The 55,461-nt window shown below is 66.2% G+C and carries 53 protein-coding genes (1 of these 53 running past the window's edge); 26 read left to right on the top strand and 27 right to left on the bottom strand.

Annotated elements, in window-relative coordinates; genetic code table 11:
- Positions 1-29: 29 nt before the first annotated feature.
- Positions 30-1,946, top strand: coding sequence for an FAD-binding monooxygenase (locus tag AB4Y73_RS17720; RefSeq protein WP_441873472.1), 1,917 nt, complete (start codon positions 30-32; stop codon positions 1,944-1,946).
- Here AB4Y73_RS17720 and AB4Y73_RS17715 read toward each other — a convergent pair.
- The 10 genes from AB4Y73_RS17715 to AB4Y73_RS17670 form a co-directional block, all read right to left on the bottom strand.
- Positions 1,943-2,671, bottom strand: a complete 729-nt coding sequence (locus AB4Y73_RS17715) for an IclR family transcriptional regulator (protein ID WP_441873470.1) — start codon at positions 2,669-2,671, stop codon at positions 1,943-1,945. The genes AB4Y73_RS17720 and AB4Y73_RS17715 overlap by 4 nt on opposite strands.
- A 95-nt stretch (positions 2,672-2,766) precedes the next feature.
- On the bottom strand, positions 2,767-3,960 hold the full coding sequence (locus tag AB4Y73_RS17710) for an N-acetylglucosamine-6-phosphate deacetylase (protein ID WP_441873468.1): 1,194 nt from the start codon (positions 3,958-3,960) through the stop codon (positions 2,767-2,769).
- A complete protein-coding gene (locus tag AB4Y73_RS17705; protein WP_441873466.1) occupies positions 3,957-4,640 on the bottom strand; it encodes an N-acetylmannosamine-6-phosphate 2-epimerase in 684 nt (227 codons plus the stop codon). The genes AB4Y73_RS17710 and AB4Y73_RS17705 overlap by 4 nt, the downstream gene beginning before the upstream one ends.
- Before the next feature lie 58 nt (positions 4,641-4,698).
- Positions 4,699-5,646 carry an ROK family protein gene (locus tag AB4Y73_RS17700; protein ID WP_441873464.1) on the bottom strand — a complete coding sequence of 316 codons (948 nt, stop codon included), beginning with the start codon at positions 5,644-5,646 and terminating at the stop codon, positions 4,699-4,701.
- 275 nt (positions 5,647-5,921) lie between these two features.
- Positions 5,922-6,851: a dihydrodipicolinate synthase family protein gene (locus tag AB4Y73_RS17695; RefSeq protein ID WP_441873462.1), complete on the bottom strand. Its 930-nt coding sequence runs from the start codon at positions 6,849-6,851 to the stop codon at positions 5,922-5,924.
- A 49-nt stretch (positions 6,852-6,900) separates the two neighbouring features.
- On the bottom strand, positions 6,901-7,716 hold the full coding sequence (locus AB4Y73_RS17690; protein WP_441873460.1) for an ATP-binding cassette domain-containing protein: 816 nt from the start codon (positions 7,714-7,716) through the stop codon (positions 6,901-6,903).
- Complete coding sequence (locus AB4Y73_RS17685) at positions 7,713-9,857, bottom strand: dipeptide/oligopeptide/nickel ABC transporter permease/ATP-binding protein (RefSeq protein ID WP_441873458.1); 2,145 nt, start codon at positions 9,855-9,857, stop codon at positions 7,713-7,715. The genes AB4Y73_RS17690 and AB4Y73_RS17685 overlap by 4 nt, the downstream gene beginning before the upstream one ends.
- Before the next feature lie 3 nt (positions 9,858-9,860).
- Positions 9,861-10,817 (bottom strand): ABC transporter permease, encoded by a 957-nt coding sequence (locus tag AB4Y73_RS17680; RefSeq protein ID WP_441873456.1) that lies wholly within the window; start codon positions 10,815-10,817, stop codon positions 9,861-9,863.
- A 69-nt stretch (positions 10,818-10,886) separates the two neighbouring features.
- The gene (locus AB4Y73_RS17675) at positions 10,887-12,509 is read right to left on the bottom strand and encodes an ABC transporter substrate-binding protein (RefSeq protein ID WP_441873454.1); all 1,623 of its coding nucleotides are present in this window, start codon (positions 12,507-12,509) and stop codon (positions 10,887-10,889) included.
- Between the two features lie 192 nt (positions 12,510-12,701).
- A complete protein-coding gene (locus tag AB4Y73_RS17670) occupies positions 12,702-14,402 on the bottom strand; it encodes a sialidase family protein (RefSeq protein WP_441873452.1) in 1,701 nt (566 codons plus the stop codon).
- Between the two features lie 64 nt (positions 14,403-14,466).
- On the opposite strand from AB4Y73_RS17670, the gene AB4Y73_RS17665 reads away from it, so the two are divergent.
- Entirely contained in the window at positions 14,467-15,411 is a 945-nt protein-coding gene (locus tag AB4Y73_RS17665) for a carbohydrate kinase family protein (RefSeq protein ID WP_441873450.1), read from the top strand.
- 119 nt (positions 15,412-15,530) lie between these two features.
- A complete protein-coding gene (locus tag AB4Y73_RS17660) occupies positions 15,531-16,202 on the top strand; it encodes a DNA alkylation repair protein (RefSeq protein ID WP_441873497.1) in 672 nt (223 codons plus the stop codon).
- Positions 16,203-16,281: 79 nt separating this feature from the next.
- Here AB4Y73_RS17660 and AB4Y73_RS17655 read toward each other — a convergent pair whose 3' ends face one another.
- On the bottom strand, positions 16,282-17,463 hold the full coding sequence (locus AB4Y73_RS17655) for an ABC transporter substrate-binding protein (protein WP_441873448.1): 1,182 nt from the start codon (positions 17,461-17,463) through the stop codon (positions 16,282-16,284).
- A gap of 269 nt (positions 17,464-17,732) precedes the next feature.
- Between AB4Y73_RS17655 and AB4Y73_RS17650 the strand changes: the two genes are divergently transcribed.
- The 4 genes from AB4Y73_RS17650 (at position 17,733) to AB4Y73_RS17635 (ending at position 21,049) form a co-directional block, all read left to right on the top strand.
- Positions 17,733-19,022: a phosphoribosyltransferase family protein gene (locus tag AB4Y73_RS17650; protein ID WP_441873446.1), complete on the top strand. Its 1,290-nt coding sequence runs from the start codon at positions 17,733-17,735 to the stop codon at positions 19,020-19,022.
- A gap of 24 nt (positions 19,023-19,046) precedes the next feature.
- Positions 19,047-19,865, top strand: a complete 819-nt coding sequence (locus AB4Y73_RS17645; protein WP_441873444.1) for an HAD family hydrolase — start codon at positions 19,047-19,049, stop codon at positions 19,863-19,865.
- 102 nt (positions 19,866-19,967) lie between these two features.
- Positions 19,968-20,216 (top strand): hypothetical protein, encoded by a 249-nt coding sequence (locus AB4Y73_RS17640; protein ID WP_441873442.1) that lies wholly within the window; start codon positions 19,968-19,970, stop codon positions 20,214-20,216.
- A 26-nt stretch (positions 20,217-20,242) separates the two neighbouring features.
- Positions 20,243-21,049, top strand: coding sequence for a glycerophosphodiester phosphodiesterase (locus AB4Y73_RS17635; protein WP_441873440.1), 807 nt, complete (start codon positions 20,243-20,245; stop codon positions 21,047-21,049).
- A 29-nt stretch (positions 21,050-21,078) separates the two neighbouring features.
- Here AB4Y73_RS17635 and AB4Y73_RS17630 read toward each other — a convergent pair whose 3' ends face one another.
- A complete protein-coding gene (locus AB4Y73_RS17630) occupies positions 21,079-21,333 on the bottom strand; it encodes a hypothetical protein (protein WP_441873438.1) in 255 nt (84 codons plus the stop codon).
- 141 nt (positions 21,334-21,474) lie between these two features.
- Here AB4Y73_RS17630 and AB4Y73_RS17625 point away from each other — a divergent pair, with 141 nt between their 5' ends.
- The gene (locus AB4Y73_RS17625) at positions 21,475-21,678 is read left to right on the top strand and encodes a DUF6480 family protein (protein WP_441873436.1); all 204 of its coding nucleotides are present in this window, start codon (positions 21,475-21,477) and stop codon (positions 21,676-21,678) included.
- Between the two features lie 52 nt (positions 21,679-21,730).
- Here the strand turns inward: AB4Y73_RS17625 and AB4Y73_RS17620 are convergent, their stop codons facing one another.
- The 3 genes from AB4Y73_RS17620 to AB4Y73_RS17610 form a co-directional block, all read right to left on the bottom strand.
- A complete protein-coding gene (locus AB4Y73_RS17620) occupies positions 21,731-22,789 on the bottom strand; it encodes an EAL domain-containing protein (RefSeq protein ID WP_441873434.1) in 1,059 nt (352 codons plus the stop codon).
- A gap of 175 nt (positions 22,790-22,964) precedes the next feature.
- Positions 22,965-24,497, bottom strand: a complete 1,533-nt coding sequence (locus tag AB4Y73_RS17615; protein WP_441873432.1) for a putative bifunctional diguanylate cyclase/phosphodiesterase — start codon at positions 24,495-24,497, stop codon at positions 22,965-22,967.
- 36 nt (positions 24,498-24,533) lie between these two features.
- Complete coding sequence (locus tag AB4Y73_RS17610) at positions 24,534-26,159, bottom strand: ATP-binding protein (RefSeq protein ID WP_441873430.1); 1,626 nt, start codon at positions 26,157-26,159, stop codon at positions 24,534-24,536.
- 133 nt (positions 26,160-26,292) lie between these two features.
- On the opposite strand from AB4Y73_RS17610, the gene AB4Y73_RS17605 reads away from it, so the two are divergent.
- The 3 genes from AB4Y73_RS17605 to AB4Y73_RS17595 are packed head-to-tail and all read left to right on the top strand — an operon-like array spanning position 26,293 to position 28,741.
- Entirely contained in the window at positions 26,293-26,679 is a 387-nt protein-coding gene (locus AB4Y73_RS17605) for a DUF7793 family protein (RefSeq protein ID WP_441873428.1), read from the top strand.
- Between the two features lie 56 nt (positions 26,680-26,735).
- Complete coding sequence (locus tag AB4Y73_RS17600; RefSeq protein WP_441873426.1) at positions 26,736-27,569, top strand: class I SAM-dependent methyltransferase; 834 nt, start codon at positions 26,736-26,738, stop codon at positions 27,567-27,569.
- Between the two features lie 47 nt (positions 27,570-27,616).
- Positions 27,617-28,741, top strand: coding sequence for a glycerate kinase (locus AB4Y73_RS17595; protein ID WP_441873495.1), 1,125 nt, complete (start codon positions 27,617-27,619; stop codon positions 28,739-28,741).
- 26 nt (positions 28,742-28,767) lie between these two features.
- Here the strand turns inward: AB4Y73_RS17595 and AB4Y73_RS17590 are convergent, their stop codons facing one another.
- Positions 28,768-29,430: a DUF6766 family protein gene (locus AB4Y73_RS17590; protein WP_441873424.1), complete on the bottom strand. Its 663-nt coding sequence runs from the start codon at positions 29,428-29,430 to the stop codon at positions 28,768-28,770.
- A 92-nt stretch (positions 29,431-29,522) separates the two neighbouring features.
- The gene (locus AB4Y73_RS17585; protein WP_441873422.1) at positions 29,523-30,017 is read right to left on the bottom strand and encodes a DUF6328 family protein; all 495 of its coding nucleotides are present in this window, start codon (positions 30,015-30,017) and stop codon (positions 29,523-29,525) included.
- Between the two features lie 197 nt (positions 30,018-30,214).
- Between AB4Y73_RS17585 and AB4Y73_RS17580 the strand changes: the two genes are divergently transcribed.
- The 4 genes from AB4Y73_RS17580 to AB4Y73_RS17565 all read left to right on the top strand — a co-directional run bounded on the left by AB4Y73_RS17580 (position 30,215) and on the right by AB4Y73_RS17565 (position 33,539).
- The gene (locus AB4Y73_RS17580; RefSeq protein ID WP_441873420.1) at positions 30,215-31,114 is read left to right on the top strand and encodes an SDR family oxidoreductase; all 900 of its coding nucleotides are present in this window, start codon (positions 30,215-30,217) and stop codon (positions 31,112-31,114) included.
- Between the two features lie 43 nt (positions 31,115-31,157).
- Positions 31,158-31,670: a hypothetical protein gene (locus AB4Y73_RS17575; RefSeq protein ID WP_441873418.1), complete on the top strand. Its 513-nt coding sequence runs from the start codon at positions 31,158-31,160 to the stop codon at positions 31,668-31,670.
- Between the two features lie 253 nt (positions 31,671-31,923).
- Positions 31,924-32,679, top strand: a complete 756-nt coding sequence (locus tag AB4Y73_RS17570) for a GAF and ANTAR domain-containing protein (RefSeq protein WP_441873416.1) — start codon at positions 31,924-31,926, stop codon at positions 32,677-32,679.
- Positions 32,676-33,539 (top strand): SGNH/GDSL hydrolase family protein, encoded by an 864-nt coding sequence (locus AB4Y73_RS17565; protein ID WP_441873414.1) that lies wholly within the window; start codon positions 32,676-32,678, stop codon positions 33,537-33,539. The genes AB4Y73_RS17570 and AB4Y73_RS17565 overlap by 4 nt, the downstream gene beginning before the upstream one ends.
- On the opposite strand, the gene AB4Y73_RS17560 is transcribed toward AB4Y73_RS17565, so the two are convergent.
- Positions 33,540-34,892 carry a uracil-xanthine permease family protein gene (locus tag AB4Y73_RS17560; protein WP_441873412.1) on the bottom strand — a complete coding sequence of 451 codons (1,353 nt, stop codon included), beginning with the start codon at positions 34,890-34,892 and terminating at the stop codon, positions 33,540-33,542.
- A 200-nt stretch (positions 34,893-35,092) separates the two neighbouring features.
- Here AB4Y73_RS17560 and AB4Y73_RS17555 point away from each other — a divergent pair, with 200 nt between their 5' ends.
- Complete coding sequence (locus AB4Y73_RS17555) at positions 35,093-35,698, top strand: malonic semialdehyde reductase (RefSeq protein WP_441873410.1); 606 nt, start codon at positions 35,093-35,095, stop codon at positions 35,696-35,698.
- Between the two features lie 120 nt (positions 35,699-35,818).
- Here AB4Y73_RS17555 and pgm read toward each other — a convergent pair whose 3' ends face one another.
- The gene (gene pgm, locus AB4Y73_RS17550; RefSeq protein WP_441873408.1) at positions 35,819-37,477 is read right to left on the bottom strand and encodes a phosphoglucomutase (alpha-D-glucose-1,6-bisphosphate-dependent); all 1,659 of its coding nucleotides are present in this window, start codon (positions 37,475-37,477) and stop codon (positions 35,819-35,821) included.
- 237 nt (positions 37,478-37,714) lie between these two features.
- Here pgm and AB4Y73_RS17545 point away from each other — a divergent pair, with 237 nt between their 5' ends.
- Both AB4Y73_RS17545 and AB4Y73_RS17540 read left to right on the top strand, forming a co-directional pair.
- The gene (locus tag AB4Y73_RS17545; RefSeq protein WP_441873406.1) at positions 37,715-38,632 is read left to right on the top strand and encodes a nuclease-related domain-containing protein; all 918 of its coding nucleotides are present in this window, start codon (positions 37,715-37,717) and stop codon (positions 38,630-38,632) included.
- Between the two features lie 64 nt (positions 38,633-38,696).
- Positions 38,697-39,269: a DUF4190 domain-containing protein gene (locus AB4Y73_RS17540; protein WP_441873404.1), complete on the top strand. Its 573-nt coding sequence runs from the start codon at positions 38,697-38,699 to the stop codon at positions 39,267-39,269.
- 96 nt (positions 39,270-39,365) lie between these two features.
- Here the strand turns inward: AB4Y73_RS17540 and AB4Y73_RS17535 are convergent, their stop codons facing one another.
- Together AB4Y73_RS17535 and AB4Y73_RS17530 are read right to left on the bottom strand one after the other, a co-directional pair.
- Positions 39,366-39,569 (bottom strand): hypothetical protein, encoded by a 204-nt coding sequence (locus tag AB4Y73_RS17535; RefSeq protein ID WP_441873402.1) that lies wholly within the window; start codon positions 39,567-39,569, stop codon positions 39,366-39,368.
- 84 nt (positions 39,570-39,653) lie between these two features.
- On the bottom strand, positions 39,654-41,126 hold the full coding sequence (locus AB4Y73_RS17530) for an amidase (protein ID WP_441873400.1): 1,473 nt from the start codon (positions 41,124-41,126) through the stop codon (positions 39,654-39,656).
- 109 nt (positions 41,127-41,235) lie between these two features.
- On the opposite strand from AB4Y73_RS17530, the gene AB4Y73_RS17525 reads away from it, so the two are divergent.
- From AB4Y73_RS17525 to AB4Y73_RS17515, 3 genes are all read left to right on the top strand, one after another.
- Positions 41,236-41,562: a rhodanese-like domain-containing protein gene (locus AB4Y73_RS17525; protein WP_441873398.1), complete on the top strand. Its 327-nt coding sequence runs from the start codon at positions 41,236-41,238 to the stop codon at positions 41,560-41,562.
- 42 nt (positions 41,563-41,604) lie between these two features.
- Positions 41,605-42,582, top strand: coding sequence for a prephenate dehydratase (pheA, locus tag AB4Y73_RS17520; protein WP_441873396.1), 978 nt, complete (start codon positions 41,605-41,607; stop codon positions 42,580-42,582).
- Between the two features lie 84 nt (positions 42,583-42,666).
- Positions 42,667-42,873, top strand: coding sequence for a hypothetical protein (locus AB4Y73_RS17515; protein WP_441873394.1), 207 nt, complete (start codon positions 42,667-42,669; stop codon positions 42,871-42,873).
- Between the two features lie 13 nt (positions 42,874-42,886).
- Here the strand turns inward: AB4Y73_RS17515 and AB4Y73_RS17510 are convergent, their stop codons facing one another.
- Positions 42,887-43,945 carry a diacylglycerol/lipid kinase family protein gene (locus AB4Y73_RS17510; RefSeq protein WP_441873392.1) on the bottom strand — a complete coding sequence of 353 codons (1,059 nt, stop codon included), beginning with the start codon at positions 43,943-43,945 and terminating at the stop codon, positions 42,887-42,889.
- Between the two features lie 89 nt (positions 43,946-44,034).
- Between AB4Y73_RS17510 and serS the strand changes: the two genes are divergently transcribed.
- Positions 44,035-45,315: a serine--tRNA ligase gene (gene serS, locus AB4Y73_RS17505; RefSeq protein ID WP_441873390.1), complete on the top strand. Its 1,281-nt coding sequence runs from the start codon at positions 44,035-44,037 to the stop codon at positions 45,313-45,315.
- A 73-nt stretch (positions 45,316-45,388) separates the two neighbouring features.
- Here the strand turns inward: serS and AB4Y73_RS17500 are convergent, their stop codons facing one another.
- On the bottom strand, positions 45,389-46,396 hold the full coding sequence (locus AB4Y73_RS17500) for a hypothetical protein (protein ID WP_441873388.1): 1,008 nt from the start codon (positions 46,394-46,396) through the stop codon (positions 45,389-45,391).
- Between the two features lie 273 nt (positions 46,397-46,669).
- Here AB4Y73_RS17500 and AB4Y73_RS17495 point away from each other — a divergent pair, with 273 nt between their 5' ends.
- A complete protein-coding gene (locus AB4Y73_RS17495; protein WP_441873386.1) occupies positions 46,670-47,530 on the top strand; it encodes an HAD family hydrolase in 861 nt (286 codons plus the stop codon).
- Positions 47,531-47,591: 61 nt separating this feature from the next.
- Here AB4Y73_RS17495 and AB4Y73_RS17490 read toward each other — a convergent pair whose 3' ends face one another.
- Positions 47,592-48,191, bottom strand: coding sequence for a hypothetical protein (locus tag AB4Y73_RS17490; protein WP_441873384.1), 600 nt, complete (start codon positions 48,189-48,191; stop codon positions 47,592-47,594).
- A gap of 157 nt (positions 48,192-48,348) precedes the next feature.
- Here AB4Y73_RS17490 and AB4Y73_RS17485 point away from each other — a divergent pair, with 157 nt between their 5' ends.
- Positions 48,349-50,775 (top strand): phosphoketolase family protein, encoded by a 2,427-nt coding sequence (locus AB4Y73_RS17485; protein ID WP_441873382.1) that lies wholly within the window; start codon positions 48,349-48,351, stop codon positions 50,773-50,775.
- Between the two features lie 70 nt (positions 50,776-50,845).
- On the opposite strand, the gene AB4Y73_RS17480 is transcribed toward AB4Y73_RS17485, so the two are convergent.
- The 3 genes from AB4Y73_RS17480 to AB4Y73_RS17470 all read right to left on the bottom strand — a co-directional run bounded on the left by AB4Y73_RS17480 (position 50,846) and on the right by AB4Y73_RS17470 (position 53,582).
- Positions 50,846-51,601, bottom strand: a complete 756-nt coding sequence (locus tag AB4Y73_RS17480) for a DUF429 domain-containing protein (protein ID WP_441873379.1) — start codon at positions 51,599-51,601, stop codon at positions 50,846-50,848.
- The gene (locus AB4Y73_RS17475; protein WP_441873377.1) at positions 51,598-52,944 is read right to left on the bottom strand and encodes a carboxylesterase family protein; all 1,347 of its coding nucleotides are present in this window, start codon (positions 52,942-52,944) and stop codon (positions 51,598-51,600) included. The genes AB4Y73_RS17480 and AB4Y73_RS17475 overlap by 4 nt, the downstream gene beginning before the upstream one ends.
- Positions 52,945-53,090: 146 nt before the next feature.
- Positions 53,091-53,582, bottom strand: coding sequence for an inorganic diphosphatase (locus AB4Y73_RS17470; protein WP_039239147.1), 492 nt, complete (start codon positions 53,580-53,582; stop codon positions 53,091-53,093).
- A gap of 152 nt (positions 53,583-53,734) precedes the next feature.
- Between AB4Y73_RS17470 and dacB the strand changes: the two genes are divergently transcribed.
- Both dacB and AB4Y73_RS17460 read left to right on the top strand, forming a co-directional pair.
- Positions 53,735-55,237 carry a D-alanyl-D-alanine carboxypeptidase/D-alanyl-D-alanine endopeptidase gene (gene dacB / locus AB4Y73_RS17465; protein WP_441873374.1) on the top strand — a complete coding sequence of 501 codons (1,503 nt, stop codon included), beginning with the start codon at positions 53,735-53,737 and terminating at the stop codon, positions 55,235-55,237.
- Between the two features lie 76 nt (positions 55,238-55,313).
- Positions 55,314-55,461 carry the 5' portion of a zinc-dependent metalloprotease gene (locus tag AB4Y73_RS17460; protein WP_441873372.1) on the top strand. The gene runs 986 nt beyond the window's last position, so only the first 148 of its 1,134 coding nucleotides appear in the window; the start codon lies at positions 55,314-55,316; the stop codon falls past the right edge of the window.

The raw sequence follows: 55,461 nt of genomic DNA, 5'->3' as shown, positions 1-55,461 counted from the left end.
GCCATCCCACAGTGAAGTGAGGAAAGCCCATGCAGTTCCACCACCACGGTTACGTATCCGGAGACCCGCGGGTCCAGCCCGCCGCAGGGGTCGGCATCGATCGCCCCGATGAGCTCCCGGACGAAGTTGACGTGCTCATCGTCGGCACGGGGCCTGCCGGGATGCTCGCAGCCGCGCAGCTGTCCCAGTTCCCGACTGTCACCACCAGGATTGTGGAGCGCCGCCCGGGACGGCTCGCCATCGGCCAGGCCGACGGCATTCAGGCCCGGAGCGTGGAGACCTTCCAGGCCTTTGGCTTCGCAGAGCGCATCATCGCCGAGGCCTACCGCATCACCGAGATGGCATTCTGGAAGCCGGATCCCGCGGATCCCTCCCGAATTGTCCGGGCCGCCCGTACGGAAGACGATCCCAACGGAATCAGCGAGTTTCCGCACCTCATCGTGAACCAGGCCCGCGTGCTGGACTACTTTGCTGAGGTCATGGCCAATTCACCCACTCGGATGAAGCCCGATTACGGCTTTGAGTTCGAGGGCCTTGAGGTTTCCGGAGAGGGGGAGTATCCAGTTACCGTCACGCTGCGCCACACGTCCGGCCCGCTTGAGGGGACACAGCGCACCGTCCGGGCAAAGTACGTAGTCGGTGCCGACGGCGCGCGCAGCAAAGTGCGCCAGGCGATCGGCTGCACCCTTGCCGGAGACGCCGCCAATCACGCGTGGGGCGTGATGGATGTTCTCGCCGTGACGGACTTCCCCGATATCCGCACCAAGTGCGCCATCCAGTCCGGCTCGGGCGGCAGTATCCTCCTGATCCCGCGCGAAGGCGGTCACCTCTTCCGGATGTACGTTGACCTCGGCGAAGTGGACCCGAACGACAACGGTGCGGTACGCAACACCACCGTCGAAGAGATTATCCAGAAGGCGAACGGGATCCTTCACCCGTACACCGTGGACGTGCGGAACGTTGCCTGGCAGAGCGTGTATGAGGTCGGCCACCGCCTCACGGACCGGTTCGACGACGTCCTTCCGGAGGATCGCGGCACGCGGACCCCTCGTGTGTTCATCACCGGCGATGCCTGCCATACGCACAGTGCAAAAGCTGGCCAGGGCATGAACGTCTCCATGCAGGATGGCTTCAACATTGCGTGGAAGCTGGGACACGTGCTTGAGGGCCGCAGCCCGGAGGCCCTGCTCTCCACCTATTCGGAAGAACGGCAGGTGGTGGCCAAGAATCTCATCGACTTCGATAAGGAGTGGTCCACGATGATGGCGAAGAAGCCCGAGGAGTTCGAAAGCCCCACCGAGCTCGAGGATTTCTACGTCAGCACTGCTGAGTTCCCCTACGGTTTCATGACCAAGTACGTCCCCTCGATGCTGATCGCGGAGCCTGCATACCAGGAGATGGCCACCGGTTTCCCCATCGGAAAGCGCTTTAAATCAGCGCCGGCCGTAAGGGTCTGCGACGCGAATCCGCTCCATCTCGGCCACCAAGCAAAGGCAGATGGCCGGTGGCGGATCTACGTCTTCGCGGACGCCGCACTTCCGTCAGGAGGGAAGCAGATGACTTCCGCCACTGACCAGTTTGCCGAGTGGATCGCGAACTCGCCGGATTCACCGCTGGCCGCGACGCCGTCGGGAGCGGATCCTGACGCCTGGTTCGACGTGAAGGTGATCTACCAGCAGGCACACGTTGACCTGGACATCGGGGCGGTTCCGGCCGCGTTCAAGCCGCAGGTGGGGCCATTCAAGCTCACCGACTACGAAAAGGTGTATGCCGCCGATCCCAAGGCGGATATTTTCGAACTGCGCGGCCTGGACCGCGGCGGTGTGGTGGTGGTGGTGCGGCCCGACCAGTACGTGGCGAACGTCCTGCCACTGACGTCGACGACTGAGCTCGGGGAGTTCTTTGCTCCCCTGAGGGCCCCTCGTTTGGCGGCAAACGTTGGCTAGCGGAGCTGCTCGCTGATCCGCCGCGCGGCTTCCCTGACTGAGCTTCCAACCTGCTCGGGAGGGAGCTGGGCGCTGGGATAAACCACCGCGATGGCGGCGGGCTGGAGCCCCTGCGTGAGCCTCAGCGGGACGGCCACGGACGTAACCCCCGGCAGGACTTCGTGGTGGCTGACGGCAAATCCCAGCTCTCGAACCGCAGCCACTTCCGGGCGGCGGGGCTGATCTGGAGAAATCGCCTCCCACTGTGAATCGTCAACGATCGCTTGGATGGCCAGCCCCGGCGCCCCGACGTGCAGAGCGTGGCGGGTGCCGGGCCGCTGGACCACCGCGGCACGGCCGTGCCGCGGTTCCACGCTGGTCAGCGTGGTGCAGTCCCCGCGGTCCAGTACCACCAGGAAGGCGGTTGCGCCGAGTTCATTCGCGAGGGATGTCAGCTCCGGCAGCGCGGCAGTTTGCAGGTCGCGGGCAACTCCGCGGGCCAGTGTGGCCAAGCCGGTGCCCAGGACGATGCCCCCGGCGCTGTCCCGGGCGACGAGTCCATGGTCTTCAAGGGTGCGAAGGATTCTGTAGGCGATGGAGCGGTGCACGCCCATCCGGGCCGAGATCTCTCCGATGCTGAGGGGCGTTGTTTCCTCGCTCAGGATTTCCAGCATTCTGATGCCGCGGGAAAGTGTCTGAGAATGGGCCGGTGCCGCCTTCCCGCCCGAAAGTGCTGCGTTTGCCATTGCGCTTTGCCCTGCCGTTTCTGCCCGGTCATCCGCCTCTGGCAGTCCCATATTAGAACATCGGCCGCGATTATCGAACGGCCGGCAGGCGCCCCTTAAGCGTCCAGCAATAGTCCCGCGCGCATGACCAGGAGTCGCTCAAAGCTGGCATCCACCACCACGACGTCGGCACGCAGTCCCGCGCGGAGGCTCCCGATGGTGTTGCCCTGGCCAATGATGGCGGCCGGGACGGCGGTCGCGGACAGGACAGCGGTGGCCGGTTCAACACCGGCGCCGATCGTCCGGCGCACCACGTCCAGCAGTGTGGCTGTCCCGCCTGCGAGGGTGCCGTCGCCGAGCCGGGCAACGGCACCGCTGACGGAAACAGATGCCGGACCGAGCTCGTAGTGGCCGTCGGGCAGCCCGGTGGCGGCCATCGAGTCGGTCACCAGGACCACGTTTTCCGGACCCACCAGGTCGAACACCATTCGCACGGTTTCGGGATCCAGGTGCACGTCGTCGGCAATGAGTTCCACGGCCACTGTGCCCGCTCCAGCAAGCCGGAGGCAGGCGGCCACGGGGCCGGGGCTGCGGTGGTGCAGCGGCGGCATGCCGTTGAAAAGGTGCGTGATGGTGGGCCGCAACGCCGGTCCCCGCCCGGATGCGGACAGCAGATCGGCAGCCCCGGTGAGGGAGGCCGCCGTCGTGGGCGCATCCGCATCGGTGTGGCCCAGCGACGGCGTTACACCGTTTTCGGCGAGCATCCGCACCACCGCGCCGGCGCCGGGGAGTTCGGGTGCGTAAGTCATGGTCCGCAGGTGGCCGGCGGCGGCCCCGATCAGCTCACCGAGGAAGTCGAGGTCCGGCTCACGGAGGAACCGCGGGTCCTGGGCGCCGCAGCGCGCATGGGACAGGAACGGGCCCTCGGAGTGGATGCCCGCGATCAGCCCCTCCTCGGCCAGTTGCCGCAGTGTTTCCAGGCCGCGCAGCAGGTCCTCGCGCGAAGCAGTCACCAGGCTGGCCAGCAGGGAGGTGGTGCCGCTGCGGTGCAGGAAGTCGACGGCGGTGCGGGCGGCGTGGTTGTCGCCGCTAGGGAAGTCGCCCCCTGCTGCGCCGTGGCAGTGCAGGTCAATGAGGCCGGGCAGGATCACGCTGCCCGGCGGCAGATCCAGTTCTTCTAAATCTGTCAGCGACGCGTCCAGGCCGGCGCGCGGGCCCACGTAGGCGATGCGCCCGTCCGCCACGGCCACGACGGCATTGCCCAGGGACGTTCCGTCCGTCAGGACCGTGCCGGCCAGCAAGTAGTTCACTTCAGGGCCTCGGCGAACCAGCCGGTGATGGTGGCCGGGTGGGTGATCGCTGTTCCGACGACGACGGCGAACGCGCCCGCGTCGAGCGTCTGCCGGGCCTGCGCCGGGGTGTGGAGGCGGCCTTCGGCGATGAGGGGCACACCGAAACCGGCGGCGGCGATCTGCTCAATCAGCTCGAGATCCGGGCCGTGCGTTTTGGGGCGCTCGCCGGAGTAGCCGGACAGGGTGGTGCCGATCAGGTCCGCCCCGGCTCCAACGGCGGCGGCTGCGTCGTCGAACGAGCCGCAGTCCGCCATGACCAGCGCGAGTGATTCGTTGTGGATTCCGGCTACCGTATCGGCCAGCGTCAGCCCGTCCGGGCGTTCGCGCCGGGTTCCATCGATCGCCACGACGTGAGCGCCTGCGTTGGCCACCGCCAAAGCGTGGCGGAGCGTGGGAGTGATGAAGACGCCGTCGTGCCCGTCCTTCCAGAGCCCGATCACCGGAACCTCCACCGCCGCACGCGTGTACTGCACATCGGCCAGGCCCTGGACGCGGACAGCGGCGGCACCGCCAATGACCGCAGAGGCGGCAAACTGTGCCGTGGTCCGGGGATCGCGCAGGGGCTCGCCCGGGTACGCCTGGCAGGACACAATCAGCTGGCCGCGGAGGGCTTCGAGGGCTTCGGGGGTCAGGATCACGGTCAGTTTCCTCTGGAAGTTTGGCGGGCGGTTAGACGAGGGACTTAGGAAGATGGTGTCAGGACGGGGAAGTGAGGACCAGGCGCGCGGCACCCACCATGGCGGCAGCGTTGCCGAGTTTAGCCGGGAGAACAGGGAGACCGGCCAGTGCGGGCAGGAGTTCGGCCCGGAGGGCACGTTCCAGCGGGCGCCACCAGGGCGCACCGGCGTCGGACAGGCCGCCTGACACTACGACTACTTCGGGGTCCAGGATGTTGGCGAGTCCGCCCACAGCCTGCCCGGCCGCACCCGCGCCTATGCCCACAGCTTTGATGGCGGCCGGGTCCCTCGCGCCGGCGAGGGCAAAGACGGCCCGCGCGTCCGGTGCGTCCGCTGTGCCGCCCAACCGCAAGTACGTCTCGCGGATGGCGGGCCCGGAGGCGATGGCCTCAACGTGCCCGGCTCCGCCGCAGACGCAGGGTACAGGGGCACCTTCGTGGAACGCGTAGGGCGAAGCGAAGTGCCCCACGTGTCCGCCGACGTAGCGGTGCCCCAGGACCGGCTGCCCGCCGAGCACAAAACTGCCCCCGACGCCGGTGCCGAAGGCCACCAGCAGCGAACTTGCAGTCCCGGCGCCAGCCCCCGCCCACGCCTCACCGAGAGCGTGCGCATGGACGTCGTTCACCGCCCGCACTGCCTCCGGCTCCAGGCCCAACCGCACAGCCAAACCGGCCGTCAGCTGAGTCCCGGCCCACCCGAGGATCGCGTCGGTGGCCGAAACGACCACCCCGCGCCCGGCATCAATCACCCCGGCAGACCCAACGCCAACCCCACTGACATCCAGGCCCTCTGCTTGAGCCTTCGAAATGAGCGAGGAAACCAGGGCAGCGGTAGCATCCAAAATGGCGTCCCCACCATCCCGGTTCAGCGTCGGAACAGTCTCCGGAAACAAGACCGTCCCATCCGCGGAAACAACCCCGGCAGCAGTCTTAGTACCGCCAAGGTCAACACCGATCGCGTACTGCATTTCAGTCCTGTCAGTTTCGTTGTGGCCGGGTCGGTGCCAGTCCGCGGCCTTGCCGGCGCTTAGACTCCTCCCGGCGTCGTCTTCCGGTCGCGGGGCGACCTGCAGACAACTCTGGTCGGCGATGCGCGCCTACGCAAGACCCCGGCCGGGCACCTAAGTGCCTCACTGGCAGCGCAGGACATGGTTCTTTTGTGTAGGTTGCGTCAGAGCGCGAGGAACGAGCGCAGCAACCGGCAAAAGGAGCATGCCCGGCGCACCGCCCAAACCACGACTAACTAAACGAGCCCGTTGCGTTCCAGGATGACCCTGATCGCCTTGGTCTCATCCTCGTCCAGGGCGAGCATGGGCGCGCTCATGACGTTGGTCTTGATGACGCCCATGAGCTGTAGGGCGGTCTTGAAGGCGCCCAGGCCCGCGGCGTTGCCGGATACGCGGCCGGCCTTGGGGGTATAGACGATCTCGAAGACGTCGGCCAGGCGGTCCTGCTCGGCAGCGGCGCCGGCCCAGTCGCCGGCAATGGCGGCGTCGTAGAGGCGCCTGTAGCCGGCCGGGTCAACGTTGCCGAGGCCGGGCACAACGCCTTGGGCGCCGCCGAGGAGGGCGCCGTCCACCACCACTTCGTGGCCGGTGAAGATGTCGAAGTTGGGGATGTCCTTGGCGGCCAGCAGCAGCTGGCGGAACGAGACGTCGTCGCCGGAGGAGTCCTTGACGCCGGCAATGACGCCGTCGCGGCCCAGCTCAACCAGCAGGTCGGTAGGCAGCTTGAAGTGGGTGCGCACCGGTACGTCGTAGGCGAAGACGGGGACGTCGACGGCGGCGGCGATGGAGCGGAAGTGGCGCCCGTTTTCCTCCGCGTTGCTGATGGCGTAGTACAGGCTGGTGGCCACGATGGAGTCGGCCCCGAGTGCGATGACGCGCCGGGCTTCTTCTATGACGCGGTTGGTTGTCTGTTCCACGGCGCCCACGATGACCGGCACCTGGCCGGCGTTGACGCCTGCCACGGTCTGCACCACGAGGTCGCGCTCGGTGTTGGTCATGTGGGTGACCTCGCCGGAGGAACCCAGTACGAACAGGCCGGACACACCGCCGTCGAGCAGGTGCTTGGTGACCTTTTCCAGCGACGGCACGTCGATGGCACCGTCGGCGGCGCGGGGGGTGACGACGGGCGGGATGACGCCCTGGAAACGGGAAGCGACAGTAGTCACAGAATTCTCCAAATATTGATGGTTAGACGAAAACTCTTCAGGGGGAAATCTAGATGTGGAGCAGGCTCGGCGCGGCGCCCAGCAGCTTCTTGGTGTAGTCGTTGGTGGGGCTGTCGAAGACCTGCGCAGCGGTGCCCTGTTCCACGATCTTGCCGAAGTACATGACGCAGATGCGGTCCGAGACATAGCGGACGGTCTGGATATCGTGCGAGATGAACACCATGCCGAGGTTCAGCTGGGTCTTGAGGTCGGAGAGCAGGTTCAGTACCTGGGCGCGGACGGAAACGTCCAGGGCCGACGTCGGCTCGTCCGCCACGATGATGTCCGGATCCAGCGCCAGGGCGCGGGCAATCGCCACACGCTGGCGCTGGCCGCCGGAAACCTGCGACGGCGTGACTTCCGCCGCGGACTGCGGCAGGCCCACGACCGCCAACAGTTCCTTGACCTTGGCCGCGCGCGTTGCCGCGGTGCCGATGCCGTGGATCTGCAGCGGATCGGTGAGGATGTCCTGGACCGTCATGCGGGGGTTCAGCGCGGTGGACGGGTCCTGGAAGACCACGGACACGGAGCGGCCGAATTCCTTGCGCATCTGCGCGTTCCGCTTGATGGCGGGCTTGCCGTGGAAGAGCACCTCGCCCGACGTCGGGGTCTGAAGTCCCACGAGCACTGACGCGAGCGTGGACTTGCCGCAGCCGGACTCACCCACGATGCCCACGGTTTCGCCGCGGCTGATGGTGAAGTCCACGCCGTCCACCGCTTTGACGATGTTCGGGCGGAAGAGCTTACCGCCGCGGGCGTGGTGGTAGACCTTCACATCCTTGAGTTCGATGACCGGCTTAGAGCGTTGCTGTATTGAATCGCTCATTTTGCGTCCTCCTTCAGGTGGCTCGCCCAGTAGTGGTCCGCATCTTCGCCGTGGGCGGATGAAACCGAGGTCAGGACCAGTTGCTGGTTGGGGTCGGCGTCGGACCGCAGCGAACGTGCGGCGAATCGGTCACCGGGGGCGAAGTCGCGCGGGGACGGCACGGTGCCGGGGATCTGGTGCAGGCGGACGGCGTCAGCCTCAATGGAGAGGACAGCACCGAGCAGGCCGCGGGTGTATTCGTGCTTGGGGTTCTGCAGCAGCTCCGAAGCCTGCGCGGATTCCACCACCTGGCCGGCGTACATGACGGTGATCCGGTGTGCCAGGGAGGCCACCAGGGCGAGGTCGTGGCTGACGAACACCATGGCGAAGCCGAGCTGCTCGCGCAGGTCGTTGAGCAGGTCCACAACCTGCTTCTGGACGGTGACGTCCAGGGCGGTGGTGGGCTCGTCGGCAACCACGATTTTCGGCGACCGGGACAGGGCCATGGCGATCAGGACGCGCTGGCGCTGGCCACCGGAGAGCTCGTGCGGGTAGCTGGCGAGGGTCCGGACGGGATCGAGCTTGACCAATTCGAGCAGCTCGGCCGGGGTCTTCCGGCCGCCGCGTTTGGTCAGCTGCTCCATCTGGTCCTTGATCTTCATGGACGGGTTCAGGGAGCTCAGGGCATCCTGGTAGACCATGGCGATCTGCTCGCCGCGCAGGCCCTCGTAGGCCTTGAGGCTGCTGTGCTTGGTGGCCGGATCGAGCAGTTCCTTGCCATCGAACTTGATGGACCCTGTAACCTCTGCGGTCTTGGGCAGCAGGCCCATGACGGCCAGGGACGTGATGGACTTGCCGCAGCCGGACTCGCCCACCAGGCCCATGGTTTCGCCTTCACGGACGGTGAAGGAGACGTTGTCCACGATCGCGGTGTCGCCGAAGCGGCCGGGGAAGCGGATGGAGAGGTTCCTGACCTCGAGGACGTTCCGGGCATCGGCCGCGACCTGGGGGAGGCGGTCGGTGCGCTTGGCCTCGATGGCGGAGAGCAGTTCCAGTTCCCGGTCCAGCAGCAGGTGCGGGTTGGCCGCGGCCAGCTGCGCATCGGAGAGGACGGCAGCCTCGCTGTAGTGCTCCTCGGTGAGGACATCACCGTAGGCGGCGCGGACGCCGTCGAGCTCGTGCTGCTCCACCACTGAGGGCTGGGCCACGGAGGTCGCCACCTCGGTATCAACGGCGGAGCCAGCGGCGCCCGCCGCAGCGCCGGAAACAGCAGCTGCCGAACCGTCGTCGTCCTTCACCACAGGCGCCTTGCGCAGTTTCGGGTTCACCATGGCATCGGTGAGGCCCTCGGCCAGGATGTTCAGCGACAGCACGGTGAGCAGGATGGTCACGCCGGCGAAGGTGGTAGCCCACCAGCCGCCGGACAGGACCAGGTTGCGGCCGTAGGAGATCACGTTGCCCCAGGACGGAGCGGGGTCCTGGACGCCGGCGCCGAGGAAGGACAGTGAGGCTTCGAGGATGATGGCGTCGGCCACCATCACCGTGGCGAACACCAGCACGGGGGCCGCGGTGTTGCGGACGATGTGCTTGAGCAGGATATAGAAGCGGCCGGCACCGATCACGCGCTCGGCACGGACGTAGTCCTCGCCGTACTGGGAGAGCACATTGGCGCGGACCACGCGGGCCAGCTGCGGGGTGTAGATGATGGCGATCGCGATGATGATGGTGGGGACCGAGTTGCCGAAGGCGGCCAGCAGCACCGCGGCCAGGGCGATGCCCGGGAACGCCATCAGGATGTCCATCAGGCGCATGATCAGTTCGTTCACGGCCTTGCTGGAGGTGGCGGCCAGGGAACCCAGCAGCGCACCCGCCACGATGGCCAGGAGGACGGCGCCAAGGCCGATCATCAGCGAGGACTGCGCACCGAACAGGATGCGGGAGAAGATATCGCGGCCCAGGCGGTCGGTGCCGAAGAAGTGCTCGGCGCCGGGCGGGGTGGCCGGAATGAAGGTCTCCAGCGGATCGTGCGGCGCGATGGTCGGCGCGAAGACGGCGGCGAGCACAATCATGATGAGGAAGAGGAGGGCGATGCGGGAGCCCCACGGGAGGGCCTTGAAACGGATGCCCGGGGCACTCAGCCGTTCAGCAAGCTTGCTGCGCATGAGCTATACCGTCCTGATTCGGGGGTTGATGAGCAGGTATAGGAGGTCCACCACAATGTTCACCAGAACGAAGGTGACGGAGATGGTGAGCACCACGCCCTGGACCAGGTTGACGTCCAGGTTGGTGATGCCGTTGAGGATCAGCTGGCCCATGCCGGGCAGGGCGAAGATCATTTCAATCACGACGGCGCCGCCGAGCAGGTAGCCCACGCGCAGTCCCAGCACGGTCACCGGGGTCACCAGGGCGTTGCGCAGGACGTTCTTGGACACCACTTCGCGGTAGGGGACGCCGTTGCCGATGGCGGTGCGGACGTAGTCGCGGTCCAGTTCCTCCACCATGGAGGTACGGACCACGCGGATCAGCGAGGCGGACACGGGGATGCCGAGCGCGAGGGCGGGGAGGGCCATGGAGTTCAGCCAGCCGCCAAAGCCGGATTCCGGCGTCGCGATGCCGCCCGAGGGGAACAGCGGGGTGGCGCCCAGGGCGAACCACTGGATCAGCAGGATGCCCAGCCAGAACGACGGCGTGGCGATCGCGGCGATCGAGAAGACGCGGACTAGCTGGTCCTGCCACTTGTCGCGGTAGAGGGCGCCGAGGATGCCGAACGCCAGGGACACAACAATGGCGATGAGGACGCCGAGGAAGGTCAGCTGCAGCGTAAGGGGGAACGCGGAGCCGATCATGGAGGCCACCGACTTGGCCGGCGGGGTGGTGACGCCGAGGTCGAACCGCAGCAGCTTACCGAGGAAGCTGAAGTACTGCAGGACCAGCGGATCGTTCAGGCCGTTTTCCTGGCGGTACTGCTCCTTCGCCTCTTCGGACGCACCGTCGCCGAGGGCGGAGCTGGCCTGGTCACCGGGAGCGGCTTGCAGGACAAGGAAGACGAGCAGGGTGATGCCCAGGATCATCAATGGCAGTGCTGCGAGTCTGCGGCCGAGCAGACGCAATATCGTGACCAATTTGTTCTCCGGTTTGTTGGGTGTGCTGCCGGGCCCGCTCGAAAGCGGGCCCGGCAGCGCAGGTACTTCTTAGGAGGTGCGGCCGACGTCGATGAACGACATGCCTGTGGTGGGCAGCGGCTTGAAGCCGTTGAGCCTCTTGTCGTCCCAGGCGCTGGGCAGTTGGCGGTGGAAGATCGGGTAGAGGGGAAGTTCCTCGGACACAAGGTCCACGATTTCGCCGGTGATCTTTTTGGCGTCTTCCTTGGCGGCCTGGGAACCCTTGTTCATGAGTTCCTGCAGCTTGGCACGTTCCGGTGCGGTCCAGTAGGCACGCTTTTCCATCCAGGTGGCGCCCGAGTAGAACCAGCTCAGGAGCAGGTCCGCGTCGTTGCCGAAGACTGACGGGTCGCCGGGGGCCGCTACCACCGAGTAGTCCCCGGCGCCGACACGGTCCGTGTACAGGGCGCCGGACTGGATGCTCTTGACGGTGACCTTCACGCCCGGGATCTTGTTCCAGGATTCGAGGATCAGCGGTGCAACGTCCTTGACCCAGGCTGTGTCCGTGGTCAGCAGCTCGAACTCGAGGCTGGTCACGCCGGCTTCCTTGAGCAGGTCCTCAGCCTTCTTGGCGTCGTAGCCGTAGACGTTCTTGGCCTTGACGTAGTCCGGGTGGCCTTCCTGGAAGTAGGAGCTGGCAGCCTTGGCGTTGCCGAACAGGGCCTTCTTGATGATGGCGTCCTTGTCCAGGCCGTAGTGCAGGGCCTGGCGGACCAGCTTGTTGTTGAACGGGGCCTTGTTGCAGTTGAACATCAGGAACATGAGGCCGAAGGACTGCACGGATTCGACCTTCACCTTGGACTTGAGGCCGTCGATATCCAGGTAAGGGACATCCTCAATGGCCTGGACGCGGCCGGACTGGACGGCGGTGACGCGGGCTGCGGCGTCGGAGAGCAGGAGCCAGGTCATGCCCTTGGCCAGTGCTGGCTTGGGGCCGTTGTAGTCGGCGAACCTTTCGAAGACGATCTTGTCGTCCTTGACGGCGGAGACCAGCTTGTAGGGGCCGGTGCCCACGGGGGCGGCGTCGAAGGCCTTGAGGTCCGTGGCCAAGGCCTTGGGGACGACCTTGACCACGGAGATGCGAGGGCCGAAGCCGGGGAAGGCGTACTTCAGCGTGAATTCGACCGTCTTGGCATCAACAGGCTTGACGGCCTGGATGAACGGAATGAACTGCGAGAACAAGGACTTGTTGGCCGGGTCCATGACGCGGGTGAAGGAGAAGGCTACGTCCTCGGTGGTGACGGGGGCGCCGTTGTGGAACTTGGCGCCGTCGCGGAGGGTCACCTGGAAGGTGGTGTCGTTGACCTTCTTGGGGTCGGCGGCGGCGAGGGCGTTGTACGGTTCGCGGGTGGCCGGGTGCAGTTCGATGAGGCCTTCGAAGATGTGCAGGTTGGCGGCCATCGGAGTGGCGCCGGAGGAGCTCAACGGGTCGAAGCCGGTGGACAGGGCGTAGGAGATGCCCGCTTCGATGGTGAGGTCCTTGTTCACTGCGCCGGCGCTCGCGGAGCTGCCGGTGGTGGTGGCTGCCGGGCTGCCGCACGCGGCAACGGAAGCAGTGAATGCTGCGGCAGCGCCCATGGCACCGGTCAGCTTGAGGAAGTTCCGGCGGCTGGCATCATTGACCAGCGGCAGGTTCTTGGTGATGTTGTTCATAAAAGCCTCGCCATTCCAGAAAGGTTTATCGGATGTAGGACGTCCGAGCTCGTAGGACGACTGTAAGTCGGATCACAGCCTCCCGTCAAGCGCCGCCTCCCGCTGCCCCCACCCCGCCCGCCCCTGCCCCAGCCCTGCCGCCGCCCCTGGGAACGCTCTCTCACTCGATGTGGGTTTTCGGGGAACGCTCTCTCACTCGCCCGCGGTGACGTCCCCGCTGCGGGTGTCGAATCCGAAAGTACGACGGCGGCGTACGGCTTGGGTGCCGCACCAGGCCGTCACCTCGAAGGCGACCTCCGCGTGGCCGCGCGCCACGTCCGTCGCCGTGACGGTGTAGGCCGGCGTGAAGTAGAGGACTTCCTCGCCGGGGCGGAGGTCCGTGCCGGGGAAGGCCTCTGAGCCGGGGCCGGACAGCCGGAGGCCGGTCAGCGGCAAGGCCGCGTTGTTGCGCGCCCGGCCGGTGAAGGCAAGGATGTCGCCGGCCTTGTAGCCCGGGACGATGGGGCCGTAGTTTAGGTCCTGCGCTTCCCTGGTGCCAATGACCTGGGCCGCCTCGGCCGTGTAGCCCTGGCCGATCTCCTTCCAGGTGTGAACTCCCCACCCGTCCCCGCCGGAGGGCATCACGTAGAACTCGCCGGTGTTCCGCCAGGCGGGCGGGCGCCCCGGCGTGATGGAGCGAAGTGTCATATCGAATGCCAGGCCGGCGTCCTCGCCGTCGGGGTCCGGTCTGGCGGCTCCGGGGCCAGGAGGGCACGCCGTCAACTGTGCTGTCAGCTGCTCCCCAGGCACGGAAATAAACACGATCTCCCGGTAGCCCTGACGCTCATACAGCACGCCGATGTTGCCGTCCGGCAGCCGGGTGGCGGTCGAATAGGCCGAACTGCCGGGGCACAGGACAAGTTTCGCCGGCCAGCTGCGCCCGTTGTCGGGTGACAGGCTGAGGACGGTGTTCCGCCGCAAGGCCGTGTCGTGGTTGTTCGTGGCCAGGAGCCACGAGCCGGTGTCGTCCCCGGCGAAAGAGGCCACCGACGGCAGCCCGTCGAAGCGGACCAGCGAGCCGTTGTCGCCCGGGTCCGGGAGGTCTTCAATCGGGGACAGCGCACTCCAGGTGGCGCCGCCGTCGTCGGACGTTGCGGAAAGTCGCCGCGGCGTTCCGCGGCTGTGCAACAGCAGCCGGCCGTCCGAGAGGGCTGCGACTTTGTTTTCGTTCGGGCTGAACCCATGCGTGCCCGCGTCGATCAGCTCCCCGAGCGTCCAGGTCTCGCCGTGGTCATCGCTGAATGCGGACGCGGCCATGATCTCGCCGCCTGCCAGGACCACATACTGCTGCACGAGGCGGCCGCGGAAGTGCCCGGCGTGGATCTGGATGCCCTGCCCGGCGGCGGCGAAAATTCCCGTGATGGCGGGTTGGCCTGCGCGCATTGGCGGGCGGAGCTTGAGCTCGGCAGTGATCCGGCGGTGCTGCCAGGTCAGTCCGTCGTCGTCGGAGAAGCTCAGGTCGCAGTGCTGCACCTGGTCCTCCGGCTCCATCCCGGCCACGGCCTCGAAAAAGCCCGCGTGCGTTCCGGCTGCGTGGAACAACAAGATGCGGCCGGTGTCCGCGTCCACCAGGAGGCTCGGATCACCGTATCCGTTCAGCCCGCCGCCGGTGCGCACCACCCGCTGGGGTCCCCAGGTCCGGCCGTTGTCCGTGCTGCGCCGGAGCAGGAGGTCGATCGGATTGGGCAGGTCGTCAAGGTTGGGGCGCCCGTCGTACGCCGCCAGAAGCGTACCCTTCTGGGAAACGGCGAGGGCAGGAATCCTGTACTGGCGGTACCCGCCTGTTCCTCGGACCGCCAGAACGTGTTCCACGTCGGGGGTGGCCGCCATCATCGGCAGGACATGGGATGTCATATCTCCATGGTAGGCGATGGGCGGAGGCTGTGTGGGGCGGCGCCTTCTCTGGCAGAGTATGACCATGCTCACTGTAATTGGCGAGGGCCTTGTTGACGTTGTCCAGCGCGCCTCCGGAATCGAGGCGCACGTGGGCGGCAGCCCGCTCAACGTCGCGGTGGGCCTGGCCCGCCTGGACCATCCCGTGCAGTTCATCGGGCGCTACGGCCGGGACGCCTACGGGGACGCCGTTGCCGCCCACCTGCGCGCCAGTTCCGTGATGCTGCCCCAAGGCCCCGATGAATTGCCTACCAGCGTGGCCACCGCCCTGATTGACGACGACGGCGCCGCCACCTACACGTTCGACCTCGCCTGGGAGCTTCCCGGCCTCGCCGACCGCCTTCCTTTTATGCTGCAGGGAACCACCCTGCTGCACACGGGCTCCATCGCGACGATGCTGGTGCCCGGCGCCGCCGACGTCCTCGCCGCCGTCGAACACGCCCATCCTTCCGCCACCATCAGTTTCGACCCCAACTGCCGTCCCAGCATCATTACCGACGTGGACTACGCACGGCGGCAGGCGGAAAAGTTCGCCTCCCTGGCTGACGTTGTCAAGGCTTCGGACGAGGACCTTGAATGGCTGTACCCGGGCGCTGACGTGCTGGAGTCCGCCCGGCGCTGGCTGTCCCTTGGCGGTGCGGAGGGGCCGGCGATGGTGGTGGTCACCCGCGGCGCAGCCGGTCCGTGGGGGATTACAGCCGCCGGTGAGGTGGAATGCCCGGCGCCGGAAGTGGAGGTGGCGGACACCGTGGGCGCGGGGGACTCCTTCATGGCGGCGCTGCTCTCAGGGATCGTTGACCGCGGACTGGACGGCGCGCAGAACCGCGAGGACCTGCGCGGGCTTCCGGCTGAAGGCCTTGCTGAACTCCTTGCACATGCCTCCCGTGCTGCCGCCGTCACCGTCTCCCGGCCCGGGGCGAACCCGCCCACCCGCGCCGAACTGAACGCAGTTCCTGAGGAGGAGGAATAGGCGGGATCTGCCTCCATGCAGGTGGTGGCTATCCGGAACGGTGACGGGCGCCGTGGACATGCCCGGTGGGTAGGCTGAAGTCCACGCACGATAGATAGGAAGCTGTGGTGGCCCAGACGATGGCGACAGCCGGGACGACGCTCAATGAGGTGATGGCCGAGCTGGCCGCGCTCGAGGACCCGCGAGCCCGTGAAGTGAACATCCGGCACGGTGACGACCACGGGGTGAACCTCACCAAGCTCCGCGCCGTCGCCAAGCGGCTCAAGACGCAGCAGGAGCTTGCAGTTGAGCTTTGGAAAACCGGTGACACGGCGGCCCGGCTTTTGGCGCTCCTCATCTGCCGTCCGAAGTCGTTCGATCAGGCGGAGCTGGACGCCATGATCCGCCAGGCGGGCACGCCCAAGGTGCAGGACTGGCTGGTGAACTATGTGGTGAAAAAGAGTCCGCACATCGAGGCGCTTCGCCAGCTATGGTTCGCTGATCCGGACCCGATGGTGGCGAGTGCCGGCTGGGCTTTGACCACAGACCGCGTGGCGAAAAAACCGGAGGGACTCGACCTGCCGGGACTGCTCGACGTCATTGAGGCGGACATGCAGTCCGCGCCGGACCGCCTGCAGTGGGCAATGAACCACTGCCTGGCCCAGATCGGCATTGAACATCCCGAGCACCGTGCCCGCGCCCTGGACATCGGGGAGCGCCTGGAGGTGCTCAAGGATTACCCCACGCCGCCGAACTGTACCTCGCCGTTCGCGCCCATCTGGATCACCGAGATGGTGAAGCGGCGGCAGTAATAACGCGGATCGAGTGGCGAGATATCGATGCTAAGCGCGGGTATTAGCGTTGAGATTTCGCCACTCGACGGTGGGGAGACTACTCCTTGCCCAGCCCCGCAGCCGAGGTCTTCTCACCGCTGACTTCGTTCAAGGCGGTGAGGTAGAAGATGCCGTTGATATCCGCCTGCTTGGTGGTTCCCGCAGTCACGCCGTCGGCCAGGAGCTTTTGGTAGGTTCCGGCCAGCGGGTCAACGGTGAACACGATGTTCTTCAGGGACCGGTCAATCACGTCCGCTTTGAGCTCCGCGCCGGCCGCTTCCTTCAGGGCCATGTTGATGACGGTGGCCTTCTCGCCGGCGGCCGCGCCGTTCAGCCACTCCACTGATTTAACGTGGCCGCGCAGGAGGGCCTTCACGGTGTCCGGGTGTTCGGCGGCGAACTTCTTGTTCACGATCAGGATGGTGGTGGGAAACTCGCCCGGCTTGCCGGAGAGTGAGCCGTCCCAGAGGTCTTTCTCATCCACCAGGACTTTCGCTCCGGCGGTCAGCACCAGGCGGGACGCCCACGGCTCAGGCAGCCACGCGCCGTCGAGCTTTCCGTCCTGGAACAACTTCAGGGTTTGCGCGTTTTCGGTGGGGTTGATGGCCACGTCGCCGCTGCCGTCCACGTTGGTTTTGTAGCCCTGCGAGGACAGCCAGGCACGCAGTGCCACGTCCTGGGTGCCGCCAAGCTGCGGCGAAGCCAGGGTCTTACCCTTGAGATCGGACGCAGAGGTGATTTCCGGTTTGACCACCAGCTGCGCGCCACCCGCTGCGGCGCCGGCAATGATGTTGACCGATTCCCCGCCGCTCTTGACGAACGAGTTGATCGCCGGGTTCGGGCCAATATAGGTGGCGTCGACGGCGCCGGCGTTCAGGGCCTCGATCGCGGCGGGCCCGGCGTTAAACACCTGCGTGCTGAGCTTCGTGTCGCCCAGTTCCTTGGCGATGTAACCCTGGCTGACACCCACCAAAGCAGGGGCGTGAGTGACGTTGCCGAAGTAGCCGAGCTTGAGCTCAGCCGCGGCATTGCCCGGAGCAGCAACGGAAGCGGCCGGGACGGCGGCATTGTTGCCGGAGACCGCCGAGGCCACCGCCACGCCCCCGCCGACCAGGACCAGGATGCCGGCGGCAATGCCGATCTTCAGGCCCAGCGGCCGTTTCGGGATGGCTGACTGTCCTGCAACGATCCGGGTGGATCCTTGCTGGTTCTGTGGACTCTTGTCCGAGGGTGTGCTCACGGGATTTCCTTTGCTGGCGGAGGTGTTGAGAAGAGAGTACGGAGGGGCCCGCGGTGCCACAACGGTTCCGGACACGGACGTTCACCGGGCGTAGCGAAGGCTCAACACGGCGTCGCACAGCGTCAAACGGCGTCGCAGGGCGTCTCTCTTCCGGGGGACTTTCTACCCTTGTTGCACCACCAGGCAGGGTGTCCGATGGGAGCATGACGGCCGGAAGCACCCAATCTGCGCGCCCGGAACCGCGATGATGACCACTTCATCCTGCGGCGATGAATAAGTTCCGGGACAGGGCCGACGCCGGCCGGCGGCTGGGAGAGCAACTGCACCGGTTTCGGGGCGACGACGTCATCATTCTGGGGCTGCCCCGCGGCGGTGTTCCGGTGGCGGCTGAGGTTGCCAAAGCACTCAGCGCGCCGCTGGACGTCATCGTGGTCCGAAAACTCGGCGTCCCGTTCCGCCCGGAGGTGGCAATGGGAGCCATTGGCGAAGGCAATGCCCGCGGACTGGACAAGGGAGTCATCTCACTCGCAGGGATAACCGAAGACGATCTGCGGACCGTGGAACGGGAGGCACGGGCACTCCTGAAAGCCAGGGTGGAACGGTACCGCAGGGGACGGCCACGTCCGGACCTGACGGGGATGACCGCCATCATTGTCGATGACGGCATGGCCACCGGATCAACAGCCCGGGTTGCCTGCCAGGTTGCACGGCAACTCGGCGCGGCCAGGATAATTCTGGCCGTCCCGGTGGCCCCGGCGCACCTGCTGGACACCATGACTGAACCGGATCAGGTGGTCTCCCTCATTTCCGCCCATGACTTCCAGGCAGTCGGGCAGTATTACCGTGACTTCTCACCCACCGGGGATGAGGAGGTGGTGGAACTGCTGGATGCGTCCGTTGACCGCGGGGTGCAGATCCCGGCCGACGGACTGACCCTGCAGGGAGACCTGCACGTGCCCGGGCACTGCGAAGCGGTGGTCGTTTTCGCCCATGGAAGTGGCAGCAGCCGGCACAGCCCCCGCAACAGGTACGTTGCCTCCGTTCTCCAAGGCGCAGGCCTGGGCACCCTCCTGCTGGACCTGCTGACCCCGGACGAGGAAGCAGACCGCAGGAACGTGTTCGACATCCCGCTGCTGGCCCAGCGGCTCACCGCGGCAACCCAGTGGCTGGCTAGCCAATACGGCCCCGCATGCCGCGTTGGCTACTTCGGGGCAAGCACCGGTGCCGCCGCCGCGATCCGGGCCGCGGCCGACGCCGGCAGCCAGGTAGGCGCGATCGTGTCCAGGGGCGGCCGGCCTGACTTGGCCGGCGCGGGGCTTGCCGCCGTCCGCGCCCCTACCCTCCTGATCGTGGGCGGGGCCGACACCCAGGTCCTTGCCCTGAACCGCGCGGCGATGAAGGACATGCGGGCGCTGACCCGGCTGGAGATCATTCCGGGAGCCACCCACCTCTTCGAAGAACCCGGAACGCTCGCGCAGGCGGCGAAGCTGGCTGCCGGGTGGTTCACCCGCTACTTGCTGCCAGCCCCCAATGGCGACCCCTTGACGGAGGGCCCCTGAACGACATCCACGTAGACTGGGAAGATGCGGCTGGTAGCAAGTGATATTGACGGAACCATTCTTGGGCACGACGGAAAAATCAGTGACCGCACCGTCCGCGCCTTCCATGCCTGCCGGGAGGCCGGCGTCGAACTGGTTTTTGTCACCGGTCGGCCGCCGCGCTGGCTGCACCCGCTGCAGGATCAGCTGGGCCACACCGGCACGGTGATCTGCTCCAACGGCGCCGTCGTGTGGGACCTCGAGGCTGACCGGCTGGTCTCCGCCCGGACGCTCAGCCTTGATGCCGTCCGGGAAACACGCCGGATCATCAAGGCACTGCGGCCCGCCTCGCTGTTCGCCGCGGAAACCCTCACCGGGTTCCACCTGGAGCCGGGCTTTATCGAGAACGGCTCCAGCGAGCTGCTGGCCGAATTCACCCCGGCTCCGCTGGCGGAAACGCTCACCGCGGACGACGCCGTCGTGAAGTTCCTGGCGATCGTCAGGGACGGCACTCCGGATGACTTCCTCGCGGAGGTCCGCCCCGCCGTCGCGCACCTGGCCTCCGCCACCCACTCTGCGCCCAGCGTCGCCATGCTGGAACTGGCCGTTCCCGGGATCAACAAGGCAGTCACCCTGGCCGAATACGCCAGGTCGCTCTCGATCGATGCCGCGGACGTCGTGGCCTTTGGCGACATGCCCAACGACGTCGAGATGCTGCGCTGGGCAGGCAACGGATACGGAATGGCCAGCGGCCACCCGGACGCCATCCGCGCAGCAGGGCAGCAGGCACCCCACTTCGACGACGACGGCGTGGCCCAGATTCTCGAGGCCAGGCTCGCGGGGCTTGGGCTGGACCTGCACTAACCGAAACCCCGCGTGAGTGCACAGCTTCCGCTCACCTGACGTTCACTTTCGCCCCCTAGAGTGAGCTGTGGATATACACCATCCACAGCTTGAGGGGAAGTCATGGCAAGGAACGGCAACCAACGGGCGGCCGAGGGGCCGCTGCGCCCGGCAGAGCCGGCTGCGCACTGGAAATCGCTGAAAGAGGGCGACCGTGTGCGCGTCCTGATCACTCCCGGTTACGAAACCGGCGGTTTCGTGGACGCCATCACCTCGGACTACACCGCTGTGTGGGTGAATCTCGACGACGGACGGGGGCGTACGATGCTGCACTGCAGCGACGCCGTGGAGATCGTGCTGCAGGAGGCATAACGGGCAGGTTCGGGTACGCTCGCAGCGTGACCGAACGGTACTTTGACTCCTCCGGTGATGCTTCGCGCCCGCCGCCCCCCATCGCCCTGGCCCACCGCGGATTTTCCCGGGAGGGGCTCGAAAACACGATGGCCGCCTTCCGGGCCGCCGTCGAACTCGGGTGCCGTTACGTCGAGACCGATGTCCACACCACGTCCGATGGCGTGCTGCTGCTTTTTCACGACGAAACCCTGGACCGGGTCACGGACGGCCGTGGCCGGATCTCCGAACTGACCGCCGCGGACGTGGCAGCCGCCAGGATCGGCGGGTCCGAACCGGTGCCGCTGTTCGACGAACTCCTCACGGCGTTCCCCGACGTACGGGTGAACCTGGACGTCAAGGACTGGGGTTCCGTGCGCACCCTGGCCGCCGGCATCGAACGTCACGGCGCGCATGACCGTGTGCTGGTGGCCAGCTTTTCAGACCGCCGACGCCGGGCGGTGCTGAAGCTGCTCAGCCGGCCGGTTGCATCTTCGGCCGGGGTGGTGACGAACGGGCTGTTTGTCCTTCTCGGTCCGGTTCTTCCGATCCCTGTGCTGCGCTTCGTGCTCCGGGGCCCGTTCCGCGACGTTCAGGCGTTGCAAGTACCGGTGCGGCAGGGGGCGATTCGTGTGGTCACACGCGGATTCATCCGCCGCGCGCATGCCCTCGGCCTCGCGGTCCACGTCTGGACCATCAATGATCCCGACGAGATGCGCCGCCTGCTGGACCTTGGCGTCGACGGGCTCGTGACGGACCGGGCAGACCTGCTCAAGCAAGTGCTCCTGGAACGGGGCGAGTGGCCGGGCAGCTGAGTTGTGCATTGCCGGGCATCGGGCTGAAGTCAGCTGTTGCCGTCTTCCGGCTGAGCCGGGTTGGCGGACACCGGGCCGGTGGCGGAGCCAGGCTTCAAGCCGGGCGCCTTCTCCTTCTCGGCTTCCATGGCATTGGAACCCTCGCTAATGGATGAGTGCACCTCGACGTCGCTGTTGGGATCGGTCGGCTCCGGAACGTTTGCACCGTCAGTCGGTTTGGACGTGCCAGCCAGGTCCTCCATGGCGTTTTCCGCTGCCTTGCTGATGCTGTCTCCGATGTCCATCTGACCGCTCCTTCTTGAGTTGGGGATCCGGCGTCGCTCCCGGGTCCCGCCGAACCTATCTTCCAGAATTATCAGCATGCTTACAATTAGTCCAGAGCTGGGGAGCAGCCGCAGCCGACCCGAGGAAAGGAACCCGGCATCATGAGCAGCAACTATCCGGAAGAAGATTCGTCCGAGTCAGCGAAGAAAACCAAGGACTCCGAGGGTAAAGACTCCGCCGGTTCGGCAAACCCGGACCCCGCGGAGGGCAACGTCACCGGCCTGGAGCCGGGCGGGGGAGTGCCGCCCGGGGAAACCCCGCCCATGGAGGACCAGATGAGCGGGGACCAGGGCCACGACGAATAGCAGGGTCCGTCCGCCGGCGGCGCGGCCGGTTAGTGCCAGGCCACGCCGCCGGCTAGTGCCGGTCAGGGCCGCCGGGCCCCGGGAAGTGGCTCGATTCGGAGGCGAGGAGTCGGAGTTCGTCAGTGTCGAGGGGAGCATTCCAGGCTGCCCACTCCGTCGGCCGCACAGAGGGCCTGCCCAACAGGTAGCCTTGCCCGGCAGTGAAGCCCAACTCGGTCAGGACTGTCAGTTCCTCGGCAGTTTCGACGCCTTCCGCCACCACCACGCTTCCGATCCGGGTGGCAAACTCCACCATGCAGGCGGCAACGGCATGCTGCGTCGGGTCCTGGTCCACGCCGCTGATGACGCTCCTTCCCAGCTTGATGAAGTCGGGGCGCAAATGGAGCATCCGGCTGAGCGTGCCGGCGCTGGAGTGCGAGTCATCGATGGCAATTCGCAGCCCGCGTTCCCGCAACGGAGTAATTGCGGAGATGAAATGCGAGTATTGATCGTCGGGAATTCCGTCCGTCAATTCGAGGACAATTCGCTCTATGGGCAACTCAATGTGGTCAAACAATTCCGGCAGGCGCGGGTCGAGGCACGATGCGGGCGAGATGTTCATCGCCACATAAAGGTGCTCTGGAAGATTCGCGGCCGCCAGCGCTGCAGAACCGAGGGCTGAGAATTCCAGGTTGGCGCCCAAACCAACCGAAGCAGCTTCGGCAAACCAGAGCTCCGCACCGGCGCCGTCGTCACTCACAAAGCGGGAGAGCGCCTCAACACCCACCACGCTCTTGGAGTCCAGCCCGTAAATAGGCTGGAAAGCGGTCATCAGCATCTGCTGTTCCAGCAGGGCGCTGATTCTGGAGAGACTCCGCAGCGAATCCAGCCGCTCGGCGAGATGCGGCGGCACGGCGTTCAGGGGTTGAGGTGCGCGGGCCGTGTCCGGCGTGCCCGCCTGCGCGGCATCCAGCTGCCGGCGCTCCAGCAGATATTCCAGCAGGGCCCGTTCCGGTACGCCGGGGTTTTCGCCCAGACGATCGCTGAGGTGCTGCCGGATGGCCGCCCCCGCAGGATCGGGATCCGCCAATACCGCAGCGATAACTCCCCATGCTTGCACGCGAACTGTCATTAGCGACGCCCCCAGTTGACGAAGTAATGGCTCCGTGGCCGTTCTATTTTCAAATTTCCTGGCGCTTTCCGAAATTCGATGCTTCTGATTTGGCCGATCTCCTGAGACCTCAAAGAATCGGATACCGCAACTAGATCGTATATCGGGACTGGCAAAAAGCGCAGCCCCTCAACGGCTAAGCACTATTACTTCGCGCAGGACTTCCGGCCAGCAGGCCGGGGACCTGTTCGGGTGGAACGGGTTTGCTGAAATAGTACCCCTGTGCGCTAAGGCAGCCCAGCTTCCGCAGGTGTTCAGCCTGCTCTGCGGTTTCCACACCTTCCCAGACAGCTTCCAGACCGCAGGCCCGCACCAACTGCAGGACGGCAGCCACCAGCGCAGGTTGGCTGGGATCAGTACCCAGCCCCTCGATCAGCGACCGGTCCACCTTGACGCGGTCCACCGGGAGGCGGCGCAGGTAGCTGATGGAGGAGTAGCCGGTCCCGAAGTCGTCGATCTCAATTCCGACCCCAAGCCCCCGCAGGCCGCCCAGGGAGTACCGGTCCAGTTCGTTGCCCCTGACGATCGCTACTTCCGTCAGCTCAAGGACAACCTGCTCCGGCCGTACGCCTGTTTCCTTGAGCACCCCGCGGACATCTTCAATGAACTGGAGGCTTTGCAGGTCGGTGGCGGAAATGTTGATCCGCACGGAGAAGGAACTGTCCACCAGCGCGTCGTCAACCCAGCGGCGGAGCTGGTGCACCGCCGTCGTGAGCACCCAGAGTCCAAGCTCGGAGATCAGCCCGGCATCTTCGGCGAGCGGGATGAACTCGTCCGGCATGATGAGCCCCCGGGTGGGGTGCTGCCAACGGACAAGGGCCTCCATGCCTTCAATCCTGCCCGTGTCCAGCTCAACCACGGGCTGGTAATGGAGCACCAGCCCTTCGCCCTTGACCGCGGTCCGGAGGTCATCGAGGAGTTGGCTGCGGAGCCTGCGGACAAGAAGAAGGCCGGGCTCGAACACATGGAGGCGGTTCTGGCCCTCGGCCTTCGAGGCGTACATGGCGACGTCGGCCTCCATAAGCAGGTCGTCCGGCGACCGGCCCGGTTCCCCGACGCTGAGCCCAAGGCTCGCCCCGCAGCGGATGGTCCGGTCCGGCAGTTCGATCGGTTCCTTGAGGGCAGCCAGGACGCGTTGACCCACGACGGCGGCCTGGTCGGCGCCCGTGGCAGGCATAACAATGGCGAACTCGTCCCCGCCGAGGCGGGCCACAACGTCAGTGCTGCGGACTGCGCCGCGGATACGCCTCGCAACAGTGGTGAGTACCTGGTCTCCGGCGGCGTGGCCCAGGCTGTCGTTGATGGATTTGAAGGCATCCAGGTCAAGGAGCAGGATCACCGGCTGGCTGGCGCCGTCGTGGTCCTGGGTGGACTTCAGCGCGGCAAGGAGCGCCGACCGGTTGGCCAGGCCGGTGAGGGGGTCCTGCATGGCCATCTTCTGCATTTCACGGTGCGCCTCGTGGAGGAGTTGGGTGCGGTCCTCGACGCGCTGTTCAAGTTCCTCGTAGATGATCTGCAGGTCTTCGGCCAGGAGGTTGGTGCCCATGATGATGGCGTCGAGTTCGTCGCGGGCGGGCGAGACTTCTATCCGGGACTGGAGGTCGCCGGAGGCAAGCCGGACAATGCCCTCCAGAAGTTGGGACAGCCTGGGGTCATCGTCGGCGAACAAGGGGACCTCCTCTCCGGAGTGCAGGGGGCAAGCGGTTCAGGGGTTCTGTGGCGAAAGGTTATCGAGTGGGAGCTTCACGGTGACAGTGGTGCCCTGGTCCAGCTGCGACGCCACTTCGATGCGGCCCCCGTGGCGATCCACGATGTCCTGCGTGATGGCAAGCCCCAATCCGGTGCCGGGCACTGCCCCGGCCATGGCGTTGGAAGCCCGGTAGAAGCGGGTGAAGACGTGGGCCAGCTCATCGTCGGAGATCCCCATCCCGGTGTCCGAGACCCTGACGGTCGCCCAACGGGCGCCGTCGGCATCGGTCTCGGATGAGCTGCCGACGTCGATCCGCCCGCCGCCGGGAGTGAACTTGATGGCGTTGGAAACCAGGTTGGTAAAAACCTGCTGCAGCTGGACTTCGTCCGCCATGATGTCGAGGTCATCGGCAGTGGGGGCCAGCCCGATGCTGACGTTCTGCAGCTTCGCCAGCGGGGTGAGCGCGGCGGTGACAATCTTCAGGGTCCGTCCCAGCCGGACAGGAGTCAGCTGCAGCGGACTGAGCTCGTGGCCGTTGCGGGAAACGCTCAGCATGTCCTCGATCAGCAGTCGAAGCCGTTCCGTATTGCGGACCACAATGTCTAGCATCTGGTGGACTTCCGTGGACACCGGGTCTGACGTGTTTTCCTGGATCATGTCCAGGTACGCCATGATCGAGGTCAGCGGGGTGCGGAGTTCGTGGTTGACGGTGGCCAGGAAATCGGTCTTGGCCTTGTCCAACTCCCGGAGCTGCTTGACCACCCGCTGCTGACTGGTGATCAGGTGGCTCTGGATCAGTCCGTGTGCCGCGTTGCCGGCCACGTGCTGGATGAGGCCGAGCTCCGCCCGCGACCATTCCCTGGGGGAGTCCAGCAGCGCTATCCAGATGATGCCCAGGGATGAACTGCCGTCGCCCATGGGGACGGCCACGTAGGCTGCGGCGTTGAGGGCGGCCAGTTCGGCGGGAAGCTCGGCATCATCAGTGCCGCCGTGCGCAAAAGCTCCGTTTGCGGTCAGCGGCTCTGCCCGGGACCAGAGGAGATCCGCTGCCGGGCGGGCTTCTTCCGCCGCCGCGAACAAGGACTCAGGCAGGGGCGGCAGCCCGGGCCGGTGCCATTGGGCGGTGATCAGCGGCACCCTTTCGTCCTCGAACGTGGCCAGGCAGACCCGGTCTGCGCCGAAAGTCTCCCCGAAACCCGTCACCACAAAGTCAGCGATCTGCTGGGGGTCGTTGGTTCCGCGAAGTGCCGCCGACACCTGCCGCAGCCGTTCGCGCAGCGTCTCGGCTTCACCCCGCCTCTCGGACCGGCGGGAGACCAGGTTGATGAGTGCGGTGGCCCGGTGGATCAACTCCTTGGCCGCAGGTGGTTTGGCAATGCAGTCCCGCACACCGGCATGCTCCACGGCCTTGACCTCGGACGGACTGTCCAGGTCCACGAGCGCCAGGACAGGGGCTGCGACGTCGATGTCGGACAGGGAACTGTCCAGGACCAGAACCGACGGTTTGGCATCGTCCAGAATCGCGGACAGGCCCGCGGCATCCCCGGCAGCGCGGACGGTGAAACCCGCCGACTCCAACGCTGCCGCGACGAATTGCCGGCGTCCGGAGTCCGGGTCCGCGACAACTGCCAGGTAGGGCACGGTTGCTACGTGTGGCGCGTCCGTCGGCAACCTGTCCCCCTCGCTGCTGGTAGAGCACTGTTCAGTCGTGAATGAGTACATTGTAGGGTGACGGGGCAACGCTGGCCCTTATTAGGATGCGCGGAGGGTAATCGTGACGAAACAGCCTGCAGAAGGTGTGAAGGCGGATCTGACGTTGGATGGGCAGGGTGTCATCCAACTGAAGTGGCCGCGCGCGGTGTCCATCTCCCAGGCCGACGCCGAAGCCGCGATGCGCGGCGTGAACGAACTGTGCGGCGACCTCCGCTATCCCATGCTGGTGGACATGGCCACTACGGCCCAGGTCAGCCGCGGTGCCCGCGCCGTTTTCGGCAGGCCATGCCAAGCGTCCCGGATAGCGTTGTTGGGGGCCTCACCAGTGGACAAGGTGCTGGCAAACTTCATCCTGGGCATTAACAAACTGCCCTGTCCCACCCGGTTTTTCACCTCCAGGGACGAGGCTACGGACTGGCTGCTGAAGGACCAGCAGGCGATCGCCTGAACGACATTGCGTCTCCCGCCGCCGGTGCAGGACGTTCCGGGACCTATATTTGAACGGTGTCCTCCCCTTTGAAACACGCGCGCTCCGCCTGGCGGAAGTACTTGATCCTGCCCAAACTCATCCGGCTGTCCCGCTCCGCCCCCAAGGACCGGACTGAGGCCTGGAACAGGTATTGGGCAGGCATTGGCAGCACAGGAACCAGCAGCGAAGTGCTCTGGGATTCCGGCTCTGACAACGAACTGCGCGGCTACCGGGACGTCCTGGCACGGCACTTCGATCCGGACCTCCCCGTGGTGGACGTGGGCTGCGGTCATGGCGCCTTCAGCCGCGCCCTGGCGGCATTTTCCCCGCAGGTGATCGGCGTGGACGTGGCTGACCATGCCGTGGCCCGCGCACGGTCCGAATCGGCAGGGGTAGACAACCTCAGCTTTGTGGCATGCGACATGACACGGCCGGGAGCGGGGGCCGGGCTGGCAGGGCCGACCGACGCCAACGTCTTCATCCGCGGCGTGCTGCATGTCCTGGACACCGCCGATCAGGCTGCCCTGATGGAGAACCTCCGGCAGTTGGTGGGCGGGCGCGGCCGGGTCTTCCTGGCGGAGACGAACTTTCGCGGAAACCCGGTGGAATACGTCTCACACCTGGGCGCCTCGCTTCGCAGGATCCCGGCGCCGCTGGAACTGGCAATCCGTAAGCTCCCCATGCCCGGCCACTTCGGCCCGGACGAGCTGGCCGCGGTGATGCCAACGGAACGGTGGACGCTCGTGGAGGACGGCGCAGCCACTATCGAAACCAATCCCCTGATGGATGCTGACGGGGACAGCAGGATCCCCGGCTACTTTGCTGTCCTCAAGGGCGAGACACCGGCCCAGGAGGCACTGTCCGCATAGCGGATCGGGCAAGCGCTTTCCCGCCGGAGACTGGCATGATTGAGCGCATGCGCATTCTCATCGCTCCGGACAAGTTCAAGGGTTCCCTCACCGCAGCCGAGGCCGCAGCCGCCATGGCGGAAGGTGCGCTGCGCGTCTATCCGGATGCCGTTGCCAACCAGTTTCCGATCGCCGACGGCGGCGAGGGAACCCTGGAGGCGGCTGTGTCCGCCGGCTACGAGGAGCGGCTCAACGCCGTCGTCGGGCCCATCCTCAAGCCCGTGGGTGCGGCCTGGGCCATCCGCAAAAGTGCCGACGGCGGCGCCGTCGCCGTCATCGAAACCGCGCAGGCCTCCGGCCTGGCGCAGGTGGAGCCCACAGCGGCCAACGCCCTGCGCGCGCACAGTTACGGCTGCGGGCAGCTGATCGCCGCAGCCCTCGACGCCGGCGCCACCGAAATTGTGCTGGGCCTGGGGGGATCGGCCATGACCGACGGCGGCAGCGGCGCCCTGCGTGCGCTGGGCCTCAAGCCGCTGGACCGCACCGGAAACGTGGTCCCCCTGGGCGGCGGATCGCTCGCCGATGTGGTGTCCCTGGATACCTCCGGCCTGGATCCGCGGCTGTCCGCCGTTTCATTCCGGATCGCCGTGGACGTGCAGAACCCGCTGTTCGGCCCCACCGGCGCCGCCCATGTCTTCGGCCCCCAAAAGGGAGCCGACGCGGACGCCGTGGAACTGCTCGACGCCGGCCTCCGCAACTGGGCGTCCGTGCTCCGTGAAGCGACCGGCCGGGACGTCAACCTCCCCGGTGCCGGCGCGGCCGGCGGCTTCCCGGCGTCGTTCCTTGCCTTCAGCAGTGCGCGGCTGGAAGGCGGATTTGCGCTGGTGGCCGGGCTCACCGGTCTCGCGGGCCAGCTCGACAACGCAGACCTCGTGATCACCGGCGAAGGGTCCTTGGACTCGCAATCGCTCACCGGCAAGGCCCCCATCGCGCTCGCCGATGCCGCCCGCGAACGGGGCATCCCGGTGATTGTGGTGGCGGGCCGGATCCTGGTGACGCCCGAGGACCTGGCCGGCCACGGCGTAGTAGCCGCCGCACAGTTGCTCGATGTGGCAGCCAGCCCGGACGACGCCGTCGCCAATGCGGCAAAGTACCTGGCCTGGGCAACCAGCCAGGTTTTGGAAGGCGCCTGAGGCCGGGTTCGTAGCGGCCGGTCCGCTCAGGTGCCGGTCTCGTAGTGCGGCTCGGCCACCGGCTTGGACTCCGGTGACCCCTTCTCCCTCAGGTAAACGGAGGCGCCCACCAAAACGGCCACCGCCAGGAATTCGCTTTGCCAGTTCTGGAAGGATTCGAACCAAAATCGGCTGGTGCCCAGATACTGCAGCACCGTAACAGCGGGCTGGCCATGGCTCTGTTGTTCGTCGCTGTACGCGGAGGCTCCGCCGGCGGCGTGCAGGCTGAACGAGGCCAGGAACAGCAGCAGCAGGAGGATTGACAGCGAGTGCTCGTAGAGCTTGAGCACAAAGCCGCCGCGCTTAACCGGCCACGGCGTTGAGGCCTTGATGGTGGCGTCGCGCGGGTCCTTGTCCTGCGGGGCGTCCTCACCTATGGGCTTGGATTCGGAGGAGCCCTTCTGGAACAGGAAGACGGTCAGGATCACGTACATGGCCATTTGGAGGAACTCGGATTCCCAATTCTCGAACGTGGCTTCCACAAAGTCGCCCGTTGACAGATACTCCAATATTGTGACGCCCGGCTGCCCGTGGGCCGTCTGATCCTCGCTGTAGGCTGCCGCGCCGGAGAGGACCATTCCGCCGAAAAACGCCAGGAACAATCCGGCGTTCGCGAGTAGCAGCCCATGTTCCCTGGCCCACTTGCGCATAATATCTCCTTTGTTTGAAGGTCTCTTTCCCCGCGTTCCGGCGGGGGCGGGGGATTACCGCACCTGGATCTGCCTGGGTCAACGCGCCTGTGTCAGCGTCCCCGGGCACGGCGGTTCAGCCGCAGGGGGACATAGATCAGCAGGACCAGGAGAACCGCCAGCAGGATGCCGCCGGCGGTCAGGCCCGCCGAGCGGCCGGCAGTTACGTCGAACACGAGTGCGGCCGTCCCGACGCTGAGCATCCCAACCCCGGCCAGGGCCAGTTTGGTGATGGTATCGGCGCTTGACACCAGCATCTCTTTGAGGCGCTGGCGGAACAGGCGGCGGTGGACGCTCACCGGAAGCAGGATGAAGGCGGTGGTGAGGGCGGCAATGACAACGTTGACGAGATAGAGGGTGACCTGAAATTGGTCCAGTTCCTTGAAACGCTGCTGGAAGGGAAGGGTCAGGAGGAAGCCAGCCAGAATCTGCACCCCGGTCTGCAGGACCCGGAGTTCCTGAAGCAGCTCGGCCCAGTTCCGGTCAAGCTGTTCCTCCCTTGTCTCGTTCCGGCCGGACTTGCCACTAAAATCCTCCACATCCGACATTGCTTCTCCTTGCTCCGGGGGCGTGGCCACCCAAGCCGTGTGCTCTCAAGTTAGGCCGAAGTTGCGCCGAGTTCAACAATTGCTAAGGTTACTTATTGTTCGTGTCGAACGGTGGACTTGCTCTGCCGGGCGGGATAGTTTCGAAGGGCTGGTGCAGCAGGCGCCCTTCGAAAACCGATTCAGTGAAGAGGTGGACTATGAGCGATAAGCAGAAGCAGACAGAACCGCCCGCAGACCCCAGGGGCAGCTACCATTCCGCCGGGTTCCCGAGGCAGGAGCAGGAGCAGCCGGGGCTCACGGCGCCCATGGATCCCAAGCCGGACCATGGCGAACTCAGCTACGAGGGGCATGGCGCCCTCCAAGGCAAGGCAGCGCTCATCACGGGGGGAGACTCCGGGATCGGCAAAGCCGCTGCCATTGCCTTCGCACGCGAGGGGGCCGACGTCGCAATTTCCTATCTTCCGGAGGAAGAGGAAGACGCCCAGGACACCGCCGACTGGATCCGTAAAGCCGGCCAGCGTGCCCTGTTGCTGGCCGGTGACGGACGGGAAGAGGACTTCAGCACGCGGATCGTGGAGGACACGGTGGCCGAGTTCGGCGGACTCGACGTGGTGGTGCTGAACGCCGCCTACCAGAAGAACCGGGACAGCTTGGAGAGCCTTCCCACGGAGGAATTCGACAGGGTGTTCCGGACCAACCTGTATTCGCTGCTTTGGACGGCGCGGGCCGCGGTACCTCATCTCAAGGCAGGCTCCTCGATCATTACCACGGCCTCAATCCAGGCCTTCAACCCGTCCCCGGAGTTGATCGACTACGCCATGACCAAAGCCGCCCAGGTAGCGTTCACCAAGGCGCTGGCCCAGGAGCTGGGACCCAAGGGGATCCGCGTCAACGCCGTGGCCCCCGGACCCATCTGGACCCCGCTGATTCCGGCCACCGAGTGGCCGGACAAGCTCCCCACGTTCGGCCAGGACACTCCGCTCCAGCGCGCCGGCCAGCCGGCGGAACTCGCGCCGGCCTATGTGCTGCTGGCATCGGAACAGGGGTCCTACATCTCCGGAGCGGTGCTGCCGGTCACCGGCGGCAAGGGTCTTTAGAAATATCCCGTCAGATTCATCCACATCCACAACAGGAGGAACCATGAGTCAGGAAAACCAGCGACCGGAACCGGAAGAGGAAGTGGGCGGCTACGGATCACCGACCGCCGAGCAGGAGATGGGCGGCGCGGATAACAAACAGTTTGCGCAGCCCCGGGATGAAGAGGACTTCGACGCCGCCGGCCTTAACCAGGACAGCCCCGACGGCGAAACGTTCGCCACGGGCACGCCCAACCTCAGCCACTTCAATGAGGAGGACCAGGACAGCTCCGGGGAACCCGGAGCCGGCCGGTTTGGCGGCACTGACGAGCAGCACCATGCCGAAGTGGACTCGAACGATCCCGGGTTCGAACCGGGTGAACCGCCCGTGCCGCGGGACGCGGAGGTGCCGTCCGCCGAGGCCGAAATCGACGAATCAAACGCGGATTCCCAGGGCTCGGAGCCGTTCTCCTCGGAGCCTGAACAGGATGCTGCCGGGCTGCCGGACGGCAGCGGCAATGACCTGCCCAAGGAGAAGTCACCGAACGACGACGACGAAAGTTTCGACGCCGGCTGAGCCTGAGTGCCGGCAGGTTTCCCCGGCGTCCAGTTATGGAAGCAAAGTGCCGTCCGGATTCGTTCCGGGCGGCACTTTTGCGTCCAGCGCCCCGCAATTGGTGCCGCAGAACCGCACCCGTGGAACCAACTCCGGACGTATCCTAGTAACAGGTTTTGCAGTGGGCCGCGCGTATCGATCCTAGGCGTGGAATATGGCCGCGGAGACTCCACTGGGGCCGAGTTGGGAATCCCTTCCCGACCCCCAGGATGTCGTGTTTGAGAGCACGGATGTTGAAGACTTCCTTGCTGCGGTCACCGCCGAGTTCATGCGCGACCTGGACGGCGATGTCCGCCGAGTAAGTTGGGCCGTTACGTTCTTCCGTCCCGGAGCGGCCCGGACAGCCGCCGCCGGCAGCGCCGCGGCCAGGGCCGCAGACGAAGAACAGTGCTCGTTCGCAGACGGACCCGTGCTCGAATCCCTGCGCACCGGTGATTTTGTGCACGTGGCCGATACCGCCCGCGACCGCCGGTGGCCGGGCTACGCCAGTATTGCCTCGGACCACGGGGTCAGGTCCTTGCTGTCCATGCCCATCGTGTCCGGGGCAGGGTGGCACGCGGCGTTGAGCCTCTACGCCGCCACGCCCCATGCCTTCAGCAGCCAGGACATCGTCATGGCGCGCCGGTATGCCCGGCAAATGGCACGGTCCCTGCGTTTGGTGGTGCGGGTGGCCGCGCGGGCCGAAGTCGGTGCGCAGCTGGCAATAGCCCAGAGTTCCGCAGTCCTGATGGACCTGGCCGTCGGCATCCTCATGGCCGACTACGGGCTCGGCCATGAGGCGGCTGTGCAGTACCTCCGGACCGTCGCACGGCATACCAGCCAGGGGCTGCGCCAGACGGCCCTGAATATCGTGGCGGCCTCACGCCCCGAAACGGCGGAACCCCGCCGGGACAACGCCGGCTTCGGCCTTATCGCGGTCGAAACACCGGCGTTGAACGAAGGACCCTACAAAACAGGGAGTACACCATGAAGGCCCGGAAACAGGACAGGGCAGCCACAAGCGCCCCCGAGGAACCCGCAATTCACCCTTGGCGCCGGTTGGTGGCCCTGGGCGATTCCTTCACGGAGGGGATGGGCGACCCCGATCCGCGCAGCGAGGGCGGCCTTCGCGGCTGGGCAGACCGCGTAGCTGAGGAGCTCAGCGCCCATCAGCCTGGTTTCGCCTACGCCAACCTCGCCGTTCGCGGCCTGCTGGTGCAGCAGATCCTGGACCAGCAGCTTGAGCCGGCACTGGCACTGAAGCCGGACCTCGTGACGCTCTCCGCCGGCGGCAACGATATTGTGTTCCGGCGCAGCGATCCGGACCGGCTCGCAGAAAAGCTCGACGCCGCCGTGGACCAGCTGACCCGGTCGGGGGCCACCGTGGTCATGTTCGCCGGGCCGGACTGGGGTGCCACCCCTGTGTTCAGCCAGATCCGCGGCAAGGTGGCCATCCTCAACGAAAACCTGCACACCGTTGCCGCGCACCACGACGCGGTGATGGTTGACCTGTGGTTCCTGCGCGAACTCTCTAACCCCGGGATGTGGGATCCTGACCGGCTGCATTTCTCGCCGTTGGGGCACCACACCATCGCGGCCGCCGTGCTGAATGCGCTCAGCGTCCCGCATACGCTGCTGCCCCTGGTACCCAAGCCGCCGCTGCCGCGCAGCTGGAAGGGTGCCAGAACCGAGGACCTGATCTGGGCCCGGGAATACCTGGTCCCGTGGGTTATCAGGCAGTTGAGGCACCCCGCCGAGGAAGAGCTGACCGCCAAGCGGCCCGAACCCGGGCCGGTGTCAGGCTTTGGCGGTTCAGGGGGGCCCTTCGTCGAGGGAGGCCACGCCGCCTGATCAGCGTTTCTTCGGGCTGCGTTTCGCTGCGGCGTTGAGGGCGGCCTTCGCCGCCGGCGGAAGGCCGGACACCTCGGTTTCCGGTTCCGCCACCGTGCCCCGTGCCCTGGCAATGGCCTTCATGCCGTGGTAGATCACCAGGGCAGCGGCTGAGCCCAGCGCGATGCCGGTGAAGGTCAGCTCCCCGATGGTCCAGGTGTAATCCGCAATGCCGATGATCAGGGCGACTGCGGCGGTGGTCAGGTTGACCGGGTTGGCGAAGTTCACCTTGTTCTGTACCCAGATCTTCACGCCGAGAATGCCGATCATGCCGTACAGCATGGTGGCCGCGCCGCCGAGCACGCCCTGCGGGACCGTGGCAATCAGTTCGCCGAACTTAGGTGAGAAGCTCAGCACGATGGCGAAGATCCCGGCCACCCAGTACGCCGCCGTCGAGTACACCTTGGTGGCCGCCATGACGCCGATGTTTTCCGCGTAGGTGGTGGTGCCGGAACCGCCGCCCGCGCCCGCGAGCACCGTGGCGATGCCGTCAGCCATCAGCGCACGCCCGGAGACGTCGTCGAGGTTTTGACCGGTCATGGCCGCCACCGACTTCACATGCCCGATGTTCTCCGCCACGAGGACGAGGACCACGGGAACGAAGAGTCCGAGCACGCCTACATGGAATTCCGGTGTCTGGAAGTGCGGCAGGCCAATCCACCCGGCGGCGTCCATTTTGTCGTAGCTCACTTCGCCGCGCAGCATTGCCACCAGGTAGCCCACCACCACACCCACCAGGATGCTGAGCCGGCCGATGATCCCGCGGAACAGGACGCTGACCAGGATGATGGTGGCCAGGGTGACCACTGCGGTGATGGGGGCGGCAGCGAAGTTCATTTTCGCCGCGGGGGCAAGATTCAGGCCGATCAGGGCCACGATGGCGCCGGTGACGATCGGCGGCATCAGCCGGTTGATCCAGCCCGCACCGAATTTCTGGACGATCGCACCGATCAGGGCCAGCGCGACGCCGGCGAGCAGTACCCCGCCCAGCGCTCCCGGGATGCCGAACTGCTGCTGGGACGCCATGATGGGCGCGATGAAGGCGAAGCTGGAGCCGAGGTAGCTGGGTACCCGGCCCTTGGTGATGACCAGGAAGAGGAGGGTGCCGATGCCGGAAAAGAATAGAGTGGTGGCCGGCGGCATCCCGGTAATGATGGGGACCAGGAACGTGGCTCCGAACATGGCCACCACATGCTGCATGCCCACGCCGATGGTCAGGGGCCAGGCCAACCGCTCGTCCGGAGCAACCACGTGGCCGGGCTTAATCGACCTGCCGGTGCCGTGCAGCTTCCATTTCATTCCGAGCATGCTCATGGTCGGGGGCCTTTCAAGGGGGTTGCCGCTGGGGCTGAAATCTTCCGGTGCAACAATACCGCGCCGTGCCGCCCGCCGTCCGGCTGTGCTGGACGTCACCTGCCGTCACGGGAAGAAGACAAGAACGCTTGAAGTTGCAACTATGGAAAGCAGACGCCGGCACATCACCCCGATGAGCGGGCCCAGCGAAAGGTACGCATATGACTATTGCCCACGAAGAAGCAGTCATCGATTCGGCCGCCGTCGATGCCATCTTTGCCGAAGCCCGCACCGCCAACTCCTTCACGGGCGAGGTGACCGAGGACCAGGCCCGCGCCATCTACGAGCTCACCAAGTTCGGTCCCACTGCGTTCAACTCGCAGCCCCTGCGCGTCACCTATGTCCGTTCGGACGAGGCCCGCGCCAAGCTCGTGGACGCCATGTCCAAGGGCAACAAGGCCAAGACCGCCTCGGCTCCACTGGTGGCAGTCCTCAGCTACGACACCGCCTGGGCTGAGCAGTGGGACACCTTCCTGCCCGAGTACAACGCGCCCAAGGCCATGTACGACGCCGCTCCGGACCTGGCTGCCGCCACCGGCAACAACAACGCGCACCTGCAAGCCGGCTACTTCATCATTGCCGTCCGGTCCCTCGGCCTCGCCGCAGGCCCGATGACCGGTGCCGACTTCAGTGCCATCGACGCCCAGCTCTTCCCGGCCGGCGAGCAGAAGAGCTTCCTGGTGGTCAACATCGGCCAGCCCGGTGAAGGTGCCTGGGGTGCAGCCAAGCCCAAGTTCGCCTACGAGGACGTCGTCCGCACCGTCTGACCCTCTCTCACTTAATGTGGGGTTAACGCCGATGCTCTCTCACTTTTTTCAGGAAAGTGAGAGAGCGTCGGCGTTTTAAGCACATTAAGTGAGAGAGCGTTTGGGTAGGTTCCGGGGCGGTTAGGAGATGACGCTGTCCACGAGGGCCTTGGCTTCGGCTTGCACCTGCTTGAGGTGCTCCTCGCCTTTGAAGGACTCGGCGTAGATTTTGTAGACATCCTCCGTGCCGGACGGGCGCGCGGCGAACCACGCGTTCTCCGTGACCACCTTGAGGCCGCCGATGGACGCCCCGTTGCCGGGAGCTTCGGTGAGCTTGGCCGTGATGGTTTCGCCCGCCAGTTCAGTCGCAGTGACGTCCGAAGGCGAGAGCTTGCCGAGTGCCGCCTTCTGCTCCCGCGTGGCTGCTGCATCAATGCGGGCGTAGACGGGCGCGCCGAACTGGTCCGTCAATCCCTTGTACAGCTGCGACGGTGACTTGCCGGTTACCGCGGTGATCTCCGAGGCCAGCAGGGCCAGCAGGATGCCGTCCTTGTCCGTGGTCCACACGCTGCCATCCAGCTTGTTAAAGGATGCACCGGCCGATTCCTCGCCGCCGAATGCGCCTTCACCGGACAGCAGGCCCGGGACAAACCACTTGAAGCCCACAGGGACCTCGACGAGCTTGCGGCCGAGGCTCTCGGCCACGCGGTCGATGATCGAGGACGACACCAGGGTCTTGCCCACCACCGAGTTGGGGTTCCAGCCGCTGCGGTTCCGGTACAGGTAATCGATGGCGACGGCGAGGTAGTGGTTCGGGTTCATCAGCCCACCGTCCGGGGTCACGATGCCATGGCGGTCGGCGTCGGCGTCATTCCCGGTGGCGACGTCGAACGCGGCGGCAGCACCGCCGTCGGACATCCGCTTGATGAGCGAGGCCATCGCGGCGGGTGATGAGCAGTCCATGCGGATTTTCTCGTCCCAGTCCAGGGTCATGAAGGCCCACTGCGGGTCCACGGTGGGGTTCACCACGGTGAGGTCCAGGTGGTGGCGCTCGCCGATCTCACCCCAGTAATCGACGGACGCGCCGCCCATGGGGTCGGCACCGATCCGCACGCCGGCTTCGCGGATGGCGTCCAGGTTGAGGACCGACGGGAGGTCGTCAACGTAGCTGCTGAGGAAATCGAACTTGCCGGTGCTGTCCGCGGCGAGGGCCTCGGCGACGGGGATCCGCTTGACGCCGCGGAGGTCGTTCTCGAGCAGCTCGTTGGCCCGGTTGGCGATCCAGCCCGTCGCGTCGGAATCGGCAGGGCCGCCGTGCGGCGGGTTGTACTTGAAACCGCCATCGGCCGGCGGGTTGTGGCTGGGCGTGACCACAATGCCGTCTGCCTCGGGAGAGCCGGGCTGGCGGTTGTTGTTGTACGTGAGGATGGCGTGGCTGAGGGCGGGTGTGGGGGTGTAGCCGTGGCGGGCATCCACCAGCACGTTCACGCCGTTGGCGGCGAGCACTTCCAGGGCGGAGTTCTGGGCGGGTTCGCTCAGTGCGTGCGTGTCCTTCGCCAGGAACAGCGGGCCGGTGATGCCTTGGCCGGCGCGGTATTCCACAATGGCCTGCGTAATGGCAACAATGTGTTTTTCGTTGAACGATGCCTTGAGGCTGGATCCCCGGTGCCCCGAAGTGCCGAACGCTACGCGCTGGCCGGGATCACCCAGATCCGGCGATATGTCGTAGTACGCGTCAAGGAGCGCAGTGATGTCAACAAGGTCCTGGGGTTGGGCAACTGTGCCCGCGCGGCTAGCCATGGGACCAGCATGCCAGACGCGGGCGGACGGCAATACGCACTTGTCCAAATTCCGGACCCTGTGACGCGGAATGTCATGAACAGGTGGTTAAACCTGAGTACTACGCCCAAAAGTACCTATATACCGGCTCCCGCCGCCGCTGTTACGTTCGGAAAAGTCAGCATGGAAGGCGCGACGGCGGCAGCACCGCCGTTGCGCGTGCGGCAGTAGAGCCGCCAGGACAGTAAGGGGCCGGTCATGGGGGCAGGAGACGGCGCGGCCGAGCAGTCAAGGCTCGCAGCGGAGCGCGTTCAGCGGCTTAAGCGCCAGCTGGACCAGGCCGAGCGGGCCACCAAATCCTGGGACGAAGGCGCCGTTCGCGAGCGGATTGTTGCCGAGCACCTGAGCTTGCTTGCCCCGCACGGGTGGCTCCTGCTCCACGATGTGCACTGGCCTGGCAGGCCCAGGGCCACCCTCGACCACGTCCTGGTGGGTCCGGGCGGTGTGGTGGTTGTGGATGCCAAGAACTGGACTGGTGAAGTCCGCGTTTCCGCCGGGGTCCTGTGGCAGGGCCGGTTTGCCAGGACACAGTCGGTGGAAGGGGCGTTGGCGCAGTGCGCCGCCGTCGCCTCGGTCATGACGCCGCCGCACCGCCGCCTGGTCCGCCCTTTGATCTGCCTCGCGGGTCAGCCGGACCTCTTCGCCATCACCAATGCGGACGTGGCCGTAGCGGGTGCCGAACGCGTCGTTGAGGCCGTCCTGGCCCTGCCGGCGGTACTGGACAAGGCTACCGTGGTGGGCCTGTATGCGGACCTCAGCCAGCAGCTCATGCAGGAACCCGAAGCGGAAAGCCCCGCGCTGAGGTCATTGGCCAGCAACCGTTTGGCTCCTTCGACCGGCCGGCCTGAAGTGCCCCAGCGGCCCAACGTGTCCCCGGGGCCCGGTGTGACTGACCGGCCGGCGGTATTCCATCGGCCGGCCGCGGCGCCCGCGGGCAGGCGCGGTTCCCGGCCCGGCCTACGCCAACCCCCGCCCGTCACCGGCGGTGCCCGCAGCGGGTACGGACACCGGAAAGCGAATGCCCATCAGCAGGCCGGCGCGGGGATGGGCTGGTTGCTGTGCCTCGCGGGGTTCGTGGTTTTCGCTGTGTACGTGCTGCCCTATTTAGGACGATAGGACGATAGGAGCGGGAGGGGCATGGCGGTAGGCTGGAAAGCGAAGACTTCGAACGGGGAAAACCATGAGTGACCAGACGACGCCGCGCCCGGATTCCCAGGGGCCGGAGGCGCAAGGAGCTGGCGATTCGCCGGCTGGCTATGAGCCGCCCCAGTTTGTGCCGCCGAAGGGCCAGGACATTCCCGCACCGCCGCTGTATGACTGGAGCAAGGGCGGAGACCAGCACGGCGCAGGCCCTTACAGTCAGCCCGGCGCAGGCCCTTACAGTCAGCCGGCCGAGCAATACGGTGCGCCCTACGCCCAACCGGGCAGCCCCTACGGTCCGCCGAGCACCTACGCCCACCCCAGCCCTTACGGCCAGCCAGCGTACTATGGCATGCCGGCGGCCCAGCCCAAGGGCCTCAGTATCACCAGCATGGTGTGCGGCATCTCCTCCGTGCTGCTGGGATGGTTCCTCCTTCCGCAACTCGCCGCGATCATCACCGGCCACCTGGCCCTCGGCCGCGAACCCTCCGGCAAGGGCATGTCCATCACCGGGCTGGTCCTGGGCTACCTGTGCTTGCTCGGCTATGGCGCATTTTGGCTGCTGCTCACCTTCGGGCTGGCCGCCTACCGAAGTTCCTCGTACGGATATTAGGGGCTGCCGGGGGCGGCGGTGACTTGCCGGTGTGCCATGCCGGCCAGGGGAAAGGCCCCGGGCGGGGCCTTTCTTCAAGCGGGCATGGCCAACGGGTCAGACCCTCTCGCTGGTGCGCTCAGCAGCAGGTTGCTCGGCTTCACGGGTCTTCCGCCGACGCGGGAATCCCCAGAAAGTGAAGTCCTGAGCCGTGTAATGCGGCTCCTTACGGTCCGGCGGTGTCTCCTGGCGCGCTTCGGGTTCGCGGGTGGCGTCCTTCTTGATGCCCCACCCGAAATCCTTGCTTGATGAATAGCACATCACAGGCCTCCTTTAGGTGACTGCCCTTTAATGGTCCACCCGTTTGGCCGCAGAGTCGACACCCCGGAGCCGTGCATCCCAACTTCAGAATCCCAGCTGTGCCGTCACCTGCAGCAGTAGCAACTCCGAACCTTGTGGACCAACCAACTGGATGCCCATCGGGAGGCCCTCGCCCGGTTGCCCGCCGGTCCAGTACACGGGAATGGTGACGGCCGGCAGGCCGCAAACATTCACCATGGACGACCACGGCGCGAATTCGCACTGCCTGCGGTAGTCGTCGTCGGCGTCGCCCGCCCATGCCGGGGCGGGCCAGCGCGCGTCGCCGTGGGTGGCGCCGGTAAACCAGCCCACCGGGCGGGGCGTCTGGGCCAGGGCAGGCATAAGGATGAGATCCCATGCCCCGTATTGGGTGATGGTGTCACGCGTGAACCGCCGGAGGAACGCCAGGGATTCGTTCAGCTTGGATGCGCTGCGCTGCTGGGCCCTCCGCCGGAACGTCCGGGTCAGCGGGGTTAGCAAAGCTTCGCGGTGCGGACTGATCCGGGCGGTTCCGACGGCGGCAGTCCACGCCGTCGTGAAGGCGTCCGGGTACCGGTTGTCGTAACGGATGCCGGCCTCGAATACGGCGTGCCCGGCATGTTCCAGCATCTCGCGGCCGGCCCGCAATGCCGCCAGGGCTTCCTGTTCGGGCGTGAACGGGAAGGCAGCGGACCAGGGGCTGTCCAGGCTGAGGCCGATCCTGAGCGAACGCGGTTCCTGCCTCACGGCGTCGAGGTAGCCGTCTTTGGGGGAGGGTACCAGGGCGTCCATCAGCAGGGCCGCGTCGGCGGCGCTCCGGGCCAGCGGACCGGCCACTACAAGCCCCGCGGGATCAGCCGAGCTCTCACCTGATGGCACCACCCCGCGGCCTGGTTTGAGTCCCACCAGTCCGCAGGCCGCCGCAGGGATACGGATCGAACCTCCGCCGTCGCTCCCGGGTGCAAAGGGGAGCATGCCGGCGGCCACAGCGGCGGCGCTGCCGCCGGAGGAACCGCCGGAACTGCGGCTGGGCGCGTGAGGATTGCGCGACGGCGGGGCGATGCGGTTTTCGCTGTAGGCCGTCAGCCCGAACTCCGGGACCTGCGTCTTACCCAGTGAGATCACGCCGGCTGCCTTGAGGACGGCAACAATCGCCCCGTCAGTAGGCGCAGGTTTGTGGTCAAGCGCCGCGCTGCCGTGGGTGGTCACCACTCCGGCCACATCCGTCAGGTCCTTGAAAGCGAGCGGCATGCCGTGCAGGAGGGGCAGGCCCTTCGCCCTGCCGTCGGCAGGAGATGCCGCGGTACCCGTTCGAAGCCGGGCAAAGCGGTCATCGGCCGCGGCCGCATCGGCCATGGCCTGTTCTGCCGTGACGGTGATAAAGGCGCCCAGCAGAGGATTGCGCTCGGCGACGCGGGCGAGGAAATGCGCCGTCGTTTCACGGGCGGAGAGCTCTCCGGAGCGAAGGAAGTCCCTCAGTTGGACGGCGGACATCCCGTGCAGCTCGCTGGGGGAACCGGTGGGCTGCTCAGCGGGCATAGGTCCTCCTCGGGATCAAGTAGTAGCGTAACCTGCCCGTTCCCGGCCGGGATGGCATGTGCCCGGCGTTAGGCTGGGAGAAGACCAAAGTCATCCGAAAGGGGATCCCGTGAGCGATTTCGAGTCCGTGCCTGTTAACGACGTTCCTGCCGACGCTGTCATTCTGGACGTCCGGGAAGACTACGAGTGGGTGGCCGGCCACGCCGAGGGCGCCCTCCACATTCCGCTGGATCAGCTTCCCGCACGCTTGGACGAACTGGACCCGGACCAGGACCTTTACATCATCTGCCGGACCGGCGGGCGGTCCCTCCGCGCGACGCAATGGCTCACGGGCCAGGGCTACGCGGCCACCAATGTCGCAGGCGGAATGGATCAATGGCTGGAGTCGGGCAAGCCGCTGGTATCCGATAACGGGCTCAAACCGCTGGTCCTTTAGGCTGCGATCCTGCCAGCATCCATCGCCAAAGAGGAATATGCCATGCCCGCGTCAGCCGCTATCTACGCCTTTCTCGGACCCGAGGGAACTTTCACCGAATCGGCGCTGATGCAGGTGCCCGGGGCTGCCGACGCCATCCGAATCCCGGCCTCAAACGTCAACGCTGCCTTGGACATGGTCCGGGATGGTGCTGCGGATGCCGCCATGGTCCCGATTGAGAATTCGGTGGAAGGCGGCGTCACTGCCACGTTGGATGCCATTGCGAGTGGTCCGGAACTCCGGATCATGCGGGAGGTCCTGGTCCCCATCAGCTTTGTGCTGGTGGCCCGTCCGGGAGTGGCGGTGGCGGACATCCGCCGCGTCTCCACCCACGGCCACGCGTGGGCGCAGTGCCGTTTATGGGTACAAGCGAACATTCCTGGTGCGGAATACGTCCCGGGATCCTCGACCGCTGCGGCCGCCATGGGGCTGCTCGCGGACGACGCCCACTATGACGCCGCCATCTGTGCTCCGATCGTCGCCCAGGAACAGGCCGGACTGGCGGTGGTGGCGGAGAACATCGGCGACAATCCGGGTGCCGTGACGCGGTTCATCATGGTGAGCCGGCCAGGCGCCCTGCCCGAGCGCACAGGGGCGGATAAGACCACCGTGGTTGTCCCGCTGCCCGAGGACCGGCCGGGGGCGCTCATGGAAATCCTGGATCAGTTTGCCACCCGCGGTGTGAACCTCAGCCGGATCGAATCCCGCCCCACCGGGCAGTACCTCGGCCACTACTTCTTCAGCATCGACGCTGACGGCCATGTCCGGGATGCCAGGGTTGCCGATGCACTCGCAGGCCTTCACCGCATCAGCCCGGCTACCCGGTTCCTGGGGTCATACGGGCGGGCGGATGCACAAAAGGTCCTCGTGGCTCCGCACACCTCGGACGAGGCATTCCGTGCTGCGCATCAATGGGTGGGCGGGATTCTGGACGCGCCGGTCCCTCCTGAAACCGGTTCCGGAGCTTCGCCCACAGCGTAGGACGGGGTACTTCCGCGTGGTGGTTACTGTGCGTATGCTTGCTTGATCGACTTGGGGGACGGCCCCTAACGAACGGAGCGGGTCATGAGTGCAAGTACTGCGGACAACGACGGCCAGGGCATGATTGTTAACCCCAAGCCGGCCGAAGACAACCAGGACTGGGACGGCGACGAAGCAGACCGCGCCGACCGCCTGCGCTTCGAAGAGGAACAGGCCATGATCCGCGAGCAGTCTGAGGCGCGTGCCGCCAAGGCCGCTGCAGAAGAAGCCGCAAAGAAAGCCACCGCTTAAGGCCAGCCCCGGCTTAAGCCTGCTGACCCTTCACCCTGATCAGGAGTGACCGCGGCGCCACCTGCACGGTGACCTTTGTGGCCAGACCCGACGGGTCGCCGTCGATCTGGGTTGGCATCGGCTCCGGGCACTTGATGACAATCTTCCCCGCCCGGTACATGGTCATGATGGGCAGGTTGCCCCTGTGCTTGAACAGGATCTTCCCGTACATGGCCAGCCAGCCGAAGGCGCTGCGCGGGCTCATGACCACCACGTCGAGCATGCCATCGTCGATCATGGCTTCGGGGATGAAGTCGATGCCGCCGGGCACCAGCCCGCAGTTGGCGAAGAGGACAGTGCGGATGTTCCGAGCTTGTTCCAGGTTGTCATCCAGGGAGACTGACACTTTTCGCCGCCGGCCGGGCAGGTGCCGCATGCCGGCCTCGGTATAGGCGAGCCACCCCACCGCTTTTTTGAGCCCGTCATTGGTGTCCGCCAGGATTTCCGCATCCATGCCGATTCCGGCGATCACCAGGAACAGATGTTCGGAGGCGTGGCCGGTGCGGTTGTTCTCGATGCTCATCCGTGCGGTGTCGATGTAGCGCTGCTGACCAAACAGTGCAGTCTGGATATTGGCGCGGAGGTCGTTGACGTCCAGCTCAACGTTGCGGGCCAGCAGGTTCCCGGTTCCCAGCGGAATGATGCCCATGGCAATATCCGTATGCGCGAGCGACTCGGCCACCACCCGCACGGTACCGTCGCCACCGCCCACCAGGACGACGTCGGCCTTGAACTCGATCGCCGCTTTGGCTTGGGAGTATCCGGGGTCCTCCGCGGTCGTCTCCAAGAAGAGCGGTTCGTCCCAGCCGGCTGTGAGGCAGGCGCGCTGGATGGCTGCTTTCGCCTCGGGGGCGCGTACTTTGACGGGGTTGAGGATGACGGCCACACGCTGGTGGGTGAGGCCGGCCTCGTGGGCAACTTCGTTGACAGCGCTGCGCACATGCAGGGCCTTGAGCTTGCGCACACCCCACCAACTGGAGACAGCGAAAGCCAGCGCTGCCGCACTCAGGAGGTATAGAAGCCAGTCGTTCATGGTGCTTCAACAGTAGCCCGGGCCGGGTGCCGGTATTTCCGCGCTCCGGGCGGGAGTCCTCCGTGCGCCGGATTAGATACTCTTGTCTGGTGATCGACGTAAAAGACCTCAGCGAAAACCCGGACAAGTTCCGTGCCAGCCAGCGCGCCCGCGGCGCCGACGAATCAGTGGTGGACGCGATCATCGCAGCAGACTCCGCCCGGCGGGCCGCCCTGATCCGGTACGAAAACCTCCGTGCCGAGCAGAATGTCTTCGGCAAAAAGGTGGCGCAGGCCAAGGGCGACGAGAAAAAAGCCCTTCTCGCCGAGGTCAAGGAACTGGCCAACACGGTCAAGGCTGCGTCCGCCGAGGCTGATGCCGTGCAGGCCAAGCAGGACGAACTGCTGCGCAGCATCCCGAACCTCATCGAGGACGGCGTCCCCGAGGGCGGCGAGGACGACTACGTTGTGGTCAAGACCGTCGGCGCGCCCCGCGAATTCCCCGACTTCGAACCCAAGGATCACCTTGAAATCGGTGAGCTGATCGGCGCGATCGACATGGAGCGCGGCGCGAAGGTGTCCGGCTCCCGGTTCTACTTCCTGCGCGGCGTGGGTGCACGGCTGGAGATGGCGCTGCTCCAGATGGCCATGGATCAGGCCATCGAGGCAGGTTTCGTCCCCATGATCACACCCACCCTGGTGCGCCCCGAAACCATGCAGGGCACCGGTTTTGACGTAAAGCACGACGCCGAGATCTACCGTCTGGCGGAGGACGACCTTTACCTAGTGGGAACCTCCGAGGTGGCGCTCGCCGGCTACCACGCGGACGAAATCCTGGACCTCACCTCGGGTCCCATCCGGTTTGCCGGCCAGAGCTCCTGCTACCGGCGTGAAGCCGGCTCGCACGGCAAGGACACCCGCGGCATCATCCGCGTGCACCAGTTCAACAAGGTGGAGATGTTCATCTACACCACGGTGGAAGAGGCCGCGGCCGAGCATGAGCGCCTGTTGGCTTGGGAAGAGGAGATGCTGGCCAAGTGCGAGCTGCCGTACCGGGTCATCGACACCGCCGCCGGGGACCTCGGCATGTCCGCCGCCCGGAAGTTCGACTGCGAAGCCTGGGTTCCCACCCAGGGCGCCTACCGCGAGCTCACCTCCACCTCGAACTGCACCACGTTCCAGGCCCGCCGCCTGAATATCCGTGAGCGTGTCATCAACAACGAAGGCGTAACCAAGGGCACCCGTGCCGTGGCCACCCTCAACGGCACCCTGGCCACCACCCGCTGGATCGTGGCCATCCTGGAGCACCACCAGAACGCCGACGGCTCGGTCAACGTCCCCGCCGCCCTGCAGAAGTACCTGGGTGGCCTGGAAGTCTTCCCCGTCCTCTAGGTTCCTGGTCCTCCCGCCGCCGCTCGGAGAATTCCCCGTCTTTTGGTCCATTCCCCGGCTAACGCCAAGGGGTTTAGTCCATCCGGCGGGGATTTCTGCGCTGGACGCCGGCTGCTTGAAGCTTCTGTGCCAGGAGTTCCGGATTCGTGACGGCTTTCCAGTCCCAGCGGACAACCGTATAGCCGAGTGCACGAAGCCTGTCTTCGCGCTTCTTCTCGGCCAGCACGGTTTCGCGGGCCGTGCGGTCACCGAGGAGGTCGTCGTCCAGGTACTTGGCGTCGCCGTCGAACTCCCCGATTACGCCGTATTCAGGCCAGAAGAAGTCCGTTCGCCCAATGAACCCTTCGCTGTCGTAAAAGGTGTGCTGGAGTACCGGGGCCGGGAAGCCTAAAACGTGGATGAGCGCACGGCTCCGAGATTCCCCGGCGCTTTCTGAAGCCTCGTCGGCGAGTGTCAATACGTCCAGGACGCGGCGGCGTTTAGCAGCAGAGGCCAAATAAGCAGATGCATCTTCAACCTCTTTCCGCGTGAGCCGTTCGATCTCCTTGCGGCGGCCTCCGAGCACATCGTCAGCTACCGCGACCGCTTCTGGCAGCTCCACCCGAACGATGCAGTCCAGGACGGTCTGCACTAGCGAAGTGACACCAAACCCTCTGTGCTGCACAACCGTTGCTTGCCAGTGATGACGCGAGATTCCGTACCCTCTTACTGCTTCGAGGCCGGAGAAGCCCGTCTTTGGATCCTTGGCGGCCGTGGTGGTTGGCGGAACCCTGCCGGCCTTGTGCGGCGATGGCGTGAGCAAATGGATGTGGTCGGGAACCCTCGGGCTTGGCAGACGCCAGATCCGCAGAGCGGTGAGGTAGCAGAAGCTCACCGATGGGTCGGTGGCCGCCACTGCGGCCACCGTGGCTGAATAGCGCTCCCAGGCCTTGAGGGCGAGCCACGCGGGCTTGCTGTAGTAGGCGCCCGCCCTGACGCGGACCAGCTCGCCCTTGTTGTAGGCACGGCTTAGACTGCGGCTGCTTCCCGTAAGAGCGCGCCTGCGACTGGCGAGTATCAGGGCGAGGGGAGGGGTCTTCATGGTTCCATGCTTTGCTGACCCCCGTGGCTCCGCTAGCCGCGTATGCCCGGATGTGGAAAACTCCCGGCATTTCCCCTGGGAACGGTCGTTTCCCCTTGGTAGCCGGTGGGGATTTGACCGTACGGCGGGGAATTGTCGGCCTACGAATCCGGCCCAGCCAGCGGCGCTGGTAAACACTCACACCGGGGATAACCTGTGAGTATTAACCGCGTGTTCACCGGGGTTGTGGCCTGCGTCCTAGCCGGTTTCGGGGGTCTCTGGTTCACTGGACGCATGACTATTTTGACTGAATCCACAGTCGCTGGCACCGATGACCAGCGGATCGCAACCGAAAACAGCATCACTAAGTTCATGGTGGCCCTGGACGTGGACGGCACCCTGGTGGACCACGATGGCCACATGTCTGCCCCGGTCCGTGAAGCCGCGCAGGCCGTGGTGGCTGCCGGACACGACGTCCTGATCGCCACCGGCCGCTCCCTGAATGCCACCCTGCCCATCATCGAACAGATAGGTATCGGCAGCGGCTACGCAGTCTGCTGCAACGGCGGCGTGACGCTCCGGCTGGATCCGGACCTGGCCGACGGCTACGAAATCATCCACAAGTCCACCTTCGATCCCGCCCCGGCTCTCCGGGCCCTCCGCGAACGGCTGCCCACCGCCAAGTACGCGCTGGAGGACGAGGACGGCAACTTCCTCGCCACCGAGCGCTTCCATGACGCCAGCTTCGGCGTTGAGGCGATCGGCGTCGATTTTCAGACGCTGCTGGAATCCACCGCGGTCCGCCTGGTGGTGTACAGCACCGAGAACACGCCTGAGGAGTTCTCCGAGACCATTGAGCAGATCGGCCTGGCCGGCGTCACGTACTCCGTCGGCTGGACGGCGTGGCTGGACATCGCCGCCGCCGGCGTCACCAAGGCCAGCGCACTGGAACGGCTCCGCGGCCAGTTGGGGACTGAGCCGCACAGGACCGTGGCCATCGGCGACGGCCGGAACGACATCGAAATGCTGGGTTGGGCAGGACGGGGTGTGGCCATGGGCCAGGCCCCGGCCGAGGTCATCGCCGTAGCCGACGAGGTCACCGCTTCCGTGTACGACGACGGCGCCGCCCACGTGCTGCGCAGCCTCCTGCCGTAGGGGCTGCTTCCGGCAGCCAACCGGGCGCGCCGTGAACCCCTTGGGTTGACTACCAGGGCGTTCAGCGGACCTCAAGGATGAGTGACAGCAACCGGGCGGCGGCTGGCCGGGCGGCGTGTTCCTCGGTCCATTGAGCCCTGGCCACGGCCTTGCTGACGGCCTGCGTGGTGATCCCCAGTTCGTGGGCTACGGCTTTCTGCTGCCCGCGGACGCCGGGTGTCATCAGGTCAAGGACCCGCCACTCGGCTCCGGACCTGTCCCTGACGATGTGGCCGAGGAGCCGGAGGACGGATTCGGCTTCGTGGGCAATGTCGGCAAGCGGACCTTCCACGGCAACCGGGATGCGTTCCTTGCCGTTGCGGAGCCTGTCCACAGCACGCCGCGCGTAGACGAGGCCGTGCCCGGAGGCGTCCTTGATCTGGTTGGGCAAAGGTTCATTGACGGGCCCCACACCCAGGCCCACATACCAGGAGCCGCACCGCAGGGCGATCAGCGCTGCTTCCACCGCCTGATGCGGGGAGTCGAGAATTCCCTGGACTTCGTCTTCCACCGAACGGTCGAAATCAAGGCGCGCGGGAATGTGCCGCAGGTCCTTCAGGAGCTGAGGAACGCGGTCGCCGTCGCGCCGGCTATCGGTTTGGTTGATGGTCAACGTGAACATGTGAAAAACAGACTACCCGCTGGTAGCAGGCCAAGGGCAAGTGAACGTTGGGTCCTGCAGCAGGTCAGGGGTGTGTCCCGGTTGTGCGGGCGCGCTGAAGATGTTGCGATGGAGGGACGGCCGCCCACGGGCGGCGCGCAGCGACGTGAGGACGGTTATGACCGGCAGCCCGCAGGACGAATTGACTGAGGACAGCGTGACGCAGGACGACCTGGAACTTGTGGACCGCTGGTGGCGTGCCGCGAACTACCTCTCGGTAGGGCAGATCTACCTCCGTTCCAACCCGCTGCTCCGGGAGCCCCTCGCCGCGGACCACACCAAGTCCCGGCTGCTGGGGCACTGGGGAACCACGCCGGGGCTGAACTTCGTGTACGCGCACCTGAACCGGGTGATCCGCAGGGACTCACAGGAGATGCTGTTCGTTGCGGGTCCTGGGCACGGCGGGCCGGCGGTGGTGGCCAACGCCTGGCTTGAGGGGACCTACTCCGAAATTTACGGTGCGGTGGGTCAGGACGAGGCAGGCGTGGCTAAGCTGTTCCGCCAGTTCTCCTACCCCGGCGGCATCCCCAGCCACACCGCGCCGGAGACGCCCGGGTCCATCAACGAGGGTGGGGAACTCGGGTACGCGCTGGCCCACGCGTACGGGTCCGTGTTCGACAATCCCCAACTGATCACCGCCGTCGTGATTGGCGATGGCGAAGCGGAAACGGGACCGCTCGCGGCGAGCTGGCACTCGCATAATTTCCTGGATCCCGTACATGACGGTGCTGTGCTGCCCATCCTGCACCTCAACGGCTACAAGATCGCCAACCCCACCATCCTGGCGCGCATGCCGGAGGCGCAGCTGGAGCAGCTGCTCCGCGGCTACGGGCATGAGCCGTACTTCGTCACCGTCGCCGACCCCGATGACACCGCGAAGGCGCACCGCGACTTCGCCGCAGCCCTCGAGTCCTGCATGGCCGGCATCCGAGACATCCAGGAGTCCCGCCGCGGCGGTTCGGATCAGGAAGGGACGGACGACGGCGGCGCTGAAGCAGGTTCCGCACCGCGCTGGCCGATGCTTGTGCTGCGCTCACCCAAGGGCTGGACCGGGCCGCGGACGGTGGACGGGAAACAGGTGGAGGGAACGTGGCGGAGCCACCAGGTCCCGTTGTCCGAGGTCCGTACTAACGGGGAGCATCTCAAGCAGCTTGAGGAGTGGCTCAAGTCGTACCGTCCCGAGGAACTGTTCGACGCCGACGGCCGGCTCCGGCCCGACGTCGCCACGAACGCGCCGTCGGGAAACCTCCGGATGAGCGCCACGCCCCATGCGAACGGCGGCCTGCTGCGCAAACCCCTGAAGCTGCCCGCCTACTCGGCCCACGCCGTCGAGGTTCAGCAACCCGGAACTGAACGGATCAGCCCCATGATCACGCTCGGTTCGTGGATGCGCGATGTCATCTCGCTGAACATGGAGACCTTCCGCTTGTTCGGGCCCGACGAAACGGCGTCCAACCGCCTGCAGGATGTCTACGAGGTCACGGACAAGGTGTGGCAGTACCGGATTGACGACGTCGACGAGCACCTTGCGCGGTCGGGCCGGGTTCTGGAGGTCCTGAGCGAGCACCTGTGCCAGGGCTGGCTGGAGGGGTATCTCCTGACCGGCCGGCACGGGGTCTTCAGCTGCTACGAGGCCTTCATTCACATTGTGGATTCGATGTTCAACCAGCACGCCAAATGGCTCAAGGTCCACCGGAAGCTTCCCTGGCGCCAGCCTGTGCCGTCGCTGAACTACCTGCTCTCCTCACATGTGTGGCAGCAGGACCACAACGGCTTCTCACATCAGGATCCGGGTTTTATTGACCACGCGGTGAACAAAAAGGCAGAGGTCATCCGGGTTTATTTGCCGCCGGACGTGAACACTCTGCTTTCGGTGATGGAGCACTGCCTGGCGTCAACGGATTACGTCAACATCGTGGTCAGCGGCAAGCAGCCGTCCCCCACTTGGCTGGGGCCCGCCGACGCTGCGGACCACTGCCGGCGGGGCCTCGGGATCTGGGAGTTCGCCGGGTCCGAAGTGCCGGGGGAGGAGCCGGACGTGGTGCTCGCCTGCGCTGGGGACGTGCCAACTGTGGAGACCGTGGCCGCCGCGGAACTGCTGAAGGCAGGCGTCCCCGGCCTGAAGGTCCGGGTGGTCAACGTGGTGGACCTGATGCGGCTCCAGGATGCGAGTGAGCACCCGCATGGGCTGACGTCGCGGGACTTTGACGGAATCTTCACGCCGGACAAGCCGGTCATCTTCGCATACCACGGCTACCCGGCGCTGATTCACCGGCTGGCTTACCGGCGCACCAACCAGGAGGGCCTGCACGTCCGCGGCTATAAGGAGGAAGGAACCACCACCACGCCCTTCGACATGGCCATGCTGAACGGGATCGACCGCTTCCAGTTGGCCATCGACGCCATCGACCGGGTGCCGGGCCTGGCGGAGAAGCACTCGCTGCTGCGCCAGAGCCTCCAGGACCGCCGGATGCAGGCCCGCGAACATACCCGGACTGAGGGCGAGGATTTGGCGGAAATCCGAGACTGGACGCTGAACGCCTAAGCCAAGCAACGCGGGGTCATTTTTCGCCCGAAAATCGGGGTTTATTGGACCAAAAGTGACCCCGCTTTGCTCAGGGGCCGCCGAGGCTGGCGAGCTCGCCGGAGGGGACGTGGATCCAGCCTTCGGTCAGGGCCGCCGCCGCATGGGAAGCCGGTGGACGGAAAGTCCGGCCCAGGGCGACCGCGCGGGCGCTCAGTGAGGCAACCACTGCGTCAAAGAGGTCATCTGAGGCGGCCAGCCGGTCCTCGTGGCCGGCCAGGTCCAGCCAGGGTGCCGCCGCCTTCAGCTGCGCCAGGATCGCGCCAAGCCGCTCCGCCTCGGGAGCGCCCCGGCCCTTGTAGCCCCGGGCCAAGAGGCCCCATATTTTCAGGGACGCCGCAGGGTAGACCTCCGCCAAGCGGCCGGAGCCGTCCCTGGGCTGTGGACCGTGCTCGGCAGCGATCTTGGCCTGGATCACAGCGCACCGCATGGCCGGGTGGGCGAGCCTGTCGGCGGAAACGCTGAGCGGGATGAGCCCCGTGTGTGCGGTGACGAAACGGTCCGTGTCCCTATAGGCCAGCAGGCGCCGGCCCGCAATGCCGTCGTGGTCCAGCACCGCGCGGGCATCAAGGTTCAGATGGCCCGTGAGGAAGGGCAGGAAGGCGTCCGGCCAGCCCACGGGGCAGTCGATTCCCGTCATCGAGCTGGCGCCGAACAGCTCCACAATCTCGGCGTCGTGCACGTCCAGGGCAAGGTGCTCCAGGCGGGCATCCCCACCGTCCCATGTCAGGACGGCCACCGCCGTCTTCTTGGTGGCCGCGGCAAGATCGACGCCCAGCGTCCTCATGCAGCGGCGGTCCGGTACTGAAGCGCGCCCGGAATACTGCCAGCCTCGCCCAGTCCGTCCCCGCGGGCAAAGGCGGCCCACAGCCGCCGCACCTCACGGCCAACGGCGTCGATTTCATCCCAGGTGGCGCCCGTGAGGAGCCCGGCAGCGGCCCACGTCTCACGGTTGCCGAACAGCAGCGGCAGGTCAACGGTGTGGGCGGCGCCGTAAAAATTGCCGGGCGCGCCCCACGAGAGCAGGTAACTGTAGGCCTTGCCGCCGGCCCGGACGTGACGGCGGGCGAACTTCCGCGCGGCCCTGCCGTATACCGCCTCGGTCACGGCCCAGTTGATGGCCTTGACGGCGGCGCTGCCTAGCCCGGGGACTCTGCGCAGCACCCGTACCAGCCGGGCGCGCGGCATGAACAGCCTGGCTTCATCGGAAGTGTGCCCGATCAGCACCTCGATGTCCGGCGCGGTCGCGTTCCAGGCTGCTTCAATCTCCGATTCGGGTGGAAGGGGCGCATGGCCGTACTGCGTGCCGAACGGCATAGCCGCTATCAGCCCGTACTTGCGTGCTACCTGAGACACATGGTCCTCGATGGCCACAACCTCGAGCATTGGCGTCTCCTCAGTGACAGCTTCCGCAGCGATGCCCATGTCGCGGCTCATCTTGTGCCGGCCGCGGGTGATACCCAGCGGGGCACTCTGGATAATCGCCCGCTGGAACAGCGATGGTGCTTCCGGCGTCGCCATCAGGTGGGCAACAGAGTCGCCACCGGCCGACTGCCCGAAAGCCGTGACGCGGTGCGGATCCCCGCCAAAGGCCGCGATGTTGCGCTGCACCCAGCGGAACGCTTCCAACTGGTCCAACAGGCCAAGGTTCGCGGGCCGGCCGGTCCCCGTGGCCAGGTATCCGAACAAACCCAGCCGGTACGTTACCGAAACCACGATGACCCGGTTCTCGGCCACGAGCGAGGTGGCATCAAAAATCGCCAGGTCGCCCGAACCCGACGTGTACGAGCCGCCGTGCAGCCACACCATGACCGGAACCCGCTCGTCGTCGGCCAGGCCGGCAGGCACCGTGATGGACAGCCGCTGGCAGTCCTCGCTGCCGGGAAGCTCGCCGTAACGGGTGCCCAGGACATCGTCCAGGAACGGGACGGGACCTTGGGGGCAGGCCGGCGCGAGGGTGGTCGCGGCAAACGGCGTGGTCCAGCCGGGCGCAGCCACCGGCGGTTGGAAGCGGCCCGCGGTGGCGTAGGGGATGCCGGTGGCGCGCACCACGTCACCCTCCCGCCACCCGGTGACGGGCCCGCAGGGAGGTTCAAAGTGCGGAGGATTAAAGGAAGGCTCGGAACTCACAGCCCAACGATTCCATACATTTAGTTCGGCTGGGCAACGCAAAATCCCCGCCTGCCGGACGTTTCCCCACCGCATGACGCGGGGATTTGTCCGGAAGACGGGGATTCATGGCGTAGGCCGCACCAACGCGGGCCCGCCGGTGGAGACTAGTGGCCCGCTGCCGGCACGTAACGCTTGATGGATGCTTCCAGTTCGGCCTCTGCAGCGGCGCGGTCGCCCCAGCCCTCGGCCTTGACCCACTTGCCCGGCTCCAGGTCTTTGTACCGGGTGAAGAAGTGCTCGATTTCCTTGATCAGGAATTCGCTGACGTCGCTGACTTCCTGGATGTGGTCGAAGCGGGCGTCGACCGGGACGCACAGGACCTTGGCGTCGCCGCCGCCGTCGTCAGTCATGTTGAAGACGCCGATGGGGCGGGACTCAACGATGACGCCCGGGTGCAGGTCGAAGTCCTGCAGGAGCACCAGTGCATCCAGCGGGTCGCCGTCTTCGCCCAGGGTGTTCTCGAAGAATCCGTAGTGCGTGGGGTACTGCATGGAGGTGAAGAGGACGCGGTCCAGGCGGACGCGGCCGGTCTCGTGGTCAACTTCGTACTTGACGCGTGATCCCTTGGGGATCTCGATGGTCACGTCATGCTTCATGGGAATGCTCCTCGGCAATTGCAGGGGTTCGCGGCACAAAAGACGAACCACATAGGAGTGTCGGTGCCGCCGACTATTATTGAGGATATAGCGAGAGGCCCAGGTTTCAGGAACTTGCGGGGAAATTTCAGGACTTGAGGACCAGCAGCAGCATGAAGGAAGAATCGTCCCCCGCAGGGTTCAAGACGGCATCCAGCTCTGTAATAGGGCGTGCCCGCGGCAGCGTAAGGCGCGGCTGGCCGCTCGCCGCGCTGCTGGCCCTGCTGCTGGTACTCGCCGTTCCCGCGGCCGTGTTGGTTGCGCCCGGTTTCATCAGCCCGGAACCGCCCGCCGCCGCGCCCACTACGCCGGCCTGGCAGCTGCCCCCGGCCACACTCTCCGCCCGCCAAGGCCTGTCCCCGCTCACCGACAGCGCGCCGGTGCCGCTGCCGTCAGCCGTCACGGCGCAACTGGACGCCCTGTTAAAGTCCGACGGCGACGGCAGCTTCACGGGGCTTGTCCAGGATGCGCTCACCGGCGATGCCCTTTATGACCGCGGCGGTTCGGAGAACCGGACCCCCGCCTCCAACATGAAGCTCTTCACCGCGGTGACCGCCCTGCGCACGCTCGGGCCGGACCACCGCTTCAGCACCCGTGCCATGGCTGGGCCCGGCGCCAACCAGGTGGTGCTCACCGGTGGCGGCGATGTGCTCCTCAGCGCAGGCGAGTCAGCACCGGACCGGGTCATGGGCCATGCAGGGCTGGCCACCGTCGCGGCGGCTACAGTCGCAGCACTCCAGGCCAACGGAACAACCGGCGAGCTGACGATTCTGGTGGACGACTCCCTGTTCAGCGGGCCCGCCCTCAACCCCGCGTGGGCCGACGGCGACGTTGCGGCGGGCGAGGTGGCGCCGCTGTACCCGCTTGCGTTGAACTCGGCACGCTACAACCCGGGCGTCACCGCGGGCCCGCGCCCCCAGGACTCGGCGGTGTCCGCTGCCGAGGCGTTCGCCGGGCAGCTCAAGGCGGCGGGCGCCGCTGCTGGACTCACGGTAGCGGCCGGCGTCGGACGTTCCACTGCACCTGAAGCCGCAAACGGTGCGCCCAAGCTCCTGGCTGAGGTGCAGTCCGCCACCGTGGGGGAACAGGTGGGCTTAATGCTGCAATCCTCTGACAACTACCTGGCCGAGGTGCTGGGGCGCATGGCCGCCGCGGCCACGGGAAGCCCCGCGAGCAACGACGGCGCCAAAGCCGCAGTCAGGGCACAGCTCGCCGAACTGGGCATCGCCACACCAGCCATGCGGTTGGCGGATGTGTCCGGACTGGCCATTGGAAACCAGGCCTCCGCCCGCCAGCTTGCTGACGTGGTGCGGGCCATCACCACCGGAACGGATCGCCGGCTGCGGGCAGCGCTGGATGGTTTCCCCGTGGCCGCGCTGTCCGGAACCTTGGACGCCCGCTACGAGGACGCCGCCACGTCCCGCGGTGCTGGCCTGGTCCGGGCCAAGACCGGGACGTTGAACTCGGTCATTGCCCTCAGCGGCTACGTGGTGGACGCCGACGGGCGGCTGCTGGTCTTCTCCTTCATCGGCAACGGACTGACGCCCGGCGCCGCCGGGAACCGGGAAGCCGTGGACCGGGCCGCGTCCGCACTCGCCGCATGCGGCTGCCGGTAGGCCGGTGCCCCCTGTCCGCGTTCGCCGGACAGCGAACTTAAGGACCATCCGTCGTCGGCTGTGATGTGATGGGGACATGGAGTCCACTGCACGTGATTCGTCAGCACCGGCATCATCCAGCCCGGCCCAGGCCCTGATCAATTGGGACCTGGCCGCATCCACGGCGGCCCGGCTGGCTTCGGCGGGACCAACGCTCGGCACAGCCGAAATCAACGATGCCGTGG

Origin of the sequence: Pseudarthrobacter sp. TAF60_1 (assembly GCF_052113505.1) — a bacterium.
In the GTDB taxonomy this organism is placed as follows: Bacteria; Actinomycetota; Actinomycetes; order Actinomycetales; family Micrococcaceae; genus Arthrobacter.
The sequence above is the reverse complement of the archived record's forward strand: the minus strand, read 5'-3'. Positions and strand labels throughout refer to the sequence as shown.

Bases quoted from the DNA above. Each gene is read 5' to 3' on its own strand.
- AB4Y73_RS17555 (WP_441873410.1), top strand. From the start codon at position 35,093: ATGACTATTGCCCACGAAGAAGCAGTCATCGATTCGGCCGCCGTCGAT.
- AB4Y73_RS17495 (WP_441873386.1), top strand. From the start codon at position 46,670: ATGACTATTTTGACTGAATCCACAGTCGCTGGCACCGATGACCAGCGG.
- dacB (WP_441873374.1), top strand. From the start codon at position 53,735: ATGAAGGAAGAATCGTCCCCCGCAGGGTTCAAGACGGCATCCAGCTCT.
- AB4Y73_RS17575 (WP_441873418.1), top strand. From the start codon at position 31,158: ATGAGTCAGGAAAACCAGCGACCGGAACCGGAAGAGGAAGTGGGCGGC.
- AB4Y73_RS17700 (WP_441873464.1), bottom strand. From the start codon at position 5,646: ATGCAGTACGCGATCGGTGTTGACCTTGGCGGTACTAAGACTGCTGCC.
- AB4Y73_RS17510 (WP_441873392.1), bottom strand. From the start codon at position 43,945: ATGAACGACTGGCTTCTATACCTCCTGAGTGCGGCAGCGCTGGCTTTC.
- AB4Y73_RS17560 (WP_441873412.1), bottom strand. From the start codon at position 34,892: ATGAGCATGCTCGGAATGAAATGGAAGCTGCACGGCACCGGCAGGTCG.
- AB4Y73_RS17490 (WP_441873384.1), bottom strand. From the start codon at position 48,191: ATGTTCACGTTGACCATCAACCAAACCGATAGCCGGCGCGACGGCGAC.
- AB4Y73_RS17625 (WP_441873436.1), top strand. From the start codon at position 21,475: ATGAGCAGCAACTATCCGGAAGAAGATTCGTCCGAGTCAGCGAAGAAA.
- AB4Y73_RS17640 (WP_441873442.1), top strand. From the start codon at position 19,968: ATGGCAAGGAACGGCAACCAACGGGCGGCCGAGGGGCCGCTGCGCCCG.
- AB4Y73_RS17515 (WP_441873394.1), top strand. From the start codon at position 42,667: ATGAGTGCAAGTACTGCGGACAACGACGGCCAGGGCATGATTGTTAAC.
- AB4Y73_RS17535 (WP_441873402.1), bottom strand. From the start codon at position 39,569: ATGTGCTATTCATCAAGCAAGGATTTCGGGTGGGGCATCAAGAAGGAC.
- AB4Y73_RS17685 (WP_441873458.1), bottom strand. From the start codon at position 9,857: ATGCGCAGCAAGCTTGCTGAACGGCTGAGTGCCCCGGGCATCCGTTTC.
- AB4Y73_RS17540 (WP_441873404.1), top strand. From the start codon at position 38,697: ATGAGTGACCAGACGACGCCGCGCCCGGATTCCCAGGGGCCGGAGGCG.
- AB4Y73_RS17470 (WP_039239147.1), bottom strand. From the start codon at position 53,582: ATGAAGCATGACGTGACCATCGAGATCCCCAAGGGATCACGCGTCAAG.
- AB4Y73_RS17485 (WP_441873382.1), top strand. From the start codon at position 48,349: ATGACCGGCAGCCCGCAGGACGAATTGACTGAGGACAGCGTGACGCAG.
- AB4Y73_RS17675 (WP_441873454.1), bottom strand. From the start codon at position 12,509: ATGAACAACATCACCAAGAACCTGCCGCTGGTCAATGATGCCAGCCGC.
- pgm (WP_441873408.1), bottom strand. From the start codon at position 37,477: ATGGCTAGCCGCGCGGGCACAGTTGCCCAACCCCAGGACCTTGTTGAC.
- AB4Y73_RS17645 (WP_441873444.1), top strand. From the start codon at position 19,047: ATGCGGCTGGTAGCAAGTGATATTGACGGAACCATTCTTGGGCACGAC.
- AB4Y73_RS17545 (WP_441873406.1), top strand. From the start codon at position 37,715: ATGGGGGCAGGAGACGGCGCGGCCGAGCAGTCAAGGCTCGCAGCGGAG.
- AB4Y73_RS17650 (WP_441873446.1), top strand. From the start codon at position 17,733: ATGAATAAGTTCCGGGACAGGGCCGACGCCGGCCGGCGGCTGGGAGAG.
- AB4Y73_RS17480 (WP_441873379.1), bottom strand. From the start codon at position 51,601: ATGAGGACGCTGGGCGTCGATCTTGCCGCGGCCACCAAGAAGACGGCG.
- pheA (WP_441873396.1), top strand. From the start codon at position 41,605: ATGCCCGCGTCAGCCGCTATCTACGCCTTTCTCGGACCCGAGGGAACT.
- AB4Y73_RS17580 (WP_441873420.1), top strand. From the start codon at position 30,215: ATGAGCGATAAGCAGAAGCAGACAGAACCGCCCGCAGACCCCAGGGGC.
- AB4Y73_RS17530 (WP_441873400.1), bottom strand. From the start codon at position 41,126: ATGCCCGCTGAGCAGCCCACCGGTTCCCCCAGCGAGCTGCACGGGATG.
- AB4Y73_RS17565 (WP_441873414.1), top strand. From the start codon at position 32,676: ATGAAGGCCCGGAAACAGGACAGGGCAGCCACAAGCGCCCCCGAGGAA.
- AB4Y73_RS17585 (WP_441873422.1), bottom strand. From the start codon at position 30,017: ATGTCGGATGTGGAGGATTTTAGTGGCAAGTCCGGCCGGAACGAGACA.
- AB4Y73_RS17690 (WP_441873460.1), bottom strand. From the start codon at position 7,716: ATGAGCGATTCAATACAGCAACGCTCTAAGCCGGTCATCGAACTCAAG.
- AB4Y73_RS17715 (WP_441873470.1), bottom strand. From the start codon at position 2,671: ATGGCAAACGCAGCACTTTCGGGCGGGAAGGCGGCACCGGCCCATTCT.
- AB4Y73_RS17590 (WP_441873424.1), bottom strand. From the start codon at position 29,430: ATGCGCAAGTGGGCCAGGGAACATGGGCTGCTACTCGCGAACGCCGGA.
- AB4Y73_RS17670 (WP_441873452.1), bottom strand. From the start codon at position 14,402: ATGACATCCCATGTCCTGCCGATGATGGCGGCCACCCCCGACGTGGAA.
- AB4Y73_RS17595 (WP_441873495.1), top strand. From the start codon at position 27,617: ATGCGCATTCTCATCGCTCCGGACAAGTTCAAGGGTTCCCTCACCGCA.
- AB4Y73_RS17665 (WP_441873450.1), top strand. From the start codon at position 14,467: ATGCTCACTGTAATTGGCGAGGGCCTTGTTGACGTTGTCCAGCGCGCC.
- AB4Y73_RS17500 (WP_441873388.1), bottom strand. From the start codon at position 46,396: ATGAAGACCCCTCCCCTCGCCCTGATACTCGCCAGTCGCAGGCGCGCT.
- AB4Y73_RS17620 (WP_441873434.1), bottom strand. From the start codon at position 22,789: ATGACAGTTCGCGTGCAAGCATGGGGAGTTATCGCTGCGGTATTGGCG.
- AB4Y73_RS17720 (WP_441873472.1), top strand. From the start codon at position 30: ATGCAGTTCCACCACCACGGTTACGTATCCGGAGACCCGCGGGTCCAG.
- AB4Y73_RS17660 (WP_441873497.1), top strand. From the start codon at position 15,531: ATGGCGACAGCCGGGACGACGCTCAATGAGGTGATGGCCGAGCTGGCC.
- AB4Y73_RS17630 (WP_441873438.1), bottom strand. From the start codon at position 21,333: ATGGACATCGGAGACAGCATCAGCAAGGCAGCGGAAAACGCCATGGAG.